The organism is Paraburkholderia sp. BL25I1N1 (genome assembly GCF_003002025.1).
Lineage (GTDB): Bacteria > Pseudomonadota > Gammaproteobacteria > Burkholderiales > Burkholderiaceae > Paraburkholderia.
Map to the genome: position 1 here is coordinate 339,729 of NZ_PVZB01000005.1, position 56,129 is coordinate 395,857.

Consider the following 56,129-nt stretch of genomic DNA (forward strand, 5'->3'; position numbering starts at 1 on the left):
ACCATGGAGCTGTCTCATGTCCTGGATTCTTCTGTTGATTGCCGGTTTGCTCGAAGTCGCGTGGGCAGCCGGTCTCAAAACCTCCGAAGGTTTTACCCGGCTCTGGCCGTCCGTGTTCACGGTCGTGACGGCGCTCGGCAGCTTTGTGCTGCTCGCCATGGCCATGCGTCAGTTGCCGCTCGGCACCGCGTACGCGGTATGGACGGGGATCGGCGCGGTCGGCGCGTTCATCTTCGGGATCGTGATGATGGGCGAGGCGCTGAGCGTCGCGCGCGTCGCCAGCGCCGCGCTGATCGTGATCGGATTGATCGGCCTGAAGCTGTCTTCCGGGCACTGAGTCCCGCACTTCAAACCGCCGCCGGGCGTCGTCAGCCATCTGTCTGCGCCCGGCCCGCACCTCCATTAAAGCCGCCCATTTATTCGCCGCTCTGCGTTCTGCGAATTAACGTGGCTATAATGAGATCGAATCCAACCTGAAATTGTCCGCGGCCCATTTGGCGCGACCGGCTTGGCGCGGGTCTGACGACTTCGATGCGCGGCCCCATTTGTGGCCCGTCGAGACGCCCGGCACGCACAGCGCGCCTGGAGGCGGCCATGCTTGAATCACTTTCGCTCGCGGCGGGGCTCTCATGGGGCAGCGGCCTGCGCCTCTATCTGACAGTCCTGCTGGCCGGCGTGTTCGCCCGTCTCGGCCTCGTCCATCTCCCCGATACGCTGTCCGCGCTGTCCTCGCCGTGGGTCATCGGCGTGGCGGGCGTGCTCACGGTCACCGAATTCCTCGCCGACAAAATCCCCGCGTTCGATTCGCTGTGGGACGCGGTCCATACCTTCATTCGTATTCCGGCAGGCGCTGTGCTGGCCGCCGGCGCGCTCGGCCATGCCGATCCGGCGCTGCTGACCGTGGCCGCGCTCGCGGGCGGCACGCTCGCCGGCACGGCGCACCTCGCCAAGGCCGGCACGCGCGCGTTGATCAATCTGTCGCCGGAACCGGTGTCCAATGTGGTGACCTCAACCGCTGAAGACGGGCTCGTGTTCGGCGGCATGCTGCTCGCGCTGTTCGTGCCGCTGGTGTTTCTGGTGCTGATGATCGGTTTCCTGATGCTGGCCGGTTGGGCGTTGCCGCGTCTCTGGCGCGGGGTGCAGGGCGGTTTTCGCGGTATGGCGACGCACATGGTGTCGCGCTTCGCCAGGAGCAGGCACGATTGAGCGATACGGTACGGGGTTCCGCCGCGCGCAGAGCGTTACCGACGACGACGCGCCGGTTCGGTGGCATGGATCTGGTGCGCCAGTCCATTCGCATGACGTCGCGCGACTGGCGCGCGGGCGAGTTGACGATGCTTTTGCTGGCGCTGGTGCTGGCCGTCGCGGCGCTGTCGAGCGTCGGCTTTCTGGCTGACCGCTTGCACCAGGGGCTCGAGCGCGACGCGCGGCGCATGATTGCCGCCGACTTCATCGTGCGGGCCGATCATCCGGTCGATCCGCAATTCGCCGGGCAAGCCAAGGCGCTCGGCCTGAATACCGCCAGCACGGCGATCTTTCCCAGCATGATCAATTCGACCGGCGCGCAGCCGGTCTCGCGGCTCGCCGCCATCAAGGCGGTGTCGCCGGGTTATCCGCTGCGCGGCGCGTTGCGCATTGCGTCGGCGCCGGGCGCGGCGGACCATCCTGCGCGCTCGATTCCGCCGCCGGGCGTCGTGTGGGTCGATCAGGCGCTGCTCGACGCGTTGAAGGTGCATGTCGGCGATAGCGTGAAAGTCGGCGGCCGCAACTTCACGATCGGCGCGGTGATCACGCGCGAACTCGACCGCGGTTTCTCGTTCGTCAATTTCTCGCCGCGCCTGATGCTGCGCGCCGACGACGTGCCGTCGACCGGTCTCGTCACCTACGGCAGCCGCGTAACGTACCGCCTGCTGGTCGCGGGCGCGGACGAGTCCGTCAAGCGTTTCGCGCAGTTTGCGCATGAGCGCGTGGACGGCGGCAAGATGCGCGGCGTCGCGCTCGAATCGCTGCAGGACGGTCAGCCGCAAGTGCGCCAGACGCTCGATCGCGCGAGCCACTTCCTCACGCTCGTCTCGCTGCTCACCGCGTTGCTGGCGGCCGTGGCGATCGCGATGGCCGCGCACAGGTATATGCGCCGGCACCTCGACGGCTGCGCGGCGATGCGTTGCCTCGGCGTCAGCCAGTCGACTTTGCGTGCGCTCTTTACGCTCGAATTCGTCGGGCTCGGGTTGATCGGCGGCGCGCTGGGCGTGGCGCTTGGTTTCCTGGGGCATCTCGCGCTGCTCACGTGGCTCGGCAGTCTGATCGACGTCGCGCTTCCCTATCCGACGGCATGGCCGGCGCTCGAAGGCATCGCGGCCGGCCTCGTGCTGCTGCTGGGCTTCGCATTGCCGCCCTTGTTGCCGCTCACGCGCGTGCCGCCGGTGCGCGTGCTGCGCCGCGAGTGGGGCGAAGCAGGACGCACGGCGTGGGCGGCTTACGCGCTCGGCATTGCGCTATTCGCCGCGCTGCTGATCATCGCGGCGGGCGAGTTGAAGCTCGGCGGAATCGTCGCGGGCGGGTTCGCGGGCGGGATGCTGGTGTTCGCGTGCATCGCGCGGCTGGCGCTGTGGGGCGCGGCGCGGGTCGTGCGCAGCGAGCGTGTGAATGCGAGCATCGGCTGGCGATATGCGCTGGCGTCGCTCGAACGGCGCAGCAGCGCCAGCGCATTGCAGATCACCGCGCTTGGCATCGGCCTGATGTGCCTGTTGCTGATCGCGATGACGCGCAACGACCTCGTGGCCGGCTGGCGCAAATCGACGCCGCCCGATGCGCCGAACGAATTCATCATCGACATTCAGCCCGACCAGCGCGACGCCGTCACGCAGTATCTGAACACGCACGGCGTGCCCGGCACGGTGCTCGCGCCGATGGTGCGCGGACGGCTCACGGCGATCAACGGCAAGCCGGTCAATCCCGATTCATTCAAGGGCGACGACGCCAAACGTCTGGTGGATCGCGAATTCAATCTGTCGTACACGACTGAGTTGCCCGACGACAACCGGCTCGCCGCCGGCACCTGGTACGGCGACACGAAAACGCCGCAGATTTCGATCGAGCAGGGCCTCGCCAAACTGATCAACGTGAAGCCCGGCGACATGCTGCGCTTCGACGTGACCGGCTTGCAGATCGACGCGCCGGTCACGAGTGTGCGCAAGCTCGACTGGGGTTCGTTCAAGGTCAACTTTTTCGTGCTGATGCCGCCCGCGGCATTGCAGGATTTCCCGGCGACGTTCATCACGAGCTTCCATTTGCCGCAGGAAAAGCGGTCGACCGTCGACGGCCTGATCGCCGCCTATCCGAACCTCACGGCCATCGACACCGGCCCGATTCTCGCGCAGGTGCAGCGCGTGTTGCAGCAGGTGATCGGCGCGGTGCAATTCCTGTTCGCGTTCACGCTGGCGGCGGGCGTGCTCGTGCTGTACGCGGCGCTCGCCGGCACGCGCGATGAGCGTATGCGAGAATCCGCGCTGCTGCGTGCGCTGGGCGCCTCGCATCGACAGGTGCGGGCGGTGCAGATCGCCGAATTCGTCGCGGTGGGCGCGCTGGCGGGCTTGATGGCGGCGGCCGGCGCGCAGGCCATCGGCTACGTGCTGGCGACGCGGGTGTTCGAGTTTTATCTGAGCTTCAATCTTTGGCTGTTGCCGGCGGGCATTGCCGCCGGCATCGCGTGCGCCGGCGTGGGCGGCTGGCTGAGCCTGCGGCATGTGCTGGCGCGGCCCGCGCTGCAATCGCTGCGGGACGCGTGATTTTTTCTTATCGGTTAGTGAGCAGGTATGAGTGATTTGAACGACGAAGTGTCCGCGGCCCAGCCGACGGCCTTCGAACTGGTGGGCGGCGAAGCGCGTGTGCGCGAACTGGTCGACCGCTTTTACGACCTGATGGATCTCGAAGCGGACTTCGCCGGCATCCGCGCGCTGCATCCCGAATCGCTCGACGGTTCGCGCGACAAGTTCTTCTGGTTCCTGTGCGGCTGGTTAGGCGGACCCGATCACTACATTAGCCGCTTCGGTCATCCGCGTTTGCGCGCGCGGCATCTGCCGTTCGCGATCGCGTCGAGCGAGCGCGATCAGTGGCTCAGATGCATGGCGTGGGCGATGGAAGACGTCGGTCTCAGCGAGCCGCTGAGGGAACGGCTTCTGGGCTCGTTCTTCGAAACGGCCGACTGGATGCGCAACCGGAATGGCTAACGCGTCGGGCTCGGCATCCGGCGCGGCATCGCCGGACTACGCTGACTTGCCTCAGGAAGCGCGCGACGTCCTCGACTGCTGGTTCGGCGTACCGGGCGCGCCGGAATACGGCACCGAGCGCAAAATCTGGTTTTCACGCAATGCGGCTTTCGACGCGATGCTGCGCGAGCGCTTCGGTGCGCTGATCGACGCGGCGCGTGAATCCGCCCTCGATAGCTGGACGCAAACGCCACTCGGCGCGCTGGCGCTTGTCATCGTGCTGGATCAGTTCTCGCGCAATTGTCATCGCGGCACAGCGCGCGCGTTTGCTGCCGATCAGAAGGCATTGCTCGTCGCGCGGCAAATCGTCGCCAGCGGCGCCGACCGCGAGTTGCCCACCGTGCACCATCGCGCGTTCGCCTATCTGCCGTTCGAGCACGATGAAACGCTCGAAAGTCAGCGCGAGTCGCTGCGTCTTTTCAGGCAACTGGAAGCGGAGCCGGGTGGCAAATCGTACTACCGGTTCGCGGTGCGGCACGCGGAAATCGTCGAGCGTTTCGGGCGCTTTCCGCATCGCAATGCGACGCTCGGGCGTCCCTCGACGGCTGAGGAAATCGCCTTTCTGCGCACGCCCGGTTCATCGTTCTAGGCGCGCGGCGCCGGTACTATTCGTCGATCACCGCTCTCGCGGCCCCTGGGGTAAGCACGCAAATCACGCCAGTTCGTTCGCGTCACTCGTGAAACGCAAAGCGGGCGCTCGTGCATGCATGCGGCCGGTTATAACGGGAAAAGCGGGAAGCGGGCGGGCGCCTAGCGTCCGCCGGACACGTCGAGCAGCGCGCCCGTCACATACGAGGCGGCATCGCTCAACAACCAGACGATGGTCTCGGCCACTTCATCAGCCGTGCCGGGACGGCCCAGCGGCGTGGTCGCGCCGAGCTGCGCGGCGCGCTCGGGTTTGCCGCCGCTCGCATGAATCTCGGTGTCGATCAGGCCGGGGCGCACGGCGTTCACGCGCACGCCGCGCGGGCCGAGTTCCTTGGCGAGGCCGAGCGTCATTGTGTCGACGGCGCCTTTCGAGCCGGCGTAGTCGACGTATTCGTTCGGTGAACCGAGACGCGAAGCCGCCGACGACACGTTGACGATCACGCCGCCCGCGCCGCCGCGGTCCGTCGACATTCGCCGTGCGGCTTCGCGCGCGCAGAGATACGCGCCGAGCACGTTGACGTCGAACATGCGTTTCAGGCGCGCGACGTCCATATCGGCGAGCTGGCTGGACGGCGCGACGATGCCGGCGTTGTTGACGAGCGCGTCGATCCGGCCGAACTTCTGCTCAAGCGCGTCGAACATTGCGAGCACGTCGGCCTCATTCGCGACGTCGCCCGCAATCGTCAACGCCTGACCGCCTGCGCGCTCGACTTCGGCGGCGGTGTCCTGCGCGGCAGCGAGATTGCGCGCGTAATTCACGCCGACGGACCAGCCGCGCGCACCCAGCAAACGCGCCGTCGCGCGGCCAATGCCGCGGCTGCCGCCGGTGATCAGAACGGCTTTCGTCATCGCAACCTCGACGTTAAGGGAAAGTCAGACCGCGTCGCGCTTGATCGCCCACTTGTCGGCGACGGGCGGCTGATAGCGTTGCAGCTTGCCGATCAAGGCGACAGGATCGGCGTCGATCTGCAGAATGTCGAAATAGGTCTGGCGCATGAAGCCTTCGTCGACCGTGTGCTGAAGCATGTTGATCAACGGATCGTAGAAGCCGTCGATATTCAGCACTGCCACCGCTTTCTGGTGATAGCCGAGTTGCGCCCACGTGTAGACCTCGAACAGCTCTTCGAGCGTGCCCGCGCCGCCTGGCATCGCGACGAACGCATCGGACAGGTCGGCCATCATCTTCTTGCGATGATGCATGTCGGGCACCACATGCAATTCGGTCAGGCCGTTATGGCCGACTTCCTTGTTGACCAGCAGCTCGGGAATCACGCCGATCGCGCGGCCGCCTTCGGCCATCACCGTGTCGGCTATCACGCCCATCAGGCCGACCTTGCCGCCGCCGTACACCAGTGCAAGATCGGCTTGCACCAGCGCGCGGCCGAAGGCGCGCGCCGCTTCCGCATACAAGGGTTTGGCTCCGTTGGAAGAGCCGCAATACACGCACACCGACTTCATGCTCAAACGTCCTTCGGTTCGTTGCGGGGCGCGGCGCCTTCCTTGGGCGGCAGGTAGTCGTAAAACTCGCGCTTGGGCAGCTTGCCCGACACGAGGTCGTCGAAAATCTGCCGCGAGCGGCCGCGCAGATAAGGCGCCATCAGCGACACGATCTGCACGCTCACCTGATGCAGTTCCGCGCGAATCGCTTCCTGCTCGTTGTATTTGCGCGGATTCATCACGAACTGATACGAGAGCCAGTACATGCCGATCACGCCGACGTTGGTGGCGATCACATGAAGCTCTTCCGGCGTGACGACCATTTCGCCGTCGGCCACGAGCTGCTCGCAGAACTGGCTCGCAAAACGCACCTTGTGGCTGATGATCTGCTTGAAGTGCGTTTCGAGCGTGCGATTGCGCGCCAGCAGATCGTTCAGATCGCGATACAGGAAACGATAGCGCCACGTGAAATCGACCATGTACTGCAGATATGACCACATTTCGTCGATGGTCGCGCGGTGGTCTTCGGGGAAACGCAGACGCTTTTCGATCTCCTGCTCGAACTGGCTGAAGATGCTGTTGATGATGTCGTCTTTGTTGCGGAAGTGGTAGTACAGGTTGCCTGGACTGATTTCCATTTCCTCGGCGATCGTCGTCGTCGTGACGTTCGGCTCGCCGATTTCGTTGAACAGTTTCAGCGACAGTTCGAGAATCCGTTCGCGCGTGCGGCGGGGAGGTTTGGCTTCCATGTCGTCCGGCCCTGGTTACGCCGGGGGGCACACGGCGGCGTGCCGCTCTTCGCGTGATCCGCCCGGACGCGGTTGGTGTATCGGACGATTATAAACCGAGCGTTCTAATCTCAAACGGATAGTCAGGGTTTTCATTCCCGCGACCATTTCGCGCGTCGCTCGAACCCGCTTCCACGGCGCTAAAACAGCGTGTGGCGCGGCTTCACAGCCAGGCCTGAACCCAATGCACGACGAGCGGCCCGACGATCAATAGCCACGTCATCAGGCACATGCCCAGTGCGACCATCACGGCCGCGCTGCCGAGATCCTTCGCGCGGCGCGAAAGTTCGTGGCGTTCGAGCGAAATCCGGTCGATGGCCGCTTCCACGCTCGAATTCAGCAACTCGACGATCAACACGAGCAGCACGGAGCCGAGCAGCAACACGCGCGACACCGGCTCGACCGGCACCAGCACGCCGCAGGGAATCAGGATCGCCGCGAGCGTGAGTTCCTGACGGAACGCGCTTTCCTCGCGAATCGCGACGCGAAAGCCGGCGAGCGAATTTTTCATCGCGTGCCAGGCGCGGGTGAGGCCGCGATTGCCTTTGTAGGGATTGAAAGGCAGCGGCGCGAGCGGATCGTCGGGACTGAGCGGTTCGTTCTGCGTGTCGTGTTGTGTGCCGTTCTGTTGCGTGCCGTTCGCGATGCTCGCGCCGTTCGAACCATGCGCGTGATCTGCATGATTCGGCGTGCCTGGTTCGCTCACGTCGTCGAACGGTTCGATGCTTGCAGTATGGTTGTCGTTGTTGGCATCGACGGCACGCAGCGCGCCGTTCGACGCGCGCCCCACGGTGGATGGTCTGGTTTGCATGGACGGCTCGGCACGCCGCATCACGCGGCGGCGCTTTCCTCGCGATACGAGGCGCGCGGCAGCGGCTTCAGATGCGCGGCGAATTGCTCGGAGGCCGCCGCCCACGAGAAGCGTTCGGCCCACGCGCGCGCATGGTTGCGATCGATCTTCAAGGCTTCGAGGCAGGCTTCGCGCAGGTCTTCATGCATTGCGCCCGCGCCGCCGTCGCCGAGTACATCGATCGGACCGGTGACGGGATATGCCGCGACCGGCGTGCCGCAGGCGAGCGCTTCGAGCAGCACGAGCCCGAATGTGTCGGTGCGGCTCGGGAACACGAAGACGTCCGCCGCCGCATAGACCTTCGCCAACTCGGCCTGGGTCAGCACGCCCAGATAATTCACTTGCGGATAGCGCGACTTCAGTTCGGCGAGTGCCGGACCTTCACCGGCAACCCACTTCGAACCGGGCAGATCGAGCTTCAGAAACGCCTCGACGTTTTTCTCGACGGCCACGCGTCCCACGTACAGGAAGATCGGCCGCGCGCTGTTGAGCACCTTCGAGTCCATCTGGTGAAAGATGTCCAGGTCGACGCCGCGCGTCCACAGCACGACGTTGGTGAAACCGAATTTTTCGAGGTCGCTCTTGACGACCGGCGTGGGCGCCATCACGGCCAGTGACGGCTTGTGAAACCAGTGCAGGAACTTGTAGGTCGCGGCGAGCGGAATGCCGAAGCGCGCCTGCACATACTCCGGAAAACGTGTGTGATACGCGGTGGTGAACGGCAGCTTGTGCTGGATTGCGTAGGCGCGCGCGGCCATGCCGAGCGGACCTTCGGTGGCGATGTGCAACGCGTCGGGCGAGAAGGCGTCGATACGCTCGCGCAGTTTGCGGCGCGGCAGCAGCGAGAGGCGGATCTCCGGATACGTCGGGCAAGGGATCGTCTTGAATTCGAGCGGCGTCAGCAGATCGACGTGATGGCCGAGCGCGCTGAGTTCGCGCGTCGTGTTTTTCAGCGTGCGCACGACGCCATTGACCTGCGGTTCCCATGCGTCGGTGACGATCATGATCTTCATCGGTTTCGGCCCAATAGAGAAGTTAACAAGCAGGGACTACGCGGTTGCCCTGGCCTTTTGCACGCCCACTTCCGGGGAGCGCATCACGGTCCAGTAGATCACCTTGAGTTCGCCCTCGTACGTCTCGACGAGGGCCGACAGACTTTCGACCCAGTCGCCGTCGTTGCAATACAGGACGCCGTCGATATCGCGTATCTCGGCTTTATGAATATGCCCGCAGACCACGCCGTCGCAGCCGCGGCGGCGCGCTTCGTCGGTCATCACGCGTTCGAACGAGGAGATGAAATTCACCGCGTTCTTCACCTGATGTTTCAGGTACTGCGACAGCGACCAGTACGGAAACCCGAGCCGGCTGCGGATCCGGTTGAACCAGCGGTTGAGGATCAGGATCATGGTGTAGAGCGTGTCGCCGAGATAGGCGAGCCACTTGGCGTGCTGGATCACGCCGTCGAACAGATCGCCATGCACGATCCACAGACGCTTGCCGGCGAGCGTGGTGTGAAACGCCTCGCCGCGCACGTGGATGTCGCCGAACGCGAGGTCGCAGAACTGGCGCGCGGCTTCGTCGTGGTTGCCGGGCACGTAGATCACTTGCGTGCCTTTGCGCGCCTTGCGCAGCACCTTCTGCACGACGTCGTTGTGAGCCTGCGGCCAGTACCAGCCTTTCTTCAACTGCCAGCCGTCGATGATGTCGCCGACGAGATACAGATACTCCGACTCGTTGTGACGCAGGAAGTCGAGCAGATAGGGCGCCTGGCAGCCGCTCGAGCCGAGATGGATGTCGGACAGCCAGATGGTGCGGTAGCGATGCGGCTCGGCGTGATCGTCGTCGTGCTGGCCGGTGTGGGCGTCGAGCGGCAGTGGCGCCACGGGCAACGGCAAGCCGTGACTAGGGTTGGGTTCCGGGCGGAACGCGACGGGGTCGACGCTCGGGCCGGTCTGGCGGAACAGGGAAGTCGCGGACGTTTTGGGGTCCATGGCTCACGCGTCGAGTTGCGGTGCCCGTATTGGGCCGGGTGTGCGTGACTGTGCCGTGACAGTCATGAGAAGTTCTTATTACTGCGGGGCGGGGAGGCGGGGAGCGGGAAGAGTGATGGCCGCGCTGGGCGTAGCTCGCGCGGCGTGGTGACTGGCTATGGGGTGATGATCGAAAGATCAGCACGACCGCGACCGGCTGGGCCCATGGTGTGGTGGCGGCCCGACAGCAAGCGAATTAGCCGGCCCGTCGGCACGGCCGCGAACGGCATGATGTGCCCGGCATGACGGCGGCCGGACAGACAGGCGACATCCCGACCGGCAACCCGGCGCGGTTCAGCGCGAGACGCTGACGACCCGCGTGCCGGCGAGGCGGTCGTGCAGGAATTGGCGCTGCGGATCGAAACGGCCGGTGGCCGCCCACAGCAGGAACCAGATGCCGGCGATCATCAGCGTCTGCGGCAGCTTGAGTCCGAGCAGCGGATGCAGCGCCAGCGGCGGCAAAAACCACAGCCACGCAAGCGCGTAGCGGGCAATGGCGCGGCCGGTGGAGAGCGGCGCGCCATCGGCGGCGACCACGCGCAGACGCCAGGTTTTCATGGGTAAGGTCTGGCCGCTATGAGTCCAGAACCAGACGAAGTACAGGCCGAGCACGAGGCCGATCCACGCCGCCAGCAGGTTGTGATGGGTCAGGCCGTTGCGCTGCTGCGTCAGCGTGCTGAACAGATAGCCGGCGACGAACACTACGCCGAACAGGATCAGCGCTTCGTAGAGCAGCGCCGCCAGGCGTCGGCGGACGGTAGGTGCGTTGCCGTTGCTGCTGTCAGCGGCGATGGTTTGGCCCGCGAACGGTTCGGACACGGCGGCGCCTGGGCTCACGAGCCGTTGAAAATCGACGGCGCTTCGGCTGGCGAAACCGGCAGCGGCGTAGCAGGCACGAAGCTGCCGGCGGCGGGAATCGGCGGCACGGCGACGGGGCTCGGCAGCGAAGCCGCGGCGGCGCTGGCCGCTGTCACGTGGCTGGCGCCGTGCTCACGCGCGTTGACGAGCCGATCGATCCCCTTAATTTCAGTGCGGCCCGAGGGCGGCGCGCTGACCACGCTGGGGCGCCGCTTGCGCTCGCTGGCGGCAAGGCGTTCTTTCTGCTCTTCCGGTAACTGCTGATAGGCTTTCCACGCGTTCTGACGGGTTTCGCGCGGCAATTCCTTCGATACCTGATAGTTTTCACGCGCGACGCGCCGCTGGTCGGGCGTCATGCGGGTCCATTCAGTCATGCGGTCGTGCAGGCGTTTTTGCGCATCGGCCGACATCTTCGGGTAACGCGACGCGATCTTAATCCATTTTCGCTTGCGTTCTTCGCTGAAGGAATCCCATTGGGCCTCGAACGGCGCCAGCGCCATATGCTCGGCCGAAGTCAGCCGCGACCACGCCATCGGGCTATTGCTGCCGGGCAGGCTGGGCAATTCGACGGCGAGCGTGGGCGCGGGCGCCTTGGCGGTGACGTTGCCGCCCGCAACAGGCGCGCTAACAGGAGACGGGCTCGGATAAAAGCGCGGATAAGTCGCAGCAAACGACACCAGGGCCGCGATCGTGCATCCGAAAACAACGGCCAGGCCGCGCTTGTAACTCACCCGAAGAATCTCCCGCTCAGTGGGCGCGTGAAAGGTACGCGTTGAAACCGTGGTCGAGATAGGCATTGAGCGGCAGGTCGTCGCTTAGCATGGCGGCATCGATATCGGCGAGTTCGGCGGTGCGTTGCTGATCTTCCCAATAGGCAATGCCCACGAGGCTGATGACCAGCGCGGCCAGCGGCCACGCAAGCGCGAAGCGGCGCAGCGGCGAACGGCGGCGCTGCGGCAGTTCGACCGGCGGCATGCCGGCTGCCATGCCCGCGCCGGCGAAGGCCGGCACGAACACCGGCGCGCTCACGGTTTCGGGCTTCTTGCGGGCGAGCGCGGCACGGCGCGCCGCGGCGAGCCGATCGGCGGTGGCGGACGGAATGCCGGCAGCGTTTTCGTCGAGCGCGCGGCGCACCTGGCGGGCGAACTCGAGTTCTTTAGTTTCTAGGGAGCTCATAGCGTGATTCCTTTGGCCTTGAGCGCTTGCGCCAGCGTGTGGGTGGCCCGCGAGCAGTGCGTTTTCACACTGCCTTCGGAGCAGCCCATAGCGGCGGCAGTCTCGGCGACATCCATATCTTCCCAATAACGCATGAGAAACGCCTCCCGTTGACGTGCCGGTAACTTTTGGATCTCGTCGTCGATTAACTGCAGGACCTGTTCGCGTTCGAGCCTCTGTTCGTTGCTCTCCGAGCCCGCCGAGCCCTGCTGGGCTTCGAAGGTTTCGAGCGGGTCGAAATCTTCGTCGTCGGCGTTGCCGAGCGACGAGAACAGACTCACCCAAGTATTGCGTACTTTGGCACGACGGAAATAGTCGTGCATCGCATTCTGCAGAATACGCTGAAACAGCAGCGGAAGTTCGGCCGCCGGACGGTCGCCGTATTTTTCGGCGAGCTTGATCATCGCGTCCTGCACGATATCCAGCGAGGCGTCGTCGTCCCGCACGGCGTAGACCGTCTGCTTGAATGCGCGCCTTTCGACGCCCGCCAGAAAATCGGCGAGTTCCTTGTCTGATGCCATCCGTTGGGGGTCGGCGCAGCGAGCGTGCGCGTAATCGGTCGAAAAATGTCGTAAAACTCGCGGATGCTAACAAACTTTTGCGCTGCTGGGGCGAAACGTGATGCACCTTGCATGTCTACAACAAGATTTCGGTCGCTTCTGGTGAGCTAGCGCGATTTGACTGATGGCGGCACGGCAAGATTTGCTTGACCGCGCGGGCGTCTGCAGATATCGTCGCTGGTTCGCAACATAAGTGACTTGTCTCAATTGAGGTGTGGCCCAAGAAGCTCACCTGTCAACTGGACGCGCCGCTTGAACCCGAGCCACAAGCCCGGCAGAGAGCACCCGATCAAATTTTTGCCGAAATTTCGAAAGGTGAATTAATGAATATGCCCAGCGCGGAATTCTCCACGTCGGATACGACACCCCATCCTGAAGCTGACTCTATCGGCGCCACCGTGCTCATGAAGGCACTGGCCGACGAAGACGTCGAGTTTGTGTGGGGCTATCCCGGCGGCTCGGTACTCTACATTTACGACGAGCTGTACAAGCAGGACAAGTTCCAGCATATCCTCGTGCGCCACGAGCAGGCCGCGGTCCACGCCGCCGACGCTTACTCGCGTTCCACCGGCAAGGTCGGTGTGTGCCTCGTGACCTCCGGCCCCGGCGTGACCAATGCGGTGACCGGCATCGCCACGGCATACATGGATTCGATTCCGATGGTCGTGATCAGCGGCCAGGTGCCGACTGCCGCGATCGGTCAGGATGCGTTCCAGGAGTGCGACACGGTCGGCATCACGCGTCCTTGCGTGAAGCACAACTTCCTCGTGAAGGACGTGCGCGACCTCGCCGCCACCGTCAAGAAAGCCTTCTTCATTGCCCGTACCGGCCGTCCCGGCCCGGTGCTGATCGACATTCCGAAAGACGTGTCGAAAGCGCCTTGCCAGTACGAACCGCTCAAGACTGTTTCGCTGCGCTCGTACAACCCGGTCACGAAAGGTCACTCCGGCCAGATCCGCAAGGCCGTGTCCTTGCTGCTGTCGGCCAAGCGTCCGTATATCTACACCGGCGGCGGCATCATTCTCGCGGATGCATCGCGCGAGCTGAACCAGTTCGCCGATCTGCTCGGCTATCCCGTCACCAACACGTTGATGGGTCTGGGCGGCTACCGCGCGAGCGACAAGAAATTCCTCGGCATGCTCGGCATGCACGGCACGTACGAAGCCAACATGGCGATGCAGCACTGCGACGTGCTGATCGCGATCGGCGCGCGTTTCGACGACCGTGTGATCGGCGACCCGGCGCACTTCTCGTCGCGTCCGCGCAAGATCATCCATATCGACATCGATCCGTCCTCCATCTCCAAGCGCGTCAAGGTCGACATTCCGATCGTCGGCGACGTGAAGGAAGTGCTGAAGGAGTTGATCGAGCAGTTGCAAACGGCCGAGCATGGCCCGGACACCGCGGCGCTCGCCGACTGGTGGAAGGACATCGAAGCCTGGCGCGCGAAAGACTGCCTGAAGTTCGACCGCAAGAGCGACATCATCAAGCCGCAGTACGTGGTGGAAAAAGCGTGGGAACTGACCGACGGCAATGCCTTCGTGTGTTCCGACGTCGGCCAGCACCAGATGTGGGCGGCGCAGTTCTATCGCTTCAACAAGCCGCGCCGCTGGATCAACTCCGGTGGCCTCGGCACGATGGGCTTCGGCCTGCCGGCGGCGATGGGCGTGAAGATGGCGCACCCGGACGACGACGTGCTCTGTATCACGGGCGAAGGCTCGATCCAGATGTGTATCCAGGAGCTCTCCACCTGCAAGCAGTACGAGACTCCGGTGAAGATCATTTCGCTGAACAACCGCTATCTGGGCATGGTGCGCCAGTGGCAGCAGATCGAATACAGCAAGCGCTATTCGCATTCCTACATGGACGCGCTGCCGGATTTCGTGAAGCTCGCCGAAGCGTACGGCCACGTCGGCATGCGTATCGAACGCACGGCGGATGTCGAGCCGGCGCTCAAGGAAGCGCTGCGCCTGAAAGATCGCACGGTGTTTCTCGATTTCCAGACCGATCCGACCGAAAACGTCTGGCCGATGGTTCAGGCCGGCAAGGGCATCACCGAGATGCTCATGGGTTCGGAAGATCTATAACGACGGCGCGTTGAGTTAAACGCAGCGCCGGCTTCGTCATGCGCGCCTTCATGAAAGGCGACAAGCGGACGAAGCGGCGCGAACCGTTCGCAGACATCGACAAAACATCTGGAAGAAGCGAATCATGAGACACATCATTTCCGTCCTGCTGGAAAACGAACCGGGCGCGTTGTCACGCGTGGTGGGTCTGTTCTCGGCACGCGGCTACAACATTGAAACCTTGACGGTGGCTCCGACCGAAGACCGTTCGCTGTCGCGCATGACCATCGTCTCCATTGGCTCGGACGACGTGATCGAACAGATCACGAAGCATCTGAACCGCCTGATCGAGGTGGTGAAAGTGGTCGACCTTACCGAGGGCGCCCATATCGAGCGCGAGCTGATGTTGATCAAGGTGAGGGCGGTCGGCAAGGAACGTGAGGAGATGAAACGGATGTCGGATATTTTCCGCGGCCGCATCATCGACGTCACCGAAAAGACCTACACGATCGAACTGACGGGCGCGAGCGACAAGCTCGATGCCTTTATCGAAGGGCTCGACGCCACGGCGATTCTCGAAACGGTCCGCACGGGCGGCTCGGGGATCGGTCGCGGCGAGCGCATTCTGAAGGTGTGACGCGCGAGCGTACAACCGTCTCGATCCAGGCCGGGCCGTGCCTGCACCAACCCGGCCACGCAACACACTATTTGCAGTATTTGAATTTCACTGAATCATCGAATTTAGCCAAGGAACCGACATGAAAGTTTTCTACGACAAGGACGCTGACCTCTCCCTCATCAAGGGCAAGCAAGTCACCATCATCGGCTATGGCTCGCAAGGCCATGCGCACGCGCTGAACCTGAAGGAAAGCGGCGTGAACATCACGGTCGGTCTGCGCAAGGGCGGCGCATCGTGGAGCAAGGCTGAGAACGCGGGCCTGCAAGTCAAGGAAGTGGCGGAAGCCGTCAAGGGCGCGGACGTGGTCATGATGCTGCTGCCGGACGAGCAGATCGCCGAAGTCTATGCGAAGGAAGTGCACGCCAATGCCAAGCAAGGCGCAGCGCTGGCATTCGCACACGGCTTCAACGTTCACTACGGACAAGTGATTCCGCGTGCCGACCTCGACGTCATCATGATCGCGCCGAAGGCACCGGGCCACACGGTTCGCGGCACCTACTCGCAAGGTGGCGGCGTGCCGCACCTGATCGCTGTCGCGCAGGACAAGTCGGGCGCAGCACGTGACATCGCCTTGTCGTACGCAGCGGCGAACGGCGGCGGCCGTGCCGGCATCATCGAAACGAACTTCCGCGAAGAAACGGAAACCGACCTGTTCGGCGAGCAAGCCGTGCTGTGCGGCGGTACCGTCGACCTGATCAAGGCCGGCTTCGAAACGCTGGTGGAAGCGGGTTACGCGCCGGAAATGGCGTACTTCGAATGCCTGCACGAACTGAAGCTGATCGTCGACCTGATCTACGAAGGCGGCATCGCGAACATGAACTACTCGATCTCGAACAACGCCGAATACGGCGAGTACGTGACGGGTCCGCGTATCGTGACGGCTGAAACGAAGAAGGCGATGAAGGCTGTGCTGACCGACATTCAGACCGGCGAGTACGCGAAGAGCTTCATCATCGAAAACAAGGCTGGCGCACCGACGCTGCAATCGCGCCGCCGTCTGACGGCTGAACACCAGATCGAAACGGTCGGTGCCAAGCTGCGTTCGATGATGCCGTGGATCGCCGCGAACAAGCTGGTCGACCAGTCGAAGAACTAAGCTGCTTTTCCAACTGATGTCCGGTGCGGCGCTATGCCGTAACAGCCGGACAGATCAAAAAGCCGTCCAAGGGTGCTGAACCCTGGGCGGCTTTTGCTATCCTACGGTTTTACAAAAACACAGAAGCCATTCATGAATTACCCTCATCCGATCATCGCGCGAGAAGGCTGGCCGTTCATCGCCATCGCGGCCGTCGTTGCATTGCTGGTTCACTTCATCGCGGGGTTCGGCTTTTCATGGCTGTTCTGGCTCCTCCTGATCTTCGTCGTGCAGTTCTTCCGCGATCCGGCACGTCCTATCCCCACACAGGCGAATGCCGTGCTGTGCCCGGCCGACGGCCGTATCGTCGCGGTCGAAACCGCGCATGATCCGTATGCCAATCGCGAAGCGCTGAAGATCAGCGTGTTCATGAACGTCTTCAACGTGCACTCGCAACGCTCGCCGGTGGATGGCGCGATCTCCAAGGTCGAATATTTTCCGGGCGCGTACCTGAATGCCGCGGTGGACAAGGCTTCGACCGAAAACGAGCGCAATGCGGTGGTGATCGAAATGGCCGGCGGCCAGACGGTGACTTCGGTGCAGATCGCCGGTTTGATCGCGCGGCGCATTCTTTGCTACGTACGGGCAGGTGAGCCGCTCACCCGTGGTCAACGTTACGGATTTATCCGCTTCGGTTCGCGCGTCGACGTGTATCTGCCGGTGGGCAGCCGTCCGCGTGTGTCGATCGGCGAGAAGGTTTCGGCGTCGTCCACGATCCTCGCTGAACTATAAAGCGGCACCAAGGAGGTTTCCGAATGGCCGCATTCAAACCGCGTCGACCCCGTAACAGCGGACCGCTTCCGCGTCCGTTCCGCCGTAACAAGCCGATGGTGACGGAGGCGGCGGTCGACAGCCGGCGTGCCCAGCGTCAGCAGTTCCTGAGAAAGCGCGGCATTTATCTGCTGCCGAACGCCTTCACCACGGCGGCGCTGTTCTGCGGCTTCTTTGCCGTGGTGCAGGCCATGAACGTGCGTTTCGAGGTCGCGGCTATCGCGATCTTCGTGGCGATGGTGCTCGACGGCATGGACGGTCGCGTCGCCCGCATGACGCATACGCAAAGTGCGTTCGGCGAGCAGTTCGACAGCCTGTCGGACATGGTGTCGTTCGGCGTGGCGCCGGCGCTGGTCATGTACGAGTGGATTCTGAAAGACCTCGGCCGCTGGGGCTGGCTCGCGGCGTTCGTCTACTGTTCGGGCGCGGCATTGCGTCTGGCGCGGTTCAACACGAACATCGGCGTGGTCGACAAGCGTTTCTTCCAGGGCATGCCGAGCCCGGCCGCGGCGGCGCTGATCGCCGGCTTCGTGTGGCTCGCTACGGACAACCGCGTGCCGCTCAAGCTGGTGTGGTTGCCGTGGGTTGCTTTCGTGCTGACGATTTACGCCGGCGTGACGATGGTGTCGAACGCGCCGTTCTACAGCGGCAAGGCGCTCGACGTGCGGCATCGCGTGCCGTTCGGGGTGATTCTGCTGGTGGTGGTCGCGTTCGTGCTGGTGTCCTCCGACCCGCCGCTGATGCTGTTCGGCCTGTTCGTGCTGTACGGCCTGTCCGGTTACGTATTCTGGGGTTATCAGGCGGTGCGAGGCAGGGCGAATCCGGCCCGGTCGGTGTCTGTCGACCGGTAGAAACTTGTAACAACCGGTAGCGAGCGGTTTGCGTGCGCTGCCAGGCACGACATGGGAAAACGGCGGCCTTCGGGCCGCCGTTTTGCTTTCGGCGAGGCCGCCTCGCGGCGCTCCGCGGCCCGTCTCACGCAGGTCCGGCGCTAATTGCACGGCAGCGGGAATGTCGCTATAGTCGTTGGATCAATGCGTCTACATTCCTTGCCGAGCCGCGCAACGAGTCTCGACACGCGGCGCGCCGCTGACCGTGCTTATGCTGGAGTGTGCGCCGCGCGGACCGTCACGCCGAACGTCACGCTTCTGGTCACGCGGATCGTTTTTGTCCCCGGTTCGCTTCGTCCGTGATCGAGCGTCGCCAGTGGTAGCGCAAACAGCCAATTCCAATATCCCCTCCCCATAATTGAACGACTCCGCAGGAGACTCGACATGTCCGACAAACTGATCATATTCGACACCACGTTGCGAGACGGCGAACAATCGCCTGGCGCGTCGATGACGAAAGAAGAGAAAATCCGTATCGCGAAGCAACTCGAGCGGATGAAAGTGGACGTGATCGAAGCAGGCTTCGCGGCAAGCTCGAACGGCGACTTCGATTCAATTCACACGATCGCGAGCCTGATCAAGGACAGCACGGTCTGCTCGCTCGCGCGCGCGAACGACAAAGACATTCAGCGCGCGGCCGACGCGCTCAAACCCGCCGATCACTTCCGCATCCACACGTTCATTGCAACCTCGCCGTTGCACATGGAAAAGAAGCTGCGCATGACACCGGACCAGGTGTTCGAGCAGGCGAAGCTGGCCGTGCGTTTCGCCCGCAAGTTCACCGACGACGTCGAGTTCTCGCCCGAAGACGGCAGCCGCTCGGATATGGACTTCCTGTGCCGCGTGCTGGAAGCGGTGATCGCCGAAGGCGCGACCACGATCAACATCGCCGACACAGTAGGTTATGGCGTGCCGGAGTTGTACGGTCAGCTCGTCAAAACGCTGCGCGAGCGCATTCCGAACTCGCACAAGGCGGTGTTTTCGGTGCATTGCCACAACGACCTCGGCATGGCGGTGGCGAATTCGCTGGCCGGCGTGCAGATCGGTGGCGCGCGTCAGGTCGAGTGCACGATCAATGGCCTCGGCGAGCGCGCGGGTAACACGTCGCTCGAAGAAATCGTCATGGCGGTGAAGACCCGCAAGGATTACTTCGGCCTCGACATCGGTCTCGATACCACGCAGATCGTGCCGGCCTCGAAGCTGGTGTCGCAGATCACGGGTTTCGTCGTGCAGCCGAACAAGGCCGTGGTCGGCGCGAACGCGTTCGCGCACGCATCCGGTATCCATCAGGACGGCGTGCTGAAGGCGCGCGATACCTACGAAATCATGCGCGCCGAAGACGTAGGCTGGAGCGCGAACAAGATCGTGCTCGGCAAGCTGTCGGGCCGTAACGCGTTCAAGCAGCGTCTGCAGGAACTGGGTATCGCGCTGGACAGCGAAGCGGAATTGAACACGGCATTCGCGCGCTTCAAGGAACTGGCCGATCGCAAGTCGGAAATCTTCGACGAAGACATCATCGCGATCGTCACGGAAGAATCCGCCGAGGCGCAGGAGAGGGAGCACTACAAGTTCCTGTCGCTGTCGCAACATTCGGAAACCGGCGAGCAGCCGCACGCGAAGATCGTGTTCACCATGGAAGGCAAGGAAGTGACCGGCGAAGCGCGCGGCAATGGCCCGGTCGACGCCACCCTGAACGCGATCGAAACGGAAGTGGGCAGCGGCTCGGAACTGCTGTTGTACTCGGTGAATGCGATCACCACCGGCACGCAGGCGCAAGGCGAAGTGACTGTGCGCCTATCGAAGAGCGGGCGCATCGTCAATGGCGTCGGCACCGATCCGGATATCGTCGCGGCGTCGGCGAAGGCGTATATCTCGGCGCTCAACAAGCTGTATTCGAACGCGGACAGGTTGAATCCGCAGCGTTCGGAGTGAGCGGCGTGGCAGCCGCGCGCTAACGGCGTGACGGCGTAGACGTCGCTGTCGTTGTCGTTGTCGCCGCCGTACGAATCGGAAAAGCCCCGTGCCTTGATTGGCACGGGGCTTTGTTCATTGCGAGCCGAGTTACTCCGTCGCCGCGCGCCGCACCGACCAGCCGCGTGACGCGCGCGCCTGTGCCTGCACCTGGTGCCGCACTTCGACTGCGATGCCGCGGCGCGGCGCATCGGCCACGAACGTGTCGAGCAGTTCGCGCACATCGTGATCGACGAAATCGGCGCGCGTGGCATCGACGATCACGGTGGCGCCGTCGGGAATCTGTTGCAGGTAGTGCTTGAGCGGCACCTTGCCGAGAAACGACACGTCCTTGCGAAACGACAGCAGATAGTGGTCGCCATGTTGCGCGAGCACGATCGGACTGCGCAGATTCGCATACAGCGCGAGCAGCACGCTGCAGAGAATGCCGAGCACGATGCCGATCAGCAGATCCGTCGCGAGCACGCCGACGAGGGTGACGATAAACGGCGCGAACGGCGCAAAGCCCTGTTTCGCGATGGCGACGAACAGCGACGGCTTGGCGAGCTTTATCCCCGTGAAGATCAGAATCGCCGCGAGACAGGCGAGCGGAATCAGGTTGATGACGCTGGTGAGCGCAAACACGCTGACGAGCAGCAGCATGCCGTGAATAATTGCCGAGAGCCGGCTTTGCGCGCCCGCATGCACATTGGCTGAACTGCGCACGATCACCGACGTGATCGGCAATCCGCCGATCGCACCGGCAATCAGGTTGCCGATACCTTGCGCCTTCAGTTCGCGATCCGGCGGCGCTGCGCGTCGCTCGGGATCGATCTGCTCGACGGCTTCAAGGCTCAGCAGCGTTTCCAGGCTCGCGACGATCGCCAGCGTGATGGCGACGCGCCAGACATCCGGATTGATCAACTGCGCGAAGTGTGGCCCGAAGTCGGCCCATTCGAGAGCGACCCGCAACGCGGCGAACGATTCCAGCGGCGGCAGCGCCACGCGATGTTCGGCGGGCGGCGCGAGCGACGGCGCCAGCACGCCGAGCAGCAACGTCGCGCCGATTCCCAGCAGAACGACGGCGAGCGGCGCCGGTACGCGGCGCACCAGTGCGAAGCGGCGAAATGCGCGAGTTTCCCAGCCGATCAGAATCGCCAGCGACAGCACGGTGATCACGCAAGCCGCCAGCGAGATCGAACCGAATGGCGTGGCAATCGCCGTTGCTGTCTGCGCGGTGGCTTGCGCACCGGACGCCGCATCCACGCCGGACAGTCCCAGCGCGAGCGGAAACTGCTTGACGATCAGCAGCACGCCAATCGCCGCGAGCATGCCCTTGATTACCGGCGACGGCACATAGGCGGCAAAACGGCCGGCCTTGAGCATGCCGAAACCGAACTGGATCGCGCCGGACAGCAGCACGGCCGCCAGGAACGCGGAGAAGCTGCCGAGCTGCGCGATCCCATCGACGACGATCACGACAAGGCCCGCCGCCGGCCCGCTCACGCTCAGACGGGAGCCGCTCAGCACGGCCACCACCAGCCCGCCGACGATGCCCGAGACGAGCCCGGCAAACGGTTCGACGCCCGATGCGTTGGCGATGCCCAGGCAGAGCGGCAGGGCGACCAGAAAAACGACCGTGCCCGCCAGCAGGTCGCGCTGAAATGTGGAGAAAAAAGCTCGAAGGTTCATGGTGTCGGTGCAGTAAGGAGTGGCGCCTGGTATGCGGCGAAAGCTGAACCGGATCGGATTCGCATAAGGTCTCGCGTGGCTATCGCGCTAGGCGGCCGCGCTGTGGGCGGCGGTCGCGCAGGTCATGGCGTCGTCGGCGTCGTAGCCCGACGTGAGGACCTTGAGGCGGCCGTCTTCGAGCGCGAAGATCCAGCCGTGCACGAGCGGCGCCGGATCGGCGTCCCGCACGACGGGGTGCGCGCGCAGCCCGCGCACCTGTTCGAGCACATTCAGCTCGGCGAGGTGATTGACACGCTCACGTTCGCTCTCGAGGTCCTGCAGTTCTTCGCGATGCGCGTTAGCGAGCGAGCAAAGCGGCGCGATCCGCCGATTCACATGCGGCAGGCTCGGCTCGGGCGGCAGCAGCGCGGCGCGCACACCGCCGCATCCGTAGTGGCCGCAGACGATCACGTGGCCGACCTTCAGCACCTTCACCGCATATTCGAGAACGCTCGCCGAATTGTCGTCGTCGGGCTGAAAAAGGTTGGCGATGTTGCGGTGGACGAACAGGTCGCCCGGCTCGCAATGCGTGATGGTCTCGGCGGGCACGCGGCTGTCCGAGCAGCCGATCCACAGTACGTGGGGATTCTGACCGCGCGCCAGATCACGGAAAAACTGGGGGTTGCGCACGGCGGTTTCATGCGCCCAGGCAACATTGGCGACTAGCAGGCGTTTGGGACGGTTCATCGATAGCGGCTCCGTAAATGGGGCGTATTCATTCGGCGCCGAAATTCACGGCTGAGCCCGTGCGGCCTCATGTGAGGCCAGCGCCGAATCAATGCTTACGAAAGCCTTTCTATCAAAAAATAAATCGTCTGTGCACGAAATAATATTCGCCGTGATGCGCAATAAATAAAAAAAAGCCGCCCGGGAAGGCGGCTTCGTAGATTCATGCGGATCGGTTCGCGGGGCGCTCAGAACAGGCTGCGACGATCCGGATCGTGCAATGGATCGGGCGTTTTCTGCGTGAGCCGCACGATGCCCTGCTCGTCGAAATAAAAGCTGTACATCATGTACCAGACGTTGTCTTCCAGGTAGCGATAAGTCCAGACTTCGCGCTTCATCAGCGGGAAGTACGAGGTTTCGACCGGTCGGCCAAAGTTCACCAGCACGTCGCTCTTGGTCCATTTGCCGATTTCGGCGCGATAGAACTCGTTCGGTTGCAGCACCTGGCGCACGTTGACGATCTTGCCGGCCGCGTCGATATCGGCTGCGGTGGTGGTTTCGCCCATCGGCTGGGTCGGCCACATCAGCCGCTTGCCGCCGTCCGGCAGGTCGTAGCTTTCGCGCGGCGGGCCGAGGCGCGCGACGATGGTCGATTCGTCCGCGCCCTGAGTGTATTGCTGCCACGGCTGCACGCAGCCGGCGAGCGCCAGCGCGCTCAGGCAAACAAGCGCCGCGCGGCGCAGGCGCCCTGCGGCAGGCGCTCCGATCGAGGCCGCCGTGCCGTGATGGCGGTTGAACATGTATTCCTCCGATGGCGTTTGAGTAGCGGTTTTTATCATCGAGACGCATTATTTTGACACGCGCTGCGGCAAAAGATTGCGCTGCGTGCAGAGCTGGCCCGGCAATACGACAACGCTTGCGCCGGCTTGCTTATTCCATGCTGAACGACCTATGATCCGCGCTTTCATCAGGCAGGCGGGGCAATGACGATGGCGAAGTGGCAACGGAGCGCGGCGGCGGCGCTGGCGGCAATGTCGATGGCCGTGGCGGCAGCGGTTGCGTATGCAGCAAGCGAGCCGGCCGCGACTGGGGCTAACCCAGCGGCCGGCCCAGCGGCTAACCAGGCGGCTAACGCGGCGGCGAAACCGGCGAGCAAACCCGCCGGCGCGCCGATCCAGCTGGCGCTAATCGAAGGCATGTCGGGCCCGTTCGCCAACGCGGGTGCGGCGGTGGAGCGCAACCTGCGCTTCGGCGTCGAGCAGGTCAATGCGCATGGCGGCGTGAAGCTCGCCGACGGCGCGCATCCGTTCGAACTGGTCGTGCTCGACAGCAAAGGCGGCACCGAAGAAGCGCTCACGCAACTGCGCGCGGCCGCCGACCGCCGTATCGGCTACATCATGCAGGGCAACAGCTCGGCGGTTGCCGCCGCGCTGATCGGCGCGATCGACAAGCAAAACAGCCGCGAACCGGGCAACCGCGAACTGTTTCTCAACTATTCCGCCGACGACCCGGCGCTGACCAACGCCAACTGCAGCTTCTGGCATTTCCGCTTCGACGCGCACGCGGGCATGCGTATGGACGCGCTGGCCGACGTGATCCAGCGCGACAAGGCGGTCAAGAAAGTCTATCTGCTGAACCAGGATTACAGCTTCGGGCACGACGTCAGCAGCCTCGCGCGCTCGACGCTGGCCACGAAGCGTCCGGACATCGCGGTGGTCGGCGACGAATTTCATCCGATCGGCCGCGTGAAGGACTTCGCGCCGTATATCGCCAAGATCCGCGCGAGCGGGGCGGACGCCGTGATCACGGGCAATTGGGGCAACGATCTGACGCTGCTCGTCAAGGCCGCGCGCGAGCAGGGGCTGGACACGAAGTTCTACACCTTCTACGGCAACAGCCTCGGCGCGCCGGCAGCGTTGGGCGACGCCGGCGTCGGTCACGTGATTGCGGTGGCAGACTGGCATCCGAACGCTGGCGGCGCGGCGTCCGACGCGTGGTACGCCGCCTTCCGGACCCGTTTCCCGGCCGCGCAGGACGATTACCCCGTGCTGCGCATGCCGCTGATGATCGAAACCCTGGCCGCGGCGATGACCCGCGCCGGCAGCGCCGACCCGACGGCAGTGGCGAAAGCGCTGGAAGGAATCCGCTTCGACAACGGCTTTCACGCCTCGCGGATGCGCGCCGACGATCATCAACTGTTTCAGCCCCTTTACGTGATGGAGATGGACAAGGCCGGCACGCCGGGCGTGCATTTCGATAATGAAGGCTCCGGCTACGGGTTTCGCACGGTGCTGGCGTTGCCGCCCGAGCGCACCGTCTTGCCGACCGTCTGCAAGATGAAGCGGCCGTAATGCGGATCGGGCGCGCGCCATCGCCCGGCACAGCCGGGTTCGCGGCCGGAATCGGCTGTGCTACAATACGCGTCCCGTTATGAGGCAAGCCTGTATCCAGGGCGTGTCAAATACGGGTAACCCACGGCACGGCCTTTCTTCCGTGACCGCCTGTCTAGTTCTTAAGGAAATCGACATGTCCGCAGTTGAAACAAGCAAGAAGTCCGAAGTCGTTGCGCAATTCGCACGCGCAGCCAACGACACCGGCTCCCCCGAAGTTCAGGTCGCGCTGCTCACGACCCGCATCAATGAACTGACCGTTCACTTCAAGGCACACACGAAAGATCACCACAGCCGCCGCGGTCTGCTGCGCATGGTGAGCCGCCGTCGTAAGCTGCTCGACTACCTGAAGGGTAAGGACGCGGATCGTTACCGCGCACTGATCGAGAAGCTGGGTCTGCGTAAGTAATCGGCCAGTCGTTCAGCAAGATGCCTGTGTCAGTTCCACTGATACAGGCATTTTGTTTTTGCACGGTGCGCTTCATGTGATGCGCGCCGGCTGTTCTCCGCAGTGGCGTGCCGGTTCATGCGGCGGGAGCAGCGAAGCAGTAATCAGGCAGTAGAGCAGGCAGTAAAGAAGGGATTCACGGCCGGGCTTCAGGGGCGGAGCTTTGTGTCATTCCAGCGGTTCGCGCGTACTCATTGTAAGGCGTGGTTCTCTGGAATGGCATAACACTACTCTTCCCATGTGGCGCCGGTCCTGGCGTTGCCGCGCCGCTTCTGGTCCGCGCGGCATAACGAAGAGGAAAAGCAATGACTATGTTCAATAAGATCGTCAAAGAATTTCAGTGGGGACAACATAAGGTTCGCCTCGAAACCGGCGAAATCGCTCGCCAGGCGAGCGGTGCCGTGATCGTCGACGTCGAAGATACCGTGGTGCTGGCCACCGTGGTCGGCGCCAAGACCGCCAAGCCGGGTCAGGACTTCTTCCCGCTGACCGTCGACTACCTCGAAAAGACCTACGCCGCCGGTAAGATTCCGGGTGGCTTCTTCCGCCGTGAAGGCCGTCCGTCGGAAGGCGAAACGCTGATCTCGCGCCTGATCGATCGCCCGCTGCGTCCGCTGTTCCCGGAAGGCTTCTACAACGAAGTTCAGGTCGTGATCCACGTCCTGTCGCTGAACCCCGAAATCCCCGCCGACATCCCCGCGCTGATCGGCGCGTCGGCGGCGCTCGCCGTGTCCGGTCTGCCGTTCAACGGCCCGGTCGGCGCAGCACGCGTGGCCTACATCAACAATGAATACGTGTTGAACCCGACGCGTCCGCAATTGAAGGAATCGGCGCTCGACCTGATCGTCGCCGGTACGGAACGCGCGGTGCTGATGGTGGAATCGGAAGCGCAGCAACTGAGCGAAGAAGTAATGCTCGGCGGCGTGGTGTTCGGTCATGAGCAAATGCAGATCGCGATCGACGCGATCCACGATCTGGTCCGTGAAGGCGGCAAGCCGGAATGGGATTGGCAACCGGCGGCGAAGAACGAGCCGTTGATCGCACGCGTGACGGAACTGGCGCAAGCCGACCTGCTGGCTGCGTATCAACTGCGCGACAAGCAAGCCCGTTCGACCAAGCTGAAGGAAGTCTACGCAGCGACGTCGAAGAAGCTGGAAGAAGAAGCTGCCGCGGGCGGCACGGTGGCGGCCGACAAGGCAACCGTCGGCAATGTGCTGTTCGATATCGAAGCGAAGATCGTCCGTACGCAGATCCTGAACGGCGAACCGCGTATCGACGGCCGCGACACGCGTACCGTGCGCCCGATCGAAATCCGTACCGGCGTGCTGCCGCGTACCCACGGTTCGGCACTGTTCACGCGCGGCGAAACGCAAGCGATGGTGGTGGCCACGTTGGGCACCAAGGGCGACGAGCAGAACATCGACGCCCTCGAAGGCGAGTACCGCGAACGCTTCATGCTCCATTACAACATGCCTCCGTTCGCGACCGGCGAAACGGGCCGCGTCGGTTCGCCGAAGCGCCGTGAAATCGGTCACGGCCGTCTGGCCAAGCGCGCGCTGGCTGCGTGCCTGCCGAGCGCCGACGAATTCGGCTACTCGATCCGCGTCGTGTCGGAAATCACGGAATCGAACGGTTCCTCGTCGATGGCTTCGGTGTGCGGCGGCTGCCTCGCGCTGATGGACGCCGGCGTGCCGATGAAGGCGCACGTCGCCGGCATCGCCATGGGCCTGATCCTGGAAGGCAACAAGTTTGCCGTGCTGACCGACATCCTCGGCGACGAAGATCACCTCGGCGACATGGACTTCAAGGTAGCGGGTACGGAACAAGGCGTGACCGCGCTGCAGATGGACATCAAGATCCAGGGCATCACCAAGGAAATCATGCAGGTCGCCCTCGCGCAAGCGAAGGAAGGCCGTATGCACATCCTGAGCAAGATGACCTCGGCGGTGTCGGGCGCGAACACGGTGCTGTCGGACTACGCACCGCGCATGATCACCATCAAGATCAATCCGGAAAAGATCCGCGACGTGATCGGCAAGGGTGGTTCGGTGATCCGCGCGCTGACCGAAGAAACCGGCACGACGATCGATATTTCGGACGACGGCGTCGTCACCATCGCCAGCACGAGCAGCGAAGGGATGGCCGAAGCGAAGAAGCGTATCGAGAACATCACGCTGGAAGTCGAAGTGGGCCAGGTGTACGAAGGCACCGTGCTCAAGCTGCTCGATTTCGGCGCGATCGTCAACATCCTGCCGGGCAAGGACGGTCTGCTGCACATCTCCGAAATCGCCAACGAGCGTATCAAGGACATCAACGACTACCTGAAGGATGGCCAGCAAGTGAAGGTCAAGGTCATCCAGACGGACGAAAAGGGCCGCGTGCGTTTGTCGGCCAAGGCGTTGCTGAACGAAGGCGCGAATGGCGCGAGCGGCGCGCCGCAAGGCGAGCCGACGCCGCAGTAATGCGGTAGCGGAACAACGGCCGGCAGCGCGAATGCGCGCCGGCCGTTTTTTATGAAGGCTGCAGGGTGGATTGCGTTGCAGGTAATTAGAAACGGGTACTCTACCTGTTCATCCCGGCATGCAACGCAATCCAATCTTGGAGTAGACGCAGATGAAAGCGATCGAAATCACCGAATTCGGAGCGCCGGAAGTCCTGAAGCTGGCTGAGCGGCCCACGCCGCAGCCTAAAGCAGGCGAGGTGCTGATCAAGGTGGCCGCATCCGGCATCAACCGTCCGGACGTGTTCCAGCGCAAGGGCGGCTATGCGCCGCCGCCGGGCGCGTCGGATCTGCCGGGGCTGGAAGTGGCGGGCGAAATCGTCGAAGGAAACATCGACGAGAAGAACAACCCGTTCGGTCTGAAGGTAGGCGATCGCGTGTGCGCGTTGCTGGCCGGCGGCGGCTACGCGGAATACGCGGTCGCGCCGTTGTTGCAATGCCTGCCGGTGCCGGCCGGTTTGTCCGATGTCGAAGCTGCTTCGCTGCCCGAAACATTCTTCACGGTGTGGAGCAATGTGTTCGACCGTGCGCAACTCGGCAAGGGCGAAGGCGCGCCGAACGAAACGCTGCTGGTGCAAGGCGGTTCGAGCGGCATCGGCGTGACGGCGATCCAGATTGCGCATGCGCTCGGCTTTCGCGTGTTTGCAACCGCGGGCTCGGATGAGAAGTGCCGCGCATGTGAAGCGTTAGGCGCCGAGCGCGCGATCAACTACAAGACTGAAGATTTCGTCGAAGTGATCAAGTCGCTGACCAACGATCGCGGTGTCGACGTGGTGCTCGACATGGTGGCGGGCAGTTATGTGTCGCGCGAGCTGACGGCGTTGGCGGATGGCGGCCGCATTGTGCTGATCGCGTTGCTGGGCGGCGCGAAGGCGGAGCTGAATCTGAACGAAGTATTGCGCCGCCGTTTGACGGTGACGGGTTCGACGCTGCGTCCGCGGCCGATCGAATTCAAGGCGAAGATTGCCGCGCAGTTGAAAGAGCACGTGTGGCCGCATCTCGAAGATGGGCGGATCAAGCCCGTGGTGCATCGCGTATTTCCAGCCGCGCAGGCTGCCGATGCGCACACGCTGATGGAGAGCAGCACGCATGTCGGCAAGATCGTACTGTCTTGGGGTCAGGACGCTTGACAGGTCGGTTTGACCCGATCCACCCCACGCAGTAAAATTGCGCGTTTTGCGCACGCCGCATGAAACCGAAAGGCGGACTGTAAGCGCAAACGAAGTCCGCCGCCAAGACAAGACGAGACGATGTCGAAACAACGAGCCAAGCTGGTAGTCGGTAACTGGAAGATGCACGGGCGCCTCGCCGAGAACGCTGCGTTGTTGCAAGCGGTGGCACAAGGCGCGGGCGAATTGCCGGCCGACGTGCGCGTCGGCGTCTGTGTGCCGAGTCCGTATCTCGCGCAGTCTCAATCGTTGCTGGACGGCAGCCGGGTCGTATGGGGCGTGCAGGACGTGTCGGCGTTCACGCACGGCGCCTATACCGGCGAAGTGGCCGCGCCGATGGTGGCGGAGTTCGGCGCCACGCTCGCGATCGTCGGGCACTCGGAGCGCCGTGCCTATCATCGCGAAAGCGCTGAGCTGGTCGCGGTCAAAACGCAGCGCGCGCTGGAAGCGGGTCTGACGCCGGTCGTTTGCGTCGGCGAAACGCTTGAAGAGCGCGAAGCCGGTTCGACCGAGCAGGTGGTCGGCACGCAACTGGACGAAGTGCTGGCGAAATTGTCGGTGCAAGAGGCGGCGAAGCTTGTCGTCGCGTACGAGCCGGTTTGGGCGATCGGCACCGGCAAGAGCGCAAGCGCGGAGCAGGCGCAGGCAGTTCATGCGTTCCTGCGTGCGCGTCTGGCGGCAAAGGGCGCGGCGGTGGCGGATGTGCCGTTGCTGTACGGCGGCAGTGTGAAACCGGAAAACGCGGAAGAACTGTTCCGCCAGCCGGATATCGACGGTGGCCTCATCGGCGGCGCGTCGTTGAAAGAGCAGGATTTCCTGGCGATCTGCAAGGCGGCGGCCGCAACGAGCGTCGCCGGTTAAGCAGGGCGCCTTGGCGAGGATGACCCCATCCCGTGCAACACGCAGTGTGTGGCGCGGTTAAATAAAGACTCAGGTGAGTGTGATGCTGTATTTGAAAACATTGATTATCGTCGTTCAGCTGTTGTCGGCACTTGGGGTGATTGGCCTCGTTTTGCTGCAGCACGGCAAAGGCGCCGATATGGGCGCGGCTTTTGGTAGCGGCGCGTCCGGCAGCCTGTTCGGTGCGACCGGTTCGGCGAACTTTTTGTCGCGTACAACCGCAGTGCTCGCAGCGGTATTTTTTGTCACCACGCTGACGCTCACTTACCTCGGCGCGTATCGTGCGAAACCTTCCGCAGGCGTGCTGGGCGCGGCTGTCACCGCACCGGTCGCGGCCTCGGCTGCGTCAGCGCCGGCAGGTGGCTCGGCTGTTTTGCCGGCGTCGGCTGCGTCGGTCCCGGCGACCGACGTGCCGAAATAAATTTTCGTTCAAACGTGCTTTTGTGCGTTGAACAATCTGTTTAGACCAGTTACAATCTAAGTCTTGAAGCGATTCGCGGGTTTTATAAGTTGTTTTCCCGGATTGCATGCAGTGCCGACGTGGTGAAATTGGTAGACACGCTATCTTGAGGGGGTAGTGGCGAAAGCTGTGCGAGTTCGAGTCTCGCCGTCGGCACCAAAATGTTATCTAAATGCCAGCCGCTTGCTTCGCTTCGGCTGGCATTTTCACTTCTGGCGTGCGGCTTGCGTTGGGCTTGCGGCATGTGCGTTTCGGAAGTGATTTCGCGTCAGGAGTGCTATGCTCCTGACGGCACTCAGAACCAACCGATTGAGGATAGTCTTGAACCTCGCAGCCTATTTCCCCGTCTTGTTGTTCCTCGTTGTGGGCACCGGTTTAGGCGTAGCACTGGTCAGTATCGGCAAGATCCTCGGTCCCAACAAGCCCGATACCGAGAAAAACGCACCGTACGAGTGCGGCTTCGAAGCATTCGAAGATGCGCGCATGAAGTTCGACGTGCGCTATTACCTCGTCGCCATTCTCTTCATCATTTTCGATCTTGAAACCGCGTTCCTGTTTCCGTGGGGCGTCGCCCTGCGCGACATCGGCTGGCCCGGCTTCATGGCAATGATGATTTTCCTGCTCGAATTCCTGTTGGGCTTCGCCTATATCTGGAAGAAAGGCGGCCTCGACTGGGAATGATGGATTAATCGCCGGTTTGCGTGGGTGGCCAAGGCTTGCCGCCCCGTCTGGAGTGGAAAGCAAATGAGTATCGAAGGGGTCTTGAAGGAAGGGTTTGTCACCACCACAGCTGACAAACTGATCAACTGGACGCGCACCGGCTCGCTGTGGCCGATGACGTTCGGTCTTGCGTGCTGTGCGGTCGAGATGATGCATGCGGGCGCTGCCCGTTATGACCTCGACCGTTTCGGCGTGGTGTTTCGTCCGAGTCCGCGTCAGTCGGACGTGATGATCGTCGCCGGCACGCTGTGCAACAAGATGGCGCCGGCTCTGCGCAAGGTCTACGACCAGATGGCCGAGCCGCGCTGGGTGATCTCGATGGGCTCGTGCGCGAACGGCGGCGGCTATTACCACTACTCGTATTCGGTGGTGCGCGGCTGTGACCGGATCGTGCCCGTGGACGTCTACGTGCCGGGCTGTCCGCCCACGGCGGAAGCGCTGGTGTACGGCGTGATCCAGCTTCAGGCCAAGATTCGCCGCACCAACACAATCGCCCGTCAATAAGGCCAACGCCTCCCCCACAATATGGCAAGCAAACTCGAGACCCTGAAAGCGAACCTCGAGGCGGCCTTTGGCGGCCTCCTGCTGAACCTCAGCGAAGCAATCGGTGAGTTGACGATCGTCGTGAAGGCTGGCGACTACCTCAACGTGGCAACGCGTCTGCGCGACGACCGCTCGCTCGGTTTCGAGCAATGCGTGGATCTGTGCGGCGTCGACTATCAAACCTACGCCGAAGGCGCTTACGACGGTCCGCGTTTCGCGGCCGTGCTGCATTTGTTGTCGGTGCAGAACAACTGGCGTCTGCGCCTGCGCGTGTTCGCACCGGACGACGAAGTGCCGATCCTGCCGTCTGTCGTCGAAATCTGGAATTCGGTCAACTGGTACGAGCGCGAAGCATTCGACCTGTACGGCATCGTCTTCGAAGGCCATCCGGATCTGCGCCGCATCCTCACTGACTACGGTTTCATCGGTCACCCGTTCCGCAAAGATTTCCCTGTCTCCGGTTATGTCGAAATGCGTTACGACCCGGAAGAGAAGCGCGTCGTCTATCAGCCTGTGACGATCGAGCCGCGAGAAATCACGCCGCGCGTGATCCGCGAAGATCGCTATGGCGGTCTGAAACACTAAGAGAACGCCATGGCAGAGATCAAGAACTACACGCTCAACTTCGGCCCTCAGCATCCGGCAGCGCACGGTGTGCTGCGCCTCGTGCTCGAACTCGACGGCGAAGTCATCCAGCGCGCCGATCCGCACATCGGCCTGCTGCATCGTGCGACTGAAAAGCTCGCCGAAACCAAAACATTCATCCAGTCGGTGCCGTATATGGACCGTCTCGACTACGTGTCGATGATGGTCAACGAGCACGGCTACGTGATGGCGATCGAAAAGCTGCTCGGCATCGAAGTGCCGGTGCGCGCGCAATACATTCGCGTGATGTTCGACGAAGTCACGCGCGTGCTGAACCACCTGATGTGGATCGGCGCGCACGCGCTCGACGTCGGCGCAATGGCGGTGTTTCTGTACGCGTTCCGTGAACGCGAAGACCTGATGGACGTGTACGAAGCGGTGTCGGGCGCACGGATGCACGCGGCTTACTATCGTCCGGGCGGCGTCTATCGCGATCTGCCTGACGCAATGCCGCAATATAAAGCGTCGAAGATTCGCAATGCCAAGGCATTGTCGAAGATGAACGAGAACCGTCAGGGTTCGCTCCTCGACTTCATCGACGATTTCTTTACGCGTTTCCCGAAGTGCGTCGACGAATACGAAACGCTGCTTACCGACAACCGGATCTGGAAGCAACGTCTGGTCGGTATCGGCGTGGTCAGCCCGGAACGCGCGCTGAACCTCGGCATGACCGGTGCGATGCTGCGTGGTTCGGGTATCGAATGGGATTTGCGCAAGAAGCAACCGTACGAGGTCTACGACAAGCTCGATTTTGACATCCCGGTGGGGGTCAACGGCGACTGTTATGACCGATATTTGGTACGCGTCGAAGAAATGCGCCAGTCCACACGCATTGTGAAACAGTGCATTGAGTGGCTGCGTAAGAATCCCGGCCCCGTGATGATCGACAATCACAAGGTTGCGCCGCCGTCGCGCGTAGGTATGAAGTCGAACATGGAAGAGCTGATTCACCACTTCAAGCTCTTCACGGAAGGCTTCCATGTGCCGGAAGGCGAGGCATACGCCGCGGTCGAGCATCCGAAGGGCGAGTTCGGCATCTATCTGATCTCCGACGGCGCCAACAAACCGTATCGCCTGAAGATCCGCGCACCGGGCTACGCGCACCTGTCCACGCTGGATGAAATGGCGCGCGGTCACATGATCGCCGACGCCGTGACGATCATCGGCACGCAGGACATCGTGTTCGGCGAAGTGGATCGCTAGGACGTATTCATCAGAGCGCGCCTTCAGATTGCACCGAAGCGCGCGTCAAGCAAAGGAACGCCGGGTCTGTCGCATCATGCAGCGCGCGACAGGTTTTCGTTCGGTAGGAATTGAAAGAGTCGTGTCTGAAAATGATCTCAGCTGAAGGCCTGAAAGAAATCGATCGCGCGATCGCGAAGTATCCCGCCGATCAGAAACAGTCCGCCGTGATGTCGGCGTTGGCCACTGCTCAGGAAGAGCATGGCTGGCTGACGCCCGAACTCATGCAGTTCGTCGCGGACTATCTCGGCATGCCGGCAGTCGCCGTGCAGGAGGTGGCTACCTTCTACACGATGTACGAGACCTCGCCGGTCGGCAAATACAAGATCACGCTCTGCACCAACCTACCGTGCCAGCTCGGCCCGGACGGCGGCTCGGACAGCGCTGCTGAATATCTGAAGCAGAAGCTCGGCATCGACTTCGGCGAAACCACGCCCGATGGCAAGTTCACCCTGAAAGAAGGTGAGTGCATGGGTTCGTGCGGCGACGCGCCGGTGATGCTGGTGAACAACCATCGCATGTGCAGCTTCATGAGCCGCGCGAAGATCGACCAGCTGCTCGAGGAACTTTCGAAATGACGTCTTTACACGATCGTCACATCAAACCGCTGATTCTCGCCGGCCTGAACGGCGACAACTGGCATCTCGAAGACTACGTGGCGCGCGGCGGTTACGCACAGCTGCGCCGTATTCTGGAAGAGAAGATTCCGCCCGAGCAGGTGATCGCCGACGTCAAGGCGTCGGGTCTGCGTGGCCGTGGCGGTGCGGGCTTCCCGACCGGTCTGAAGTGGAGCTTCATGCCGCGTCAGTTCCCCGGCCAGAAGTACCTCGTCTGCAATTCGGACGAAGGCGAACCGGGCACATTCAAAGACCGCGACATCCTGCGCTTCAATCCGCATTCGCTGATCGAAGGCATGGCCATCGGCGCGTACGCGATGGGCATTACGGTCGGCTACAACTATATTCACGGCGAGATTTGGGAAGTCTACAAACGCTTTGAACAGGCGTTGGACGAAGCTCGCCGCGCCGGGTTCCTCGGCGAAAACATCATGGGTTCGGGCTTCTCGTTCGAACTGCATGCGCACCACGGTTACGGCGCCTATATCTGCGGCGAAGAAACCGCGCTGCTCGAATCGCTGGAAGGCAAGAAAGGCCAGCCGCGCTTCAAGCCGCCGTTCCCGGCGAGCTTCGGCGTGTACGGCAAGCCGACCACGATCAACAACACCGAGACGTTCGCCGCAGTGCCGTTCCTGCTCGCAATCGGCCCGCAGAATTACCTCGAAATCGGCAAGCCGAATAACGGCGGCACGAAGATTTTCTCGGTCGCCGGCGACGTCGAACGTCCGGGCAATTACGAAATTCCGCTCGGCACACCGTTTTCCACGCTGATGGAACTCGCCGGCGGCATGCGCGGCGGCAGGAAGATCAAGGCCGTGATTCCTGGCGGCTCGTCGGCACCGGTGATTCCGGGCGACATGATGATGCAGACCGACATGGACTACGACTCGATTGCCAAGGCCGGCTCGATGCTCGGTTCAGGCGCGGTCATCGTCATGGACGAGACGCGTTGCATGGTGCGCTCGTTGTTGCGGCTGTCGTATTTCTATTACGAAGAATCGTGTGGTCAATGCACGCCTTGCCGCGAAGGCACGGGCTGGCTGTACCGCGTCGTGCATCGTATCGAGCATGGGCTCGGCCGTCCGGAAGATCTGGATCTGCTGAACTCGGTTGCTGAAAACATCATGGGCCGCACGATCTGCGCGCTCGGCGATGCAGCGGCCATGCCGGTTCGCGGCATGCTCAAGCACTACTGGGACGAGTTCGAATATCACGTCGCCCACAAGCATTGCCTCGTCGGCGGTCATGCCGGCGCAGCGGCGGCGTCGGAAACCGTAGCGGCTTAAGTCTGCGGATCGATAAGCAGATAAGCACGCAGAAGAACACGTCATCCGCGGGATTCATCGCCTGAAACGGGCGATGAACGGGCGAACGATTGAGCGGTAACAGGTTAAGGAAGATTGACCATCATGGTTGAACTTGAAATAGACGGCAAGAAAGTAGAGGTGCCTGAAGGCAGCATGGTGATCCAGGCTGCGCATAAGGTCGACACGTACATTCCTCACTTCTGCTATCACAAGAAGCTGTCGATTGCGGCCAACTGCCGGATGTGTCTGGTCGATGTCGAAAAGATGCCGAAGGCGGTGCCTGCGTGCGCCACGCCGGTATCGGCTGGCATGATCGTGCGCACCAAGTCGGACAAGGCGGTGAAGGGCCAGCAAGCCGTGATGGAATTCCTGCTGATCAATCACCCGCTGGATTGCCCGATCTGCGATCAGGGCGGCGAGTGCCAGTTGCAGGATCTGGCCGTGGGCTACGGCAAGTCGGGATCGCGCTATAGCGAAGAAAAGCGCGTGGTGTTCCACAAGAACGTCGGCCCGCTGATCTCCATGGAAGAAATGTCGCGCTGCATTCACTGCACGCGTTGCGTCCGTTTCGGTCAGGAAGTGGCCGGCGTGATGGAACTCGGCATGTTGGGCCGCGGCGAGCATTCGGAAATCACATCGTTCGTCGGCAAGACGGTGGATTCGGAACTGTCGGGCAACATGATCGATCTGTGCCCGGTCGGCGCGCTGACCAGCAAGCCGTTCCGCTACAGCGCCCGTACGTGGGAACTGTCGCGCCGCAAGTCGGTGAGCCCGCATGATTCCGTCGGCGCGAACCTCGTGGTGCAGGTGAAGAACAATCGCGTGATGCGCGTTCTGCCGTTCGAAAACGAATCTATCAACGAATGCTGGATTTCGGACAAAGACCGTTTCTCGTACGAAGGCCTGAACAGCCCCGAGCGTCTGACCCAGCCTATGCTCAAGCAAGGCGGCAAGTGGGTCGAGACCGACTGGCAAACCGCGCTCGAATATGTGGTGAAGGGACTGAAGGGCATCAAGGGCGACCACGGCGCGAATGCGCTGGCCGCACTCGGCAGCGCCCACAGCACCGTCGAAGAACTGTTCCTGTTGAAGCAACTCGCGCAAGCGGTCGGCACGCCTAACGTCGACTTCCGTCTGCGTCAGTCGGATTTCTCCGCACCGGTCAGCGGCACGCCGTGGCTCGGCACGGCGATCGCCGATCTGTCGAACGTCGACGCCGCACTGGTGATCGGCTCGGATCTGCGTCGCGATCATCCGCTGTTCGCCGCGCGTCTGCGTCAGGCCGCGAAGGGCGGCGCGAAGCTCACGCTCGTGCAATCCACCAACGACGATGCGCTGATTCCGCAAGCGGAGCGCGTCGTGGCAGCGCCGTCCGCATGGATCGAGGCACTCGCTGGAATCGCCGGCGCGGTGTCGGAAGCGAACGGCGTGGCACTGCCGGAAGCCTTCGCCGGCACGCAGCCCGCGGATGCGCACAAGAAAGTCGCGAAGTCGCTCGCCACGGGCGAACGTCGCCTGGTGTTGCTGGGCAACAGCGCGGTCCGTCATCCGGACTTCGCCGTCATTCACGCAGCCGCCCAATGGATCGCGGATGCGACCGGCGCAACGCTCGGCTTCCTGACGGAAGCGGCCAACACGGTCGGCGCACATCTCGTGAACGCGTTGCCGGGCGAGGGCGGTCTGAACGCTCGCGAAGTATTCGAGCAACCGCGCAAGGGTTATGTGCTGCTGAACGTCGAACCGGAGTTCGACACGGCCAATCCGGCACAGGCTTTGGCCGCGCTGAAGCAGGCTGAAATGGTTGTCGTGATGTCGCCGTTCCAGACCGGCGCGGAATACGCCGACGTGCTGCTGCCGATCGCTCCGTACACGGAAACGGCCGGCACGTTCGTCAACGCCGAAGGTACGGTGCAGACGTTCAACGGCGTCGTGCGACCGCTCGGCGACACGCGTCCGGCATGGAAGGTGTTGCGCGTGCTGGGCAGCCTGCTGGGCCTGCCCGGCTTCGAATTCGACACCTCGGAAGAAGTGCGCGCGGCCGCTCTCGGCGACGGCGGACTGAACTCGCGTCTGTCGAACAAGACGGGCGTCACGGTTGCACGCGGCAAGGCGGCGAAGGCAGCGGAAGGCAAGTTCGAACGTATCGCGAACGTGCCGATCTATCACGCCGATGCGCTGGTGCGTCGCGCCGAGTCGTTGCATCTGACCGCTGCAGCACGTGCGGCGAATACGGTCGGTCTGCCCGCTGGGCTGTTCGACAAACTGGGTTTGAAGGAAGGCGACGCGGTGCGCGTGCGCCAGGGCGAGCAATCGGTGCAGTTGCCGGCCGTGCGCGACGCGAATCTTGCGGAGACGGTCGTCCGCGTATCGGCGGCTACGCCTGCCGGTGCAGCGCTGGGCAGCCTGTTCGGTGAACTGGTGGTGGAGAAGGCGTAAATGAGCTTGTTCGATACGATCAACTCGGGCGGCACCCAGCTTCTCGGTGTGGCATGGCCCACGGTGTGGGCACTGGTGCGCATCCTGGTGGTGGCCGTCGTGATCCTGCTGTGCGTGGCTTACCTGATTCTGTGGGAGCGTAAGCTGATCGGCTGGATGCACGTGCGTCTCGGCCCGAACCGCGTCGGCCCCGCAGGTTTGCTGCAGCCGATCGCCGACGTGCTGAAGCTGTTGCTGAAAGAAGTGATTCAGCCGGCGCAGGCGAGCCGCTGGATCTACCTGATCGCGCCGATCATGGTGGTGGTGCCCGCCTTCGCGGTCTGGGCCGTGATTCCGTTCCAGGCGGGCGCAGTGCTTGGCGACATCAACGCAGGTCTGCTGTACGCAATGGCGATCTCGTCGATCGGCGTGTACGGCGTGATTCTGGCCGGTTGGGCGTCGAACTCGAAATATGCGTTCCTCGGCGCGATGCGCGCCGCGGCGCAGATGGTTTCGTACGAAATCTCGATGGGCTTCGCGCTCGTCGTCGTGCTCATGACCGCCGGCACGCTGAACCTGTCGGGCATCGTCGCTTCGCAGGAACATGGCATCTTCGCATCGTACGGCTTGAACTTCCTGTCGTGGAACTGGCTGCCGCTGTTGCCGATGTTCGTCGTGTACTTCATCTCGGGCATCGCCGAAACGAACCGTCACCCGTTCGACGTGGTGGAAGGGGAGTCGGAAATCGTCGCGGGCCACATGATCGATTACTCGGGTATGGCGTTCGCGCTGTTCTTCCTCGCCGAGTACATCAACATGATCGTGATCTCGGCATTGGCTGCAACACTGTTCCTCGGCGGCTGGAGTGCACCGTTCGGCTTCCTGTCGTTCGTCCCGGGCATCGTATGGCTCGTCGCCAAGGTTTTCTTCCTGTTGTCGGTGTTCATCTGGGCGCGTGCCACATTCCCGCGCTATCGCTACGACCAGATCATGCGTCTGGGCTGGAAGATCTTCATTCCGGTCTGCGTGGTGTGGCTGGTGGTGGTCGGCTTCTGGATCATGTCGCCGTTGAACATCTGGAAATAAAGGGCGGATGAACCCATGACCGCAATCCAAAACTTTTTCAAGACCTTCTTCCTCACGGAACTGCTCAAAGGCCTCGCGCTGACCGGACGTTATACGTTCCAACGCAAGGTGACCGTGCAGTTCCCGGAAGAGAAGACTCCGATTTCGCCGCGTTTCCGCGGCCTGCACGCGCTGCGCCGTTATGAAAACGGCGAAGAGCGCTGCATCGCCTGCAAGCTGTGCGAAGCGGTGTGCCCGGCGCTCGCCATTACGATCGAGTCGGAAACGCGCGCGGACAACACCCGTCGCACCACGCGTTACGACATCGACCTGACCAAGTGCATTTTCTGCGGTTTCTGCGAAGAAAGCTGCCCGGTCGATTCGATCGTCGAGACGCACATTCTCGAGTATCACGGCGAGAAGCGTGGCGACCTGTACTTCACGAAAGACATGCTGCTGGCCGTGGGCGATCGCTATGAAGCGGAGATCGCGGCGAACAAGGCAGCCGACGCACCGTATCGTTGAAGCGCTTTATCCAGTTAAAGCAGTAAATGCAGCAATCACGGCCTGTTGTCGGGCCGGGCGCCGCGGCCCGAACGCCGCGGCACGGCGCACCTGTGCGGCTGTTCTGGCGGTATGCCAGCGGTATGCCAACCACAAGTGCCAAAGAACAATGCCTGACGATGGCCTAACGATGAACCGGTAATCATGGAATTCACGACCGTACTGTTCTACATCTTCGCGCTGCTCCTGGTGGTTTCAGGGCTGAAGGTGATCACCTCGCGCAACCCGGTGTCGTCCGCACTGTTTCTGGTGCTGGCGTTCTTCAACGCAGCCGCGATCTGGATGCTGCTGCAGGCCGAGTTCCTTGCGATCCTGCTGGTGCTGGTCTACGTCGGCGCGGTGATGGTGCTGTTCCTGTTCGTCGTGATGATGCTGGACATCAACATCGACGTGCTGCGCAAAGACTTCAAACGCTTCGTGCCAATGGCCACGCTGGTGGGCGCGATCATCGTGATCGAAACCGCGTTGATTCTCTGGCACGGTTACGGCGCGACCGCCACGGCGCTGCGTGACACCACGGCCGCCGCGAACGGCATGGGCGACTGGTCGAACACGCGCCTGATCGGCAAGGTCATCTACACCGACTACATCTTCGCGTTCGAAGTGGCCGGTCTGGTGCTGCTGGTGGCGATCATCGCGGCGATCGCACTGACCACGAGCCACAAGAAAGACAGCAAACGTCAGAACGTCAGCGAACAGGTCAAGGTACGCGCTCAAGACCGCGTGCGCGTCGTGAAGATGAAATCGGAAAAGACCGCGGCAACCGTCGCGGCGGAAGAAGCCGCGGCAGCGGCAGCGGCAGCAGCAGCGGCCGACTCGGCACCAGCCAAGAACAGCTGAGCGGACAGGAGATAGAAATCATGTTGACCCTTGCCCATTACCTTGTCCTCGGCGCGATCCTGTTTGCGATCAGCGTCGTCGGCATTTTCCTGAACCGTCGCAACGTCATCATCATTTTGATGGCGATCGAATTGATGCTGCTCGCGGTGAACACCAACTTCGTCGCGTTCTCGCATTACCTCGGCGACGTGCATGGTCAGATCTTCGTCTTCTTCGTGCTGACGGTTGCAGCGGCGGAAGCGGCAATCGGCCTCGCGATTCTGGTGACCCTGTTCCGTAGTCTCGACACGATCAATGTCGAGGATCTCGATCAGCTCAAAGGTTAATTTCAGGAAAAGCGGTTATGTCCACGATACTCAATGAAAACCTGCTGCTGGCGATCCCGCTGGCACCGCTGGCCGGCTGCCTGGTTGCCGGTCTGGCCGGAAAAGCGGTAGGGCGAGCCGGTGCGCATTCGGTCACGATCCTCGGCGTCGCGATCTCGTTCATCCTGTCGGCGATCGTATTCTTCCAGGTACTGGACGGCGCGAGCTTCAACGCGACCATCTACGAATGGATGTCGATCGGCAAAACGAAGTTCGAGATCGGCTTTCTGGTCGACTCGCTGACGGCCATGATGATGTGCGTGGTGACCTTCGTGTCGCTCATGGTGCACATCTACACGATCGGCTACATGGCCGGCGAGGACGGCTACCAGCGCTTCTTCTCGTACATCTCGCTGTTCACGTTCTCGATGTTGATGCTCGTGATGAGCAACAACTTCCTGCAGCTGTTCTTCGGCTGGGAAGCGGTGGGTCTGGTGTCGTATCTGCTGATCGGCTTCTACTTCACGCGTCCCACGGCGATCTACGCGAACATGAAAGCGTTCATCGTGAACCGCATTGGCGACTTCGGCTTTTTGCTGGGTATCGGCCTGCTGTTCGCGTTCGCCGGTTCGATGAACTACGGCGACGTGTTCGCGAAGCGCACCGAACTCGCGGCACTGACCTTTCCGGGTACGGACTGGGGTCTGCTGACGGTGGCGTGTATTTGCCTCTTCATCGGCGCGATGGGTAAGTCGGCGCAGTTCCCGCTGCATGTCTGGCTGCCCGATTCGATGGAAGGCCCGACGCCGATTTCGGCACTGATTCACGCGGCAACCATGGTGACGGCCGGTATCTTCATGGTCACGCGCATGTCGCCGCTGTTCGAACTGTCGGATACGGCGCTCTCGTTCGTGATGGTCATCGGCGCGATTACCGCGCTGTTCATGGGCTTCCTTGGGATCATCCAGAACGACATCAAGCGCGTGGTGGCGTATTCCACGCTGTCGCAACTGGGTTACATGACGGTCGCGCTCGGCGCGTCGGCATACTCGGTCGCCGTGTTCCACCTGATGACGCACGCGTTCTTCAAGGCGCTGCTGTTCCTCGGCGCGGGTTCGGTGATCATCGGCATGCATCACGATCAGGACATCCGCAACATGGGCGGCCTGCGCAAGTACATGCCGATCACGTGGATCACGTCGCTGGTCGGTTCGCTAGCGCTGATCGGCACGCCGTTCTTCTCAGGCTTTTACTCGAAAGACTCGATCATCGACGCGGTGAAGCTGTCGCATCTGCCGGGTGCGGGCTTTGCGTACTTCGCGGTGGTGGCGAGCGTCTTCGTGACCGCGCTGTATTCGTTCCGTATGTACTTCCTGGTGTTCCACGGCGAGGAGCGCTTCCGCGGTCCGAAGCATCCGGAATCGCCGATGGGCATCGAAGCCGCGGCGCATGCGCATGACGGCCATGGTCACGACGCGCACGGCCATGGTCACGACGACCACGCTCACGAGCCGCACGAAACGCCGTGGGTGGTGTGGCTGCCGCTGGTGCTGCTGGCGATTCCGTCGGTGGTGATCGGCGCGATCGGCATCGGCCCGATGCTGTTCGGCGACTTCTTCCAGCACGGCGTGGCGTTCGACAAGGTGATCTTCATCGGCGAAAACCATCCGGCGTTGCATGAGATGGCCGAGGAGTTCCAGGGCTGGGCATCGATGGGCCTGCACTCGGTTGCGGGTCTGCCGGTCTGGCTGGCGCTCGCGGGTGTGGTGGTCGCGTGGTTCCTGTACCTGGTTCGTCCGGACCTGCCGGCTGTCATCAAGCGCGCGTTCGGCCCGATCTACACGTTGCTCGATAACAAGTACTACATGGACAAGATCAACGAAGTCGTGTTCGCGCGGGGCGCCGTGGCAATTGGCCGTGGTCTCTGGAAGGAAGGCGACGTCGTGGTGATCGACGGCATCGTCAACGGCAGCGCACGCTTTATCGGCTGGTTCGCCGGCGTGATCCGCTTCCTCCAATCCGGCTACATCTATCACTACGCGTTCGCCATGATTATCGGCATGCTGGGGCTCCTGACCCTGTTTGTAACGCTCGGCGGCAAATAAGGCGAGGGACACTAATGCACGCTTATCCGATTCTCAGTATTGCGATCTGGTTGCCGATCCTCGTCGGCCTCCTGGTCCTGGCCATCGGTTCCGACCAGAACCCGGCTCCCGCGCGCTGGATTGCGCTGATCGGTTCGGTCGTCAGCTTCCTCGTGACGATTCCGCTGATTACCGGTTTTGATTCGAGCACCGCCGATCTGCAGTTCGTCGAAAAGGCGAACTGGATCGAGCGCTTCAACATCACGTACCACCTGGGTGTCGACGGCATCTCGATGTGGTTCGTCGTGTTGACCGCATTGATTACGGTGATCGTCGTGATCGCCGCGTGGGAAGTGATCACGAAGAACGTCGGCCAGTACCTCGCCGCGTTCCTGATCCTGTCGGGCATCATGGTCGGCGTGTTCAGCGCGGCCGACGGCATGCTGTTCTACGTGTTCTTCGAAGCGACGCTGATTCCGATGTACATCATCATCGGCGTGTGGGGTGGGGCGAACCGCGTGTACGCGGCGTTCAAGTTCTTCCTGTACACGCTGATGGGCTCGCTGTTGATGCTGGTCGCGTTGCTGTACCTGTACATCGAGACCGGCACGTTCGACCTCGCCACGTGGCAGCATGCGCAGATCGCCATGACGCCACAGGTGCTGATATTCATAGCGTTCTTCATGGCCTTCGCCGTGAAGGTGCCGATGTGGCCGGTGCACACGTGGTTGCCTGACGCTCACGTGGAAGCGCCGACCGGCGGCTCGGTGGTGCTGGCCGCGATCATGCTGAAGCTGGGCGCATACGGTTTCGTGCGCTTTTCCCTGCCGATCACGCCGGACGCGAGCCACTTTCTGGCGCCGGTCGTCATCACGTTGTCGCTGATCGCGGTGATCTACATCGGCCTCGTGGCAATGGTGCAGGCCGACATGAAGAAGCTGGTCGCGTATTCGTCGATCGCGCACATGGGTTTCGTCACGCTCGGCTTCTTCATCTTCAACCAGCTCGGCGTGGAAGGCGCGATCGTGCAGATGATCTCGCACGGCTTCGTGTCGGGCGCGATGTTCCTGAGCATCGGCGTGCTGTACGACCGTATGCATTCGCGTCAGATCGCCGATTACGGCGGTGTCGTCAACGTGATGCCGAAGTTCGCGACGTTCGTGATGCTGTTCTCCATGGCGAATTGCGGCCTGCCGGGCACCTCCGGTTTCGTCGGCGAATTCATGGTGATTCTGGCGGCTGTCCAGTACAACTTCTGGATCGCGGGCGGTGCGGCCGTCACGCTGATTCTGGGCGCGGCCTACACGCTGTGGATGTACAAGCGCGTGTACTTCGGCGCGATCGCCAACGATCACGTGAAGAGTCTGCTCGACATCAACCGTCGCGAATTTTTCATGCTGGCAGTGCTTGCCGCACTGACGCTGTTCATGGGCCTGTATCCGAAGCCCTTTACCGATGTGATGCACGTATCCGTGGAAAACCTCCTCGCCCACGTTGCGCAGTCAAAGCTGCCGTTGCCTCAGTAACGCCGAGCGAGGAATTTAGAGACCATGCAAAACGCCCCTATGACTGCTCTGTTGCCCGACGCGCTGGTGATGCTCGCCGTTGTCGTCGCGTGGCTCAACGACACGTTCGTCGGCCAGGCCGGTCGCCGTACCACGTACTTCATCGCGTTCTTCTCGACGCTGGTCGCCGGCGTCTGGTTCGCGATGAACGCGTTCGACCCGCAAGTGCGCTACTACTTCGGCCATATGTACGTGGTGGATTCGTTCGCCAACGTGATGAAAGCCGTGGTGACGCTCGGCTACGCGGTGTCGATCGTGTATTCGCGCCGTTACCTCGAAGATCGCGGCCTGTTCCGCGGCGAGTTCTTCCTGTTGGGTATGTTCTCGCTGCTCGGCCAACTCGTCATGATCTCCGGCAATAACTTCCTGACGCTGTATCTCGGCCTGGAACTGATGTCGCTGTCGCTGTATGGTGCGATCGCCCTGCGTCGTGACGCGGCGCCGTCGAACGAAGCGGCCATGAAGTATTACGTGCTGGGCGCGCTGGCTTCCGGTTTCCTGCTGTACGGCATCTCCATGCTGTACGGCGCGACCGGTTCGCTCGACCTGAACGAGGTGTTCAAGGCGATCGGCACGAGCCACTACGACCCGAGCGTGCTGCTGTTCGGCGTGATCTTCATAGTGGCGGGCGTCGCGTTCAAGATGGGCGCGGTGCCGTTCCACATGTGGGTGCCGGACGTGTACCAGGGCGCGCCGACGGCGATGACGCTGATGGTCGGCGGTGGCCCTAAGGTTGCCGCGTTCGCCTGGGGTCTGCGTTTCCTGGTGATGGGCCTGTTGCCGCTAGCGGTGGAATGGCAGCAAATGCTGGTGATTCTCGCGGCGCTGTCGCTGATCGTCGGCAACATTACCGGTATCGTGCAACGCAACGTCAAGCGCATGCTCGCGTATTCGGCGATCTCGAATATGGGCTTCGTGCTGCTGGGTCTGCTGGCCGGTGTGGTCGACAGCAAGACCACGGGCGCCGCCAATGCATACGGCTCGGCGATGTACTACAGCATCGTCTACCTGATCACGACGATGGGCACGTTCGGCGTCATCATGCTGCTGGCGCGCCGCGATTTCGAAGCGGACACGCTCGAGGACTTTAAGGGTTTGAATCAACGCAGCCCGGTGTTCGCGTTCGTGATGATGATCATGATGTTCTCGCTCGCCGGCATTCCGCCCGCGGTCGGCTTCTACGCGAAGCTCGCGGTGCTGCAGGCCACCATGAACGCCGGCTTGACCTGGCTGACGGTGCTGGCCGTGATCACGTCGCTGTTCGGCGCGTTCTACTACCTGCGTATCGTCAAGCTGATGTATTTCGACGATCCGCAAGACAAGTCGCCCATTCTCGCTGACACCAGCACGCGTGCCTTGCTCGCGTTCAACGGTGTGGCCGTATTGGTGCTCGGTATCGTGCCGGATCCGTTGTTGAAGGCCTGCCTGCAGGCTATCCAGCACACGCTGCTGCTCTGATGTCGGCAGCGGGTTGGTTTATCGTGCTGTTGGCGCTTGTCGGCGCCAACCTGCCGTTCCTGAATCAGCGCCTCTTCGCCGCCGTGCCGTTGAAAGCGGCGAAGAAAAGCGCCTGGATCCGGATTGCCGAATTGATCGTGCTGTACTTCGTGGTCGGCGCGCTTGGTTTTCTGCTGGAAGCGCGCGCGGGTAACCGCTTTGAACAGGGTTGGCAATTCTACGCAATCACGTTCGCACTCTTCGTGGTGTTCGCGTTCCCTGGCTTTACCTTCCAGTATCTCGTCAAACGCCGCTGACGGCGTCTCGCCGTCGGCGCACCCTGTCCTAAGGTCCGCATATGGCTGAACTTCCCGATCACGACGCCGCGCTCAAAGAGACCTGCATTGAGAGCAAAACGATCCATCAGGGACCGTTTCTGACGCTCAAATGCGATACCGTTCGCCTGCCGGATGGTAAGCACGCCACGCGCGAATATGTTCAGCATTCCGGCGCCGTCATGGTGATTCCATTGTTCGACGACGGCCGCGTGCTGCTCGAAAGCCAGTATCGCTATCCGATGGGCAAGGTCATGGTCGAGTATCCGGCCGGCAAGCTCGATCCGAACGAAGGCGCACTGGCCTGCGCGATACGTGAACTGCGGGAAGAGACGGGTTATAGCGCGCGCGAGTATGTGTATCTGACGCGCATTCACCCGATCATTTCCTATTCGACCGAATTCATCGATATCTATCTTGCGCGCGGTTTGACCGCCGGCGAGCGCAAGCTCGACGAAGGCGAGTTTCTCGAACTGTTCACGGCGACTGTGCCGGAGATGTCCGAGTGGGTGCGCACCGGCAAGGTGACTGATGTCAAGACCGTGATCGGCACGTTCTGGCTGGAGAAAGTGTTGTCGGGTGCGTGGCCGTTGGCGGAGCCTGAATAACAAACACTGCAGCAAAGAATACGCGCGCGCTGCTAGCCGCTTCGGAAGTCTGAGAAAGCCCTTGTTGGTCTAAGACCGGCAGGGGCTTTTCTCATTGCGACGCGTGCGAAATTGCGCAATTGCCGGCATGTTGGCCGGCGTCTTAAAAGTGTGTCGTTTGCCTTATGCCATTCGACAGTCTCGTCCCGCGGCCTTTGTCCCTCTAGTATCGACCTTCGAGATCGACTTCCACCGTTCGTTTTATTTCGGATGACGAAGTGGTGGTGGGCGCATTTGATTTTGGGTGTGGATCAGGTTGTCACTTGACAACCTGATCCACACCCGCTAAATTGGAGGACATCAGATGGTTCGAGGAACCCATTCCAAGAAAGAGGTTGAGGCCGCGTTGGTGTACGCCGAGAAAAACGGCTGGCGTGTTCAGGGCGGTGGCAAAGGCCACGCTTGGGGACGAATGTACTGTCCTGATAAAGACGCGGAGTGTCGGTGTGGCGAGTTCTGCATATCGAGCGTCTGGAGCACGCCGAAGAATCCCGGCAACCACGCCAGACATCTGAGGCGCATCGTCGACAACTGCACGGCGCGCCGGTAGTAAATCCGTTCTTTGGGCGAAAGCTTTGGGACTGAATGAAGGCAGGAGTAACTTATGGAATATGTATTCACGCTAAAGTACCGGCTCGCGGTTGAAGACTGCGATCTTGACGCGATCGTCGAGCGTCTGGGCGAAGCCGGGTGCGACGACGCCACCGTGGGTATCGGGCAACCGGGCCGCATTGCGCTGTTTTTCACTCGCGAAGGCGAGTCCGCATTCGAGGCGGTGGTCAGCGCTCTCCAGGACATCAAGCGGGTGGTGCCGTCCGCGCGTCTTATTGAGGCCGGCCCCGATTTCGTCGGCCTGACTGACGTCGCGGAAGTCGCCGGCGTGTCGCGGCAAAACATGCGCAAACTGATGCTGAGCCACGCAATCGACTTTCCGCCGCCGGTCCACGAGGGCAGTGCGTCGGTATGGCATCTGTCGGACATCCTTGACTGGCTCGCTGCGCGCGGTGGCTATGAAATCAAGCCAGACGTGTTCGACATTGCGAGAGCGGTCAAGCAGATCAACCTCGCGAAAGAGGCACGCGAGCTCGAGCCGCGGCTTGGCCGTCAACTGGAATGTCTCGTCGCGTAAAAGCGCTACGGCAGGCAGCGTGCGAAGCATCGCAAGCGTAGATGATCGGCAAGCCTATTGCCTTCCGGAGCACCTTCGGCAGGCCTTTGCGCAAAGCGTTAAAATCGCCCACCGCGTTCGGATTGTCCGCAACTTCCGGCGCCGGTACCCTTGTCCGTAAAAATTTACGAACGACCGTTCACAAATTTACGTTTTGCGCTAAACTGGCACGCAAGCCCTGATTCCACATGAAGGTCCTCGATTTACAGTGTCCGCATGGCCATCGGTTCGAAGGCTGGTTCGCTTCGACTGATGACTTCGAATCGCAGCAGTCCCGCAAGCTCGTCGAATGTCCGATCTGCGGTGCGAACGAGGTGAGCCGTTTGCCGTCGGCCCCGCGCCTGAACCTGTCGGGTGCGACCGAAACGAAAGCGCCGGCGGGCGCGGGGGAAATGCAGGCGCGTGTGATGCGCGCGTTGCGCGAGGTACTGGAAAAGACCGAGAACGTGGGCGACCGCTTCGCCGAGGAAGCACGGCGCATTCACTACAATGAAGCGCCCGCACGCAATATTCGCGGTGTCACGACACCGGAAGACGCGAAAGCCTTGGTCGAAGAAGGCATTGAAGTGATGCCGCTGCCGGTCCCGGCTGCCTTGAAGGAACCGCTGCAATAGCGCAGTGGCTCACTGGCGGCGGATGGTGGCGGCCAGGAGGCACGACGCATGGATCTGGACTATTCCGCTGCTGATAACGCGTTCCGCGCAGACATCCGCGCCTGGCTCGAAGCGAATCTGCCTCGTGAGCTGAGCGACAAGGTACTCAATCACAAGCGTCTTGCCCGCGAAGACTTCGCAGGCTGGCATAAGCTGCTCGGCACGCGCGGCTGGTCGGCAATCGCGTGGCCAAAAGAGTATGGCGGCCCGGGCTGGGACGCGACCCAGCGGCACATCTGGGACGAAGAGTGCGCGCGCATCGGCGCGCCGTCCGTGCTACCTTTCGGCGTCTCCATGGTGGCGCCGGTGCTGATGAAATACGGCAACGAGGCGCAGAAGCGTCACTATTTGCCGCGCATTCTCGACGGTACGGACTGGTGGTGTCAGGGTTATTCCGAGCCGGGCTCGGGTTCGGATCTGGCCTCGCTGCGCACACGCGCCGAGCGCGTCGGCGACCATTACGTGGTTAACGGTCAGAAAACGTGGACCACGCTCGGCCAGTACGCCGACATGATGTTCTGCCTGGTGCGCACGGACAGCGGCGCCAAAAAGCAGGAGGGCATCTCGTTCCTGCTGATCGACATGAAAACGCCGGGCATCACCGTGCGGCCGATCATTACGCTCGACGAGGACCACGAAGTCAACGAGGTGTTTTTCGAAGACGTGAAGGTGCCGGTCGAGAATCTGGTTGGTGAAGAGAATCGCGGCTGGACTTACGCGAAATATCTGCTCGGCCACGAGCGCACCGGCATTGCGCGGGTCGGCCAATCGAAGCGCGAACTCGTTTTTCTGAAACGCCTTGCGTTGAATCAGAGAAAGAACGGCAAGCCGCTTCTGCAAGACCCGGTGTTCGCCGCGAAAGTTGCGAGCCTCGAGATCGAGTTGATGGCGCTCGAAGTCACCGTGCAACGCGTCGTTGCTAATGAAACGGGCGGACGCGGACCGGGACCGGAAGCGTCGATGCTGAAGATCAAGGGCACGGAAGTGCAGCAAGCACTGACCGAACTGATGTTCGAAGCAGTCGGGCCGCTCGCCGCACCATTCGACGTTCCGTTCCTCGAAGGCGAACGCGAACACAGCCTGGCCGGCGACGACGATGCCGCGCCTCTCGCCGCGTACTACTTCAACTTCCGCAAGACGTCGATTTACGGCGGCTCGAACGAAATTCAAAAGAACATCATCGCGCAGATGATTCTCGGACTCTGAGGAGCGGCGCATGGACTTTACTTTCAACGACGAACAGCAGCAATTCGCCGACGCGCTGCGCCGCTATCTGGACAAGAACTACGGGTTCGAAGCGCGCCAGGCGATCGTGCGATCGGAAACCGGCGTGTCGGACGCGCATTGGGCCGCGTTTGCCGAACTGGGTCTGACAGCGCTGCCGGTGCCGGAAGCGCAAGGCGGCTTTAACGGCGGCCCGATCGACATGCTGGTCGTGATGCAGGAACTCGGCCGTGCGCTGGTCGTCGAGCCTTATTGGGCGACTGCGGTCGGTATCGAGGCGTTGCGCCTTGCAGGTAGTGACCAGGGCGAAGACGCGTCGCTGCTCGAGCGTGCTGCTCAAGGCGAGATCAAGCTGGCCGTGGCATTTCACGAACCGCATGCGCGCTACGATCTGTTCGCGGTCGAGACAGGCGCAAGCGGGCAGGGCGAGCAGCAGACATTGAGCGGCACGAAGTCTGTGGTGCAACACGGCGGCCAGGCGGATCACTGGATCGTCCCGGCCCGGCTGAATGGCGAGATCGCGCTCTTCGTCGTGGCGCGGAATGCGGCCGGCGTCAGGATCACGGACTATCGCACGATCGACGGCCAACGTGCCGCCACACTCGAGTTCAACAACACGCCCGCGCGCCGGCTTGCCGGCAAGCACGCCGGCGCCGCTGCGCTCGAACATATCGCGGACTACGGCACGGTGCTGTTGTGCGCCGAGGCGATCGGCGCGCTGGACGCCTTGAACCTCGCCACCGTCGACTACACCAAGACACGTCAGCAGTTCGGCCAGCCGATCGCGCGGTTTCAGGCTTTGCAGCATCGCATGGTCGAGATGTTGATTCACGCCGAGCAGGCGCGCTCGGTCACGTATCTGGCCGCGATGCGCTACACGAGCACGGATGCGGACGAACGTCGCCGCGCGGTTTCCGCCGCGAAGGCGAGGGTCGGTCAAGCCGCGCGTTTCGTCGGCCAGCAGGCGGTTCAGTTGCATGGCGGCATGGGCGTCACGAATGAAGTGGCTGCGGCGCATCTGTTCAAGCGGCTTGCTATCATCGAAACCACACTGGGCGATGTCGATCACCATCTCGCGCGGTTCGCCGCGCTACCTGGCTTCGTGACTGCCGAAGCCTGATCGGACATTCGAATCGGATACATGGAGGTGCGAGGATGGGCTTGAGTTACGAAGACTTCATAGTCGGCACGAGCATCGAAATCGGCAAGCACACGTTCACTCGCGAAGAGATTGTCGAGTTTGCACAGAAGTTCGATCCGCAACCCTTTCATCTGGATGAAGCCGCAGCCGCCGAGTCGCCATTTCGCGGCTTGGTGGCGAGTGGCTGGCATACCTGCTCGGTCATGATGGGCATGCTGGTGCGCAACGCGTTCGCGGGTTCCACGTCGATGGGCTCGCCCGGTATCGACGATATCCGCTGGTTGAAGCCGGTGCGTGTCGGTGACACGATCACCATGATGAACGCCGTGCTCGACAAGCGCATCTCGGCGAGCAAGCCGGATCGCGGCATCGTGTCGACGCAGTGGGAAGGCATCAATCAGCATGGCGAAACGGTGATCACGGTGCGCTCGAAGGGACTATTCGGCCTGCGTAATCCAGGCGCCGCGTCATGACGGGCAGCGCGGCGCCCGCCGCAACCTTCGGCAGCGCGGCGGCATTGCGCGCGTTGGTGGGCGGCGAGCCGCTCGTGAGCGAGTGGCTGACGGTGGATCAGGCGAGCGTCGATCGTTTCGCCGAAGCGACCGGTGACCATCAGTGGATTCACGTCGACCCGGAGCGGGCGCGGCGCGAGTCTCCGTTCGGCGGTCCCGTGGCGCACGGTTTCCTGACGCTTTCGTTGATTCCGGCGCTGCTCGGTAAGACGGTGGCGCTCGAGCAGCGCATGGGCGTTAATTACGGATTGAATCGCGTGAGGTTTACGTCGCCGGTGCCTGTCGGCTCACAGTTGCGCGCTAAATTCGCGATCGAGTCCGTTTCGGAAGTCGATAACGACGGCGTGCAAGTGGTGTGGAACGTGAAGCTGGAGCGGCAGGGCAGTGAGCGGCCGGTGTGTGTTGCGGAGTTCATTACGCTGCATTATTTTTAGCGTTTCGGCGGCACATGCGAGTTAGAAAAAGCGCGAGCCGGCATGAATGCCGTTCGCGCTTTTTCACAGAGGCAAACGCAGATTCAGACGTGGCTGCGCATTCAATGTTTCGCGTATTGCGTCGCACCGAACAGTATTTCCTTCGCCTTGTCGTCCATGAGCGGTTGACGCGCGGACGCCAGCACTTCGACCCCGCGCACGACCGCTGGACGTGCGGCGATCTCTTCATGCCAGCGCTTCACATTCGGAAACGCATCGAGTTCCAATCCCTGGTTTTGCCACGAGCGAGTCCACGGGAACGCGGCGATATCCGCGATCGTATAGTCGTTGCCCGCGAGATACTTCGTCTTGCCGAGCTGCGTGTCCATTACGCCATAAAGGCGCTTCGTTTCGTTCGTGTAACGGTTGACCGCGTATTCAATCTGCTCCGGCGCGTAGTTGCGGAAGTGGTGCGTTTGACCGAGCATCGGACCCAGACCGCCCATCTGAAACATCAGCCACTGCAGCGTGGAATAACGCGCGGCCGGATCGGTCGGCAGAAACTTGCCGGTTTTCTCGGCGAGGTAAATCAGGATCGCGCCCGATTCGAACAAGGCGAACGGCTGGCCGTCGGCGCCCTTGGGGCCCTCGGAATCGACGATTGCCGGGATCTTGTTGTTCGGGCTGATGGCGAGAAACTCGGGTTTGAACTGGTCGCCCGTGCCGATATTCACGCCGTGAACGTTGTACGCGAGGCCCGTCTCTTCGAGCATGATGTGAATCTTGTGGCCGTTCGGGGTTGCCCAGCTATAAACGTCGATCATCGTAGTTCCTTTGTCTCGTGAAAGCGGCGCCTCGAAGGGCGCCGCTGTTGACGAAAATTAGAGCATAGATCGCGCGATGCTGCTGGCGGCGCTGCAAGTCAGTCGCGGCTTCGCGGCGCCGGGTTGAACTTCCGGGCTGGGCTCAGCCCAGCATCAAACCCGCGTGATCGGCGTCTCCACACGAGCCGCCGCGCCCGCATCCATATAACGCGCGAGTTCCAGCTTGGCGATCGCGTTGCGGTGCACCTCGTCGGGGCCGTCGGCGAAACGCAGGGTTCGCGCCGACGCGTAGGCATACGCGAGCGGAAAATCGTCGCTGACGCCGCCGCCGCCGTGCGCCTGAATCGCCCAGTCGATCACCTGACACGCCATGTTCGGCGCAACGACCTTGATCATCGCGATCTCGCCGCGCGCGCCTTTGTTGCCGACAGTGTCCATCATGTAGGCCGTTTTCAGCGTGAGGAGACGCGCCTGCTCGATCATGCAGCGCGCTTCGGCGATACGTTCCTGCGTGACGCCTTGCGCGGCGACCGGTTTGCCGAACGCGACACGTTGCAGCGAACGTTTCGACATGAGTTCAAGCGCGCGTTCAGCAAGACCGATCAGACGCATGCAGTGATGGATGCGTCCCGGCCCGAGTCGCCCTTGCGCGATCTCGAAGCCGCGGCCTTCGCCGAGCAGCATGTTGCCGACCGGTACGCGCACGTTCTCGAGCGTGATTTCCATGTGCCCGTGCGGCGCGTCGTCGTAACCGAACACGGTGAGCGGACGATGCACGGTGATGCCGGTGGCGTCGGCGGGAATCAGTATCATCGACTGCTGCTGGTGACGCGGCGCTTCCGGATCGGTCTTGCCCATGACGATATAGATCTTGCAGCGCGGATCGCCCGCGCCGGACGACCACCACTTGTGGCCGTTGACCACGTAGTAATCGCCGTCGCGCACGATGCTGGTCTGGATATTGGTCGCATCCGACGATGCCACTTCAGGCTCCGTCATCAGAAACGCCGAACGGATCTGACCTTGTAGCAGCGGTTCGAGCCACGCGCGCTTGTTGTCGTCGCTGCCGTAGCGCTCGATCGTTTCCATATTGCCGGTGTCGGGCGCGTTGCAGTTGAATACTTCAGGCGCCCAGGGCACGCGGCCCATGATCTCGCATAGCGGCGCGTATTCGAGATTCGTCAAACCGGCGCCGCGCACGGAGTCGGGCAGGAATAGATTCCACAAGCCGGCGTCGCGCGCTTTCTGCTTGAGTTGTTCGATCAGTTCGGTTGGCAGCCACGCGTTACCGCTTTGGCGATTGCCTGCAATCTCTGCATAGAATGCCTGCTCGTTCGGATAGATGTGCTCGTCGAAGAATGCGAGCAGCTTTTCGCGCAACGCCTGAACCTTCGGGGTGTAATCGAAATTCATGTAAGACCTCGCGAATGACGGGTAACGGACGACGTTTGTTCGGAGCGCGGCAGAACGCACAACCAGATGTGCGATTCAGCACGCGATGCCAGTCAGCGCACTTTCTGCGCGTAGCGCCAGGCGAGTTCGGCCATCGGCTTCGCGCGGCGGCCGGCATCGAGCGCCTGAGCGCTGGCTGCCGTACCGTCGACGACGCGTTTCATGATCCCTTGCAGGATCGCGGCAATGCGAAACATGTTGTAGGCCAGATAGAAATTCCAGTCGCCGTGAATCTCGAAGCCTGTGCGTTGGCAATAGCGTTCGACGTACTGTTGCTCGTCAGGAATGCCGAGGGCCGCCCAATCGAGGCCCGCGATGCCGCGGAATTGCGCCGGGTCGACGTGCCATGCCATGCAGTGATACGCGAAATCGGCGAGCGGATCGCCGAGCGTAGACAACTCCCAGTCGAGCACGGCGAGCACGCGTGGTTCCTCGGGATGAAAGATCAGATTGTCGAGCCGGTAGTCGCCATGCACGACCGATGTGCGCTCGCCCGTTTCAGCCGGCATATGCTGCGGCAGCCATTCGATCAGGCGCTGCATGGCGTCGATAGTTTCAGTCTCGGACGCGATGTACTGCTTGCTCCAGCGGCCGATCTGGCGTGCGAAGTAGTTGCCTGGCTTGCCGTAGTCGGCGAGACCCACGGCCGGGACGTCGACGCTATGCAGCGCCGCGATCACGCGGTTCACTTCGTCGTAGATGGCGGCGCGTTCGGCGGGCGTCATGCCCGGCAACGATTGATCCCACAGCACGCGGCCCTCGACGAACTCCATGACATAAAACGCGCGGCCGATCACGCTTTCGTCCTCGCACAAGGCGAGCATCTTCGCGACCGGCACGTCGGTGTCGGCGAGTGCGTGCATCACGCGGTATTCGCGTTCGACGGCGTGCGCCGACGGCAGTAGTTTTGCCGCCGGCCCCGGTTTGGCGCGCATCACATACGAGCGGGACGGCGTGAGCAGCTTGAACGTCGGATTGGACTGACCTCCGGCGAACTGCTCCAGTGTGAGAGGTCCGGAAAATCCGTCGACATGTTGGGTCAGCCAGACGGCGAGCGCGCCGGTGTCAAAGCGTTGCCGCTCGCTGACAGGGCGCGTGCCTTCGAAATCCGAATAATCCGGTTGGTGTTCTGGTTCGCCGGTCTGTGTGGCTTGCACCATCTGTCTCCTCCAGTTCGGGGTTCAGCTACGCTTGTATTGAATGAATTGTGCGTAGAGCATTTCCATCGTGGTGTTGCGGACGTCGCGATGCAACGGCGACGGCGGTGAATAGTTGATCGTGCGCAGCACCCAGTCACGCGGTGCGGCGCCCACGTCGAGCGCGTTGATGCAGCCGGTGGCTTGCGCCAGATGGCCGAAAAACGTGCGGCCGCCGGCCGTAAGAGCATGCGACAGGATTGCCCGGTTCACGCCGCCATGCAGAACCAGCAGCACAGTGTCCCACGACGTGTCCTCGCGCAGCGCCGCGACCGCAGGCAAGACGCGATCGAACAGCGCGCCGATGGTCTCGCCGTCAAGAAACTGTGTGCTTTCCGGCACGATACCGTCGAACACGCCCAGAAACGCCGCTTCTATGTCTTGCAGCGGAATATTGCTGAGCTTGCCGCCGCGAATCTCTTCCCAGGCGGGTTCGATTTCGAGTTCGATCTGCTGGCCGGTCTCGGCCAACACGCGCCGCGCGGTTTCGATGGTGCGCGGCAAACCGCTGACGATCACCCGGTCGAAACGCACCTGCTGTTGTGCGAACACGCGGCCCGCCGTGCTGGCTTGCTCGCGGCCGTTAGCGTTCAGCGGCACGGTTTCAGGATCGATCGCGCGGCCGGAGTCGTCGAAGTAGGTGACGTCGCCGTGACGCATCAAAAAGATGCGGCGGCGCTTGGGCAGTTGATAGTCGGGCATCGTTCCTTCGTTCACTTATAGACCGGCGCGCGTTTTTCGAGGAACGCGGAAATCCCTTCAAGCCCGTCACGGTGATGCAGCGAGGCGACAAAGCTGTCGCGCTC

Annotated in this window: 58 protein-coding genes and 1 tRNA gene (1 of these 59 only partly in view); 41 read left to right on the plus strand and 18 right to left on the minus strand. The window is 62.2% G+C overall.

Annotation, left to right across the window (positions count from 1 at the left end; genetic code table 11):
* Positions 1-16: 16 nt before the first annotated feature.
* The 5 genes from sugE to B0G73_RS10285 all read left to right on the plus strand — a co-directional run bounded on the left by sugE (position 17) and on the right by B0G73_RS10285 (position 4,857).
* Entirely contained in the window at positions 17-337 is a 321-nt protein-coding gene (gene sugE / locus B0G73_RS10265) for a quaternary ammonium compound efflux SMR transporter SugE (protein ID WP_106280325.1), read from the plus strand.
* A gap of 257 nt (positions 338-594) precedes the next feature.
* The gene (locus B0G73_RS10270; protein ID WP_012432348.1) at positions 595-1,206 is read left to right on the plus strand and encodes a DUF4126 domain-containing protein; all 612 of its coding nucleotides are present in this window, start codon (positions 595-597) and stop codon (positions 1,204-1,206) included.
* Positions 1,203-3,788, plus strand: a complete 2,586-nt coding sequence (locus tag B0G73_RS10275) for an ABC transporter permease (RefSeq protein ID WP_181196524.1) — start codon at positions 1,203-1,205, stop codon at positions 3,786-3,788. Before B0G73_RS10270 ends, B0G73_RS10275 begins: the two co-directional genes overlap by 4 nt.
* A gap of 27 nt (positions 3,789-3,815) precedes the next feature.
* Positions 3,816-4,229, plus strand: coding sequence for a group II truncated hemoglobin (locus B0G73_RS10280; protein WP_106280327.1), 414 nt, complete (start codon positions 3,816-3,818; stop codon positions 4,227-4,229).
* On the plus strand, positions 4,222-4,857 hold the full coding sequence (locus B0G73_RS10285; protein ID WP_106280329.1) for a DUF924 family protein: 636 nt from the start codon (positions 4,222-4,224) through the stop codon (positions 4,855-4,857). Before B0G73_RS10280 ends, B0G73_RS10285 begins: the two co-directional genes overlap by 8 nt.
* Before the next feature lie 161 nt (positions 4,858-5,018).
* Here the strand turns inward: B0G73_RS10285 and B0G73_RS10290 are convergent, their stop codons facing one another.
* The 10 genes from B0G73_RS10290 to B0G73_RS10335 all read right to left on the minus strand — a co-directional run bounded on the left by B0G73_RS10290 (position 5,019) and on the right by B0G73_RS10335 (position 12,615).
* Positions 5,019-5,765, minus strand: coding sequence for an SDR family oxidoreductase (locus tag B0G73_RS10290; RefSeq protein WP_106280330.1), 747 nt, complete (start codon positions 5,763-5,765; stop codon positions 5,019-5,021).
* Positions 5,766-5,789: 24 nt separating this feature from the next.
* Positions 5,790-6,374 (minus strand): TIGR00730 family Rossman fold protein, encoded by a 585-nt coding sequence (locus tag B0G73_RS10295; protein WP_106280332.1) that lies wholly within the window; start codon positions 6,372-6,374, stop codon positions 5,790-5,792.
* Between the two features lie 2 nt (positions 6,375-6,376).
* Positions 6,377-7,102: a TetR/AcrR family transcriptional regulator gene (locus tag B0G73_RS10300; RefSeq protein WP_106280334.1), complete on the minus strand. Its 726-nt coding sequence runs from the start codon at positions 7,100-7,102 to the stop codon at positions 6,377-6,379.
* Between the two features lie 202 nt (positions 7,103-7,304).
* Positions 7,305-7,952 carry a diacylglycerol kinase gene (locus tag B0G73_RS10305; RefSeq protein ID WP_106280460.1) on the minus strand — a complete coding sequence of 216 codons (648 nt, stop codon included), beginning with the start codon at positions 7,950-7,952 and terminating at the stop codon, positions 7,305-7,307.
* A 20-nt stretch (positions 7,953-7,972) separates the two neighbouring features.
* Complete coding sequence (locus B0G73_RS10310) at positions 7,973-9,004, minus strand: glycosyltransferase family 1 protein (protein WP_106280336.1); 1,032 nt, start codon at positions 9,002-9,004, stop codon at positions 7,973-7,975.
* Positions 9,005-9,040: 36 nt separating this feature from the next.
* Positions 9,041-9,982: a UDP-2,3-diacylglucosamine diphosphatase gene (locus tag B0G73_RS10315; RefSeq protein WP_106280338.1), complete on the minus strand. Its 942-nt coding sequence runs from the start codon at positions 9,980-9,982 to the stop codon at positions 9,041-9,043.
* A gap of 333 nt (positions 9,983-10,315) precedes the next feature.
* The gene (locus tag B0G73_RS10320; RefSeq protein WP_106280340.1) at positions 10,316-10,840 is read right to left on the minus strand and encodes an RDD family protein; all 525 of its coding nucleotides are present in this window, start codon (positions 10,838-10,840) and stop codon (positions 10,316-10,318) included.
* Positions 10,841-10,854: 14 nt separating this feature from the next.
* On the minus strand, positions 10,855-11,610 hold the full coding sequence (locus B0G73_RS10325; protein ID WP_106280342.1) for a DUF3106 domain-containing protein: 756 nt from the start codon (positions 11,608-11,610) through the stop codon (positions 10,855-10,857).
* A gap of 16 nt (positions 11,611-11,626) precedes the next feature.
* Entirely contained in the window at positions 11,627-12,055 is a 429-nt protein-coding gene (locus B0G73_RS10330; RefSeq protein ID WP_106280343.1) for a DUF3619 family protein, read from the minus strand.
* A complete protein-coding gene (locus tag B0G73_RS10335) occupies positions 12,052-12,615 on the minus strand; it encodes an RNA polymerase sigma factor (RefSeq protein ID WP_106280345.1) in 564 nt (187 codons plus the stop codon). The genes B0G73_RS10330 and B0G73_RS10335 overlap by 4 nt, the downstream gene beginning before the upstream one ends.
* A 362-nt stretch (positions 12,616-12,977) precedes the next feature.
* On the opposite strand from B0G73_RS10335, the gene B0G73_RS10340 reads away from it, so the two are divergent.
* The 6 genes from B0G73_RS10340 to B0G73_RS10365 all read left to right on the plus strand — a co-directional run bounded on the left by B0G73_RS10340 (position 12,978) and on the right by B0G73_RS10365 (position 20,127).
* Complete coding sequence (locus tag B0G73_RS10340) at positions 12,978-14,741, plus strand: acetolactate synthase 3 catalytic subunit (protein WP_012432362.1); 1,764 nt, start codon at positions 12,978-12,980, stop codon at positions 14,739-14,741.
* A gap of 124 nt (positions 14,742-14,865) precedes the next feature.
* Positions 14,866-15,357: an acetolactate synthase small subunit gene (ilvN, locus tag B0G73_RS10345; protein WP_012432363.1), complete on the plus strand. Its 492-nt coding sequence runs from the start codon at positions 14,866-14,868 to the stop codon at positions 15,355-15,357.
* A gap of 121 nt (positions 15,358-15,478) precedes the next feature.
* The gene (gene ilvC, locus B0G73_RS10350) at positions 15,479-16,495 is read left to right on the plus strand and encodes a ketol-acid reductoisomerase (RefSeq protein WP_074763518.1); all 1,017 of its coding nucleotides are present in this window, start codon (positions 15,479-15,481) and stop codon (positions 16,493-16,495) included.
* A gap of 132 nt (positions 16,496-16,627) precedes the next feature.
* A complete protein-coding gene (locus tag B0G73_RS10355; RefSeq protein WP_012432365.1) occupies positions 16,628-17,266 on the plus strand; it encodes a phosphatidylserine decarboxylase in 639 nt (212 codons plus the stop codon).
* A gap of 23 nt (positions 17,267-17,289) precedes the next feature.
* Positions 17,290-18,156: a CDP-diacylglycerol--serine O-phosphatidyltransferase gene (gene pssA / locus B0G73_RS10360; protein WP_012432366.1), complete on the plus strand. Its 867-nt coding sequence runs from the start codon at positions 17,290-17,292 to the stop codon at positions 18,154-18,156.
* A 423-nt stretch (positions 18,157-18,579) separates the two neighbouring features.
* Positions 18,580-20,127: a 2-isopropylmalate synthase gene (locus B0G73_RS10365; RefSeq protein WP_106280347.1), complete on the plus strand. Its 1,548-nt coding sequence runs from the start codon at positions 18,580-18,582 to the stop codon at positions 20,125-20,127.
* 129 nt (positions 20,128-20,256) lie between these two features.
* Here the strand turns inward: B0G73_RS10365 and B0G73_RS10370 are convergent, their stop codons facing one another.
* From B0G73_RS10370 to B0G73_RS10380, 3 genes are all read right to left on the minus strand, one after another.
* Positions 20,257-21,837, minus strand: a complete 1,581-nt coding sequence (locus tag B0G73_RS10370) for a SulP family inorganic anion transporter (RefSeq protein WP_106280349.1) — start codon at positions 21,835-21,837, stop codon at positions 20,257-20,259.
* Between the two features lie 87 nt (positions 21,838-21,924).
* On the minus strand, positions 21,925-22,563 hold the full coding sequence (locus B0G73_RS10375; RefSeq protein ID WP_106280351.1) for a carbonic anhydrase: 639 nt from the start codon (positions 22,561-22,563) through the stop codon (positions 21,925-21,927).
* A 227-nt stretch (positions 22,564-22,790) separates the two neighbouring features.
* Positions 22,791-23,342, minus strand: a complete 552-nt coding sequence (locus B0G73_RS10380; RefSeq protein ID WP_106280353.1) for a hypothetical protein — start codon at positions 23,340-23,342, stop codon at positions 22,791-22,793.
* Between the two features lie 183 nt (positions 23,343-23,525).
* Here B0G73_RS10380 and B0G73_RS10385 point away from each other — a divergent pair, with 183 nt between their 5' ends.
* From B0G73_RS10385 to B0G73_RS10530, 30 genes are all read left to right on the plus strand, one after another.
* Positions 23,526-24,893, plus strand: coding sequence for a branched-chain amino acid ABC transporter substrate-binding protein (locus tag B0G73_RS10385; protein ID WP_106280355.1), 1,368 nt, complete (start codon positions 23,526-23,528; stop codon positions 24,891-24,893).
* A gap of 175 nt (positions 24,894-25,068) precedes the next feature.
* A complete protein-coding gene (gene rpsO, locus B0G73_RS10390) occupies positions 25,069-25,341 on the plus strand; it encodes a 30S ribosomal protein S15 (RefSeq protein ID WP_011487489.1) in 273 nt (90 codons plus the stop codon).
* 344 nt (positions 25,342-25,685) lie between these two features.
* Complete coding sequence (gene pnp, locus B0G73_RS10395; RefSeq protein ID WP_181196525.1) at positions 25,686-27,842, plus strand: polyribonucleotide nucleotidyltransferase; 2,157 nt, start codon at positions 25,686-25,688, stop codon at positions 27,840-27,842.
* Positions 27,843-27,993: 151 nt separating this feature from the next.
* Positions 27,994-29,010 carry an NAD(P)H-quinone oxidoreductase gene (locus B0G73_RS10400; RefSeq protein WP_106280359.1) on the plus strand — a complete coding sequence of 339 codons (1,017 nt, stop codon included), beginning with the start codon at positions 27,994-27,996 and terminating at the stop codon, positions 29,008-29,010.
* 120 nt (positions 29,011-29,130) lie between these two features.
* On the plus strand, positions 29,131-29,910 hold the full coding sequence (gene tpiA / locus B0G73_RS10405) for a triose-phosphate isomerase (RefSeq protein ID WP_106280361.1): 780 nt from the start codon (positions 29,131-29,133) through the stop codon (positions 29,908-29,910).
* Between the two features lie 82 nt (positions 29,911-29,992).
* Entirely contained in the window at positions 29,993-30,370 is a 378-nt protein-coding gene (gene secG / locus B0G73_RS10410) for a preprotein translocase subunit SecG (protein ID WP_095419939.1), read from the plus strand.
* 113 nt (positions 30,371-30,483) lie between these two features.
* Positions 30,484-30,568: transfer RNA gene (locus B0G73_RS10415), tRNA-Leu, on the plus strand.
* 162 nt (positions 30,569-30,730) lie between these two features.
* Entirely contained in the window at positions 30,731-31,090 is a 360-nt protein-coding gene (locus B0G73_RS10420) for an NADH-quinone oxidoreductase subunit A (protein WP_013339872.1), read from the plus strand.
* A 63-nt stretch (positions 31,091-31,153) separates the two neighbouring features.
* A complete protein-coding gene (locus B0G73_RS10425; protein WP_006052903.1) occupies positions 31,154-31,633 on the plus strand; it encodes an NADH-quinone oxidoreductase subunit B family protein in 480 nt (159 codons plus the stop codon).
* Between the two features lie 21 nt (positions 31,634-31,654).
* Complete coding sequence (locus tag B0G73_RS10430) at positions 31,655-32,257, plus strand: NADH-quinone oxidoreductase subunit C (RefSeq protein WP_106280363.1); 603 nt, start codon at positions 31,655-31,657, stop codon at positions 32,255-32,257.
* A 9-nt stretch (positions 32,258-32,266) separates the two neighbouring features.
* Positions 32,267-33,520 carry an NADH-quinone oxidoreductase subunit D gene (locus tag B0G73_RS10435; protein ID WP_012432378.1) on the plus strand — a complete coding sequence of 418 codons (1,254 nt, stop codon included), beginning with the start codon at positions 32,267-32,269 and terminating at the stop codon, positions 33,518-33,520.
* Positions 33,521-33,651: 131 nt separating this feature from the next.
* Positions 33,652-34,137, plus strand: a complete 486-nt coding sequence (gene nuoE, locus B0G73_RS10440; RefSeq protein ID WP_106280364.1) for an NADH-quinone oxidoreductase subunit NuoE — start codon at positions 33,652-33,654, stop codon at positions 34,135-34,137.
* A complete protein-coding gene (gene nuoF / locus B0G73_RS10445) occupies positions 34,134-35,462 on the plus strand; it encodes an NADH-quinone oxidoreductase subunit NuoF (RefSeq protein WP_106280366.1) in 1,329 nt (442 codons plus the stop codon). The genes nuoE and nuoF overlap by 4 nt, the downstream gene beginning before the upstream one ends.
* Before the next feature lie 123 nt (positions 35,463-35,585).
* Positions 35,586-37,919 (plus strand): NADH-quinone oxidoreductase subunit NuoG, encoded by a 2,334-nt coding sequence (gene nuoG / locus B0G73_RS10450; RefSeq protein WP_106280368.1) that lies wholly within the window; start codon positions 35,586-35,588, stop codon positions 37,917-37,919.
* Positions 37,920-38,984, plus strand: coding sequence for an NADH-quinone oxidoreductase subunit NuoH (gene nuoH / locus B0G73_RS10455; RefSeq protein WP_106280370.1), 1,065 nt, complete (start codon positions 37,920-37,922; stop codon positions 38,982-38,984).
* Positions 38,985-38,999: 15 nt separating this feature from the next.
* The gene (nuoI, locus tag B0G73_RS10460) at positions 39,000-39,488 is read left to right on the plus strand and encodes an NADH-quinone oxidoreductase subunit NuoI (RefSeq protein ID WP_012432383.1); all 489 of its coding nucleotides are present in this window, start codon (positions 39,000-39,002) and stop codon (positions 39,486-39,488) included.
* A gap of 183 nt (positions 39,489-39,671) precedes the next feature.
* Positions 39,672-40,367, plus strand: a complete 696-nt coding sequence (locus B0G73_RS10465; RefSeq protein WP_106280372.1) for an NADH-quinone oxidoreductase subunit J — start codon at positions 39,672-39,674, stop codon at positions 40,365-40,367.
* A gap of 20 nt (positions 40,368-40,387) precedes the next feature.
* Positions 40,388-40,693 carry an NADH-quinone oxidoreductase subunit NuoK gene (nuoK, locus tag B0G73_RS10470; protein ID WP_013339863.1) on the plus strand — a complete coding sequence of 102 codons (306 nt, stop codon included), beginning with the start codon at positions 40,388-40,390 and terminating at the stop codon, positions 40,691-40,693.
* A 17-nt stretch (positions 40,694-40,710) separates the two neighbouring features.
* Positions 40,711-42,777 (plus strand): NADH-quinone oxidoreductase subunit L, encoded by a 2,067-nt coding sequence (nuoL, locus tag B0G73_RS10475; RefSeq protein WP_106280374.1) that lies wholly within the window; start codon positions 40,711-40,713, stop codon positions 42,775-42,777.
* Positions 42,778-42,791: 14 nt separating this feature from the next.
* On the plus strand, positions 42,792-44,282 hold the full coding sequence (locus B0G73_RS10480; RefSeq protein WP_106280376.1) for an NADH-quinone oxidoreductase subunit M: 1,491 nt from the start codon (positions 42,792-42,794) through the stop codon (positions 44,280-44,282).
* A gap of 24 nt (positions 44,283-44,306) precedes the next feature.
* Positions 44,307-45,779 carry an NADH-quinone oxidoreductase subunit NuoN gene (gene nuoN / locus B0G73_RS10485; protein ID WP_106280378.1) on the plus strand — a complete coding sequence of 491 codons (1,473 nt, stop codon included), beginning with the start codon at positions 44,307-44,309 and terminating at the stop codon, positions 45,777-45,779.
* Positions 45,779-46,075, plus strand: a complete 297-nt coding sequence (locus B0G73_RS10490; RefSeq protein ID WP_007175603.1) for a DUF2818 family protein — start codon at positions 45,779-45,781, stop codon at positions 46,073-46,075. Before nuoN ends, B0G73_RS10490 begins: the two co-directional genes overlap by 1 nt.
* A gap of 41 nt (positions 46,076-46,116) precedes the next feature.
* Positions 46,117-46,701, plus strand: a complete 585-nt coding sequence (locus tag B0G73_RS10495) for an NUDIX domain-containing protein (RefSeq protein WP_106280380.1) — start codon at positions 46,117-46,119, stop codon at positions 46,699-46,701.
* A 343-nt stretch (positions 46,702-47,044) separates the two neighbouring features.
* A complete protein-coding gene (locus tag B0G73_RS41170) occupies positions 47,045-47,290 on the plus strand; it encodes a hypothetical protein (protein ID WP_106280382.1) in 246 nt (81 codons plus the stop codon).
* A gap of 54 nt (positions 47,291-47,344) precedes the next feature.
* Positions 47,345-47,869, plus strand: coding sequence for an AlpA family transcriptional regulator (locus B0G73_RS10505; protein WP_106280384.1), 525 nt, complete (start codon positions 47,345-47,347; stop codon positions 47,867-47,869).
* Between the two features lie 227 nt (positions 47,870-48,096).
* A complete protein-coding gene (locus B0G73_RS10510; protein WP_106280386.1) occupies positions 48,097-48,522 on the plus strand; it encodes a DUF1178 family protein in 426 nt (141 codons plus the stop codon).
* A gap of 48 nt (positions 48,523-48,570) precedes the next feature.
* Positions 48,571-49,767: an acyl-CoA dehydrogenase family protein gene (locus B0G73_RS10515; protein ID WP_106280388.1), complete on the plus strand. Its 1,197-nt coding sequence runs from the start codon at positions 48,571-48,573 to the stop codon at positions 49,765-49,767.
* 10 nt (positions 49,768-49,777) lie between these two features.
* A complete protein-coding gene (locus B0G73_RS10520) occupies positions 49,778-50,905 on the plus strand; it encodes an acyl-CoA dehydrogenase family protein (protein ID WP_106280390.1) in 1,128 nt (375 codons plus the stop codon).
* A gap of 35 nt (positions 50,906-50,940) precedes the next feature.
* Entirely contained in the window at positions 50,941-51,399 is a 459-nt protein-coding gene (locus B0G73_RS10525; RefSeq protein ID WP_106280392.1) for a MaoC family dehydratase, read from the plus strand.
* Positions 51,396-51,872 (plus strand): MaoC family dehydratase, encoded by a 477-nt coding sequence (locus B0G73_RS10530; protein WP_106280394.1) that lies wholly within the window; start codon positions 51,396-51,398, stop codon positions 51,870-51,872. Before B0G73_RS10525 ends, B0G73_RS10530 begins: the two co-directional genes overlap by 4 nt.
* Before the next feature lie 101 nt (positions 51,873-51,973).
* Here B0G73_RS10530 and B0G73_RS10535 read toward each other — a convergent pair whose 3' ends face one another.
* The 5 genes from B0G73_RS10535 to B0G73_RS10555 form a co-directional block, all read right to left on the minus strand.
* Positions 51,974-52,675 (minus strand): glutathione binding-like protein, encoded by a 702-nt coding sequence (locus B0G73_RS10535; RefSeq protein WP_106280396.1) that lies wholly within the window; start codon positions 52,673-52,675, stop codon positions 51,974-51,976.
* Positions 52,676-52,828: 153 nt separating this feature from the next.
* Positions 52,829-54,088 (minus strand): acyl-CoA dehydrogenase family protein, encoded by a 1,260-nt coding sequence (locus B0G73_RS10540; protein ID WP_106280398.1) that lies wholly within the window; start codon positions 54,086-54,088, stop codon positions 52,829-52,831.
* Between the two features lie 92 nt (positions 54,089-54,180).
* A complete protein-coding gene (locus tag B0G73_RS10545) occupies positions 54,181-55,287 on the minus strand; it encodes a phosphotransferase (protein ID WP_106280399.1) in 1,107 nt (368 codons plus the stop codon).
* 21 nt (positions 55,288-55,308) lie between these two features.
* A complete protein-coding gene (locus B0G73_RS10550) occupies positions 55,309-56,025 on the minus strand; it encodes a histidine phosphatase family protein (protein WP_106280401.1) in 717 nt (238 codons plus the stop codon).
* 11 nt (positions 56,026-56,036) lie between these two features.
* Positions 56,037-56,129, minus strand: partial view of an oxepin-CoA hydrolase, alternative type gene (locus B0G73_RS10555; protein ID WP_106280403.1) — the end only. Its footprint extends 696 nt past the window's final position; only the last 93 of its 789 coding nucleotides appear in the window; the start codon falls outside the window, past its right edge; it ends in the stop codon at positions 56,037-56,039.

Coding starts and splice junctions, on each gene's coding strand:
- nuoL (WP_106280374.1), top strand. CDS start 40,711: ATGTCCACGATACTCAATGAAAACCTGCTGCTGGCGATCCCGCTGGCA.
- B0G73_RS10330 (WP_106280343.1), bottom strand. CDS start 12,055: ATGAGCTCCCTAGAAACTAAAGAACTCGAGTTCGCCCGCCAGGTGCGC.
- nuoE (WP_106280364.1), top strand. CDS start 33,652: ATGATCTCAGCTGAAGGCCTGAAAGAAATCGATCGCGCGATCGCGAAG.
- pnp (WP_181196525.1), top strand. CDS start 25,686: ATGACTATGTTCAATAAGATCGTCAAAGAATTTCAGTGGGGACAACAT.
- B0G73_RS10495 (WP_106280380.1), top strand. CDS start 46,117: ATGGCTGAACTTCCCGATCACGACGCCGCGCTCAAAGAGACCTGCATT.
- B0G73_RS10335 (WP_106280345.1), bottom strand. CDS start 12,615: ATGGCATCAGACAAGGAACTCGCCGATTTTCTGGCGGGCGTCGAAAGG.
- B0G73_RS10505 (WP_106280384.1), top strand. CDS start 47,345: ATGGAATATGTATTCACGCTAAAGTACCGGCTCGCGGTTGAAGACTGC.
- nuoF (WP_106280366.1), top strand. CDS start 34,134: ATGACGTCTTTACACGATCGTCACATCAAACCGCTGATTCTCGCCGGC.
- B0G73_RS10400 (WP_106280359.1), top strand. CDS start 27,994: ATGAAAGCGATCGAAATCACCGAATTCGGAGCGCCGGAAGTCCTGAAG.
- B0G73_RS10300 (WP_106280334.1), bottom strand. CDS start 7,102: ATGGAAGCCAAACCTCCCCGCCGCACGCGCGAACGGATTCTCGAACTG.
- sugE (WP_106280325.1), top strand. CDS start 17: ATGTCCTGGATTCTTCTGTTGATTGCCGGTTTGCTCGAAGTCGCGTGG.
- B0G73_RS10540 (WP_106280398.1), bottom strand. CDS start 54,088: ATGAATTTCGATTACACCCCGAAGGTTCAGGCGTTGCGCGAAAAGCTG.
- B0G73_RS10425 (WP_006052903.1), top strand. CDS start 31,154: ATGAGTATCGAAGGGGTCTTGAAGGAAGGGTTTGTCACCACCACAGCT.
- B0G73_RS10365 (WP_106280347.1), top strand. CDS start 18,580: ATGTCCGACAAACTGATCATATTCGACACCACGTTGCGAGACGGCGAA.
- B0G73_RS10270 (WP_012432348.1), top strand. CDS start 595: ATGCTTGAATCACTTTCGCTCGCGGCGGGGCTCTCATGGGGCAGCGGC.
- pssA (WP_012432366.1), top strand. CDS start 17,290: ATGGCCGCATTCAAACCGCGTCGACCCCGTAACAGCGGACCGCTTCCG.
- nuoI (WP_012432383.1), top strand. CDS start 39,000: ATGACCGCAATCCAAAACTTTTTCAAGACCTTCTTCCTCACGGAACTG.
- B0G73_RS10480 (WP_106280376.1), top strand. CDS start 42,792: ATGCACGCTTATCCGATTCTCAGTATTGCGATCTGGTTGCCGATCCTC.
- nuoN (WP_106280378.1), top strand. CDS start 44,307: ATGCAAAACGCCCCTATGACTGCTCTGTTGCCCGACGCGCTGGTGATG.
- B0G73_RS10510 (WP_106280386.1), top strand. CDS start 48,097: ATGAAGGTCCTCGATTTACAGTGTCCGCATGGCCATCGGTTCGAAGGC.
- B0G73_RS10380 (WP_106280353.1), bottom strand. CDS start 23,342: ATGTTCAACCGCCATCACGGCACGGCGGCCTCGATCGGAGCGCCTGCC.
- B0G73_RS10385 (WP_106280355.1), top strand. CDS start 23,526: ATGACGATGGCGAAGTGGCAACGGAGCGCGGCGGCGGCGCTGGCGGCA.
- B0G73_RS10550 (WP_106280401.1), bottom strand. CDS start 56,025: ATGCCCGACTATCAACTGCCCAAGCGCCGCCGCATCTTTTTGATGCGT.
- B0G73_RS10310 (WP_106280336.1), bottom strand. CDS start 9,004: ATGAAGATCATGATCGTCACCGACGCATGGGAACCGCAGGTCAATGGC.
- ilvN (WP_012432363.1), top strand. CDS start 14,866: ATGAGACACATCATTTCCGTCCTGCTGGAAAACGAACCGGGCGCGTTG.
- secG (WP_095419939.1), top strand. CDS start 29,993: ATGCTGTATTTGAAAACATTGATTATCGTCGTTCAGCTGTTGTCGGCA.
- B0G73_RS10535 (WP_106280396.1), bottom strand. CDS start 52,675: ATGATCGACGTTTATAGCTGGGCAACCCCGAACGGCCACAAGATTCAC.
- B0G73_RS10530 (WP_106280394.1), top strand. CDS start 51,396: ATGACGGGCAGCGCGGCGCCCGCCGCAACCTTCGGCAGCGCGGCGGCA.
- B0G73_RS10525 (WP_106280392.1), top strand. CDS start 50,941: ATGGGCTTGAGTTACGAAGACTTCATAGTCGGCACGAGCATCGAAATC.
- B0G73_RS10290 (WP_106280330.1), bottom strand. CDS start 5,765: ATGACGAAAGCCGTTCTGATCACCGGCGGCAGCCGCGGCATTGGCCGC.
- B0G73_RS10375 (WP_106280351.1), bottom strand. CDS start 22,563: ATGAACCGTCCCAAACGCCTGCTAGTCGCCAATGTTGCCTGGGCGCAT.
- B0G73_RS10285 (WP_106280329.1), top strand. CDS start 4,222: ATGGCTAACGCGTCGGGCTCGGCATCCGGCGCGGCATCGCCGGACTAC.
- B0G73_RS10490 (WP_007175603.1), top strand. CDS start 45,779: ATGTCGGCAGCGGGTTGGTTTATCGTGCTGTTGGCGCTTGTCGGCGCC.
- B0G73_RS10315 (WP_106280338.1), bottom strand. CDS start 9,982: ATGGACCCCAAAACGTCCGCGACTTCCCTGTTCCGCCAGACCGGCCCG.
- nuoG (WP_106280368.1), top strand. CDS start 35,586: ATGGTTGAACTTGAAATAGACGGCAAGAAAGTAGAGGTGCCTGAAGGC.
- B0G73_RS10520 (WP_106280390.1), top strand. CDS start 49,778: ATGGACTTTACTTTCAACGACGAACAGCAGCAATTCGCCGACGCGCTG.
- B0G73_RS10515 (WP_106280388.1), top strand. CDS start 48,571: ATGGATCTGGACTATTCCGCTGCTGATAACGCGTTCCGCGCAGACATC.
- B0G73_RS10435 (WP_012432378.1), top strand. CDS start 32,267: ATGGCAGAGATCAAGAACTACACGCTCAACTTCGGCCCTCAGCATCCG.
- B0G73_RS41170 (WP_106280382.1), top strand. CDS start 47,045: ATGGTTCGAGGAACCCATTCCAAGAAAGAGGTTGAGGCCGCGTTGGTG.
- nuoK (WP_013339863.1), top strand. CDS start 40,388: ATGTTGACCCTTGCCCATTACCTTGTCCTCGGCGCGATCCTGTTTGCG.
- B0G73_RS10305 (WP_106280460.1), bottom strand. CDS start 7,952: ATGCAAACCAGACCATCCACCGTGGGGCGCGCGTCGAACGGCGCGCTG.
- ilvC (WP_074763518.1), top strand. CDS start 15,479: ATGAAAGTTTTCTACGACAAGGACGCTGACCTCTCCCTCATCAAGGGC.
- B0G73_RS10430 (WP_106280363.1), top strand. CDS start 31,655: ATGGCAAGCAAACTCGAGACCCTGAAAGCGAACCTCGAGGCGGCCTTT.
- B0G73_RS10545 (WP_106280399.1), bottom strand. CDS start 55,287: ATGGTGCAAGCCACACAGACCGGCGAACCAGAACACCAACCGGATTAT.
- B0G73_RS10465 (WP_106280372.1), top strand. CDS start 39,672: ATGGAATTCACGACCGTACTGTTCTACATCTTCGCGCTGCTCCTGGTG.
- nuoH (WP_106280370.1), top strand. CDS start 37,920: ATGAGCTTGTTCGATACGATCAACTCGGGCGGCACCCAGCTTCTCGGT.
- B0G73_RS10370 (WP_106280349.1), bottom strand. CDS start 21,837: ATGAACCTTCGAGCTTTTTTCTCCACATTTCAGCGCGACCTGCTGGCG.
- B0G73_RS10280 (WP_106280327.1), top strand. CDS start 3,816: ATGAGTGATTTGAACGACGAAGTGTCCGCGGCCCAGCCGACGGCCTTC.
- B0G73_RS10355 (WP_012432365.1), top strand. CDS start 16,628: ATGAATTACCCTCATCCGATCATCGCGCGAGAAGGCTGGCCGTTCATC.
- rpsO (WP_011487489.1), top strand. CDS start 25,069: ATGTCCGCAGTTGAAACAAGCAAGAAGTCCGAAGTCGTTGCGCAATTC.
- B0G73_RS10295 (WP_106280332.1), bottom strand. CDS start 6,374: ATGAAGTCGGTGTGCGTGTATTGCGGCTCTTCCAACGGAGCCAAACCC.
- tpiA (WP_106280361.1), top strand. CDS start 29,131: ATGTCGAAACAACGAGCCAAGCTGGTAGTCGGTAACTGGAAGATGCAC.
- B0G73_RS10340 (WP_012432362.1), top strand. CDS start 12,978: ATGAATATGCCCAGCGCGGAATTCTCCACGTCGGATACGACACCCCAT.